Origin of the sequence: Luteimonas wenzhouensis, assembly GCF_007859305.1 — a bacterium.
Lineage (GTDB): Bacteria > Pseudomonadota > Gammaproteobacteria > Xanthomonadales > Xanthomonadaceae > Luteimonas > Luteimonas wenzhouensis.
In genome coordinates, this window is record NZ_VOHE01000002.1 from 453,847 (window position 1) to 509,612 (window position 55,766).

A 55,766-nucleotide genomic window follows, 5' to 3' on the forward strand; every position below is an offset into this window, starting at 1 on the left:
GCCCGTGGTGCGGCTCAAACAGGGCATCCGCGACGCCGACGGCCTGCTGTTCGTCACTCCCGAATACAACCGTTCGATCCCGGGCGTGCTCAAGAACGCGCTCGACCACGCCTCGCGGCCCTACGGCGACAGCGCGTTCCCAGACAAGCCGGCCGGGATCATCGGGGTGTCGATCGGCGCGATCGGCACCGCGGTGGCGCAGCAGCACCTGCGCACGATCCTCGCCTACCTCGACATGCCCACGCTCGGCCAGCCCGAAGCCTTCCTCAAGGCCGACGACGTGCTCACCGGGAACGGCGGCATCGCCGAAGGCAGCCGCGAGTTCCTGCAGGACTGGATGGACGCCTACCTCGCCTGGGTGCGCCACCACGCCGGCTGAGCCCACGCCTCATGCAAGCACCGGATTCGCGCGTCGACCGCGCGACGCACGCACTGCACGCGACAGCCGCGTCGCCAGCGCCTGCATGTGCTCCTCGAGTTCCACCGGTTCGAGCACCACGAACGGCACGTCCAGCATCACCAGGTGGTAGGCGAGCAGGTCGGGGCGCTGCGCGCCGGTCTCCAGCAGGCAGCGGCCGTCGTCCAGGCGGGTGAGCCTGCCGGCCGACGGCGGGATGCACCTGCGCATGCGCGCCAGCGGCGCATGCAGTTCCACCCGCGCGCGCAGCGCATGCCCCTGGGTGGTGATCGCGCGCGCCACGAAGGCCGCCGCGTCGCCGCCGGGCACCTTGCGCGGCAGGAAGCGGTCGCCCGGCGCGTGCGGCAGGCCGCCGATGCGGTCGACGCGGAAGGTCCGCCAGTCGCCACGGCCGCGGTCCCAGGCCAGCAGGTACCAGCGCGAACCGGTGGACACCAGCGCATGCGGCTCCACGTCGCGCTCGCTGCTGCGTCCCTGCTGGTCCTCGTAGGCGAAGCGCAGGCACTGCAGCGCGCGGCAGGCATTGGCCAGCGCCACCAGCAGCGCATGCGGGATGCCCGGGCCGCCCGGGCCCAGCGGCACCACCGCCGCATGCAGGTTGCGCACCCGCGTGCGCAGCCGCGCCGGCATCACCTGCTCGAGCTTGGCCAGTGCGCGCAGCGCCGCCTCCTCCATGCCGACCACGGTGCCGGCCGTGGCCATGCGCAGCCCGAGCGAGACCGCCAGCGCCTCGTCGTCCTCGAGCAGCAGCGGCGGCAGGTTGCTGCCCGCGGCGAGCTGGTAGCCGCCGGCGGTGCCCGCGCTCGACTCCACCGGGTAGCCGAGGCTGCGCAGGCGATCGATGTCGCGGCGCACGGTGCGTTCGGTCACGTCCATGCGCTCGGCCAGCTCGCGGCCGCGCCAGAACGGACGCGACTGGAGCAGGGCGAGCAGCCGCAGCAGGCGGGAGGAGGTCTCGATCATGGGCGCAGGATGCCACGGCTTGCGGACCGGAACTGTCCGCAAGGCTGGCTACCTTGTTGCTGCCCGGCCGGAGCGCCGGGCCCCCTTCCGATCCAGCCCCAAGGAGCGATGCCATGACCCTGAAGCTGTTCGCCGCACCGATGTCCAGCGCCACCCCGGTCCACCACGCCCTGGTCGAACTCGGGGTCGAGTTCGAACTGGTGCTGTTCGACCTGGCCAGGGGCGAGCAGAAGTCGCCCGCGTACCTGGCGGTCAATCCGCACGGCGTGGTTCCGACCCTCGTGGTCGACGGCACCGCGCTGTACGAGGCGCTGGCGATCCTGCAGTGGCTCGGCGACCGGTACGGCGTCGAGCGCGGCCTGTGGCCCGCGGCCGGCTCGCCGCAGCGCCTGGCGGCGCTGTCCTGGACCACCTGGGCCTACGTGAGCTACGGCACGCTGATCAACGTGCTCAACTTCTCGCAGAGCCCGCGCGTGGACGCCTCGCTGCACCATCCGCCGCTCGCCGCCGAGGCGCTGTTGCGGCTGGACGCCGCGCTCGGCCGGCTCGACGCGCAGCTGGCGAAGGCGCCGTACCTGCTCGGCGACGACTACTCGCTGGCCGACCTGGTCGTGGCCAGCGTCGTCACCTACAGCACCTACTGCGGCGTGGACGCTTCGCGCCACGCCAACGTGCAGCGCTGGCTGCAGGACTTCGCGGCCCGGCCGTCGTACCGGCAGGTGTGGCTGGCCGAACGGGAGCAGGCTGCCTGACGCGTGCCTCCGGGCGCGCGGCTCACCGGCCGCGCGCCCGGAACACCACGCTGATCCGCGGACCGGCTTCCCGCACCTTGGGGATGCCGTGCTCGTGGGTGGTCTGCATGACGTGGCTCATCGCCAGCAGGCTGCCGGGCACCAGGTCGACGGCGACGCGGTCGGCGTGGTCGCGTTTGGCGCGGATCAGCATCCGCCGCGGCGCGCCGAGCGAGAACACCACCACCGGATGGCCTTCGCCCAGCAGGTGCAGCTTGTCGCCATGCATGGCCACGCTGTCGTTGCCGTCGCGATAGAGGTTCATGCCGATCGAGGTGAACGGCGCGGGCACGTGGCGCCGCACCACCTCGTGGATCGCGGCCAGCGGCAGGTGCGGCGGCAGCTCGTCGATGGCGTACGACGCCAGCAGCCGCGGCACGTCGACCACGCGGTCGTACATCGGCCGGCGCAGGCTGCGCCAGTCGGCGCCCTCGACCAGCGCATCGAACCAGCGCCGCGCGGTATCGGGATCGACCACCGACGGCCAGTAGCGCGCCCCGCCCTGCGCGTCCTCGACCAGCTGCAGCACCGGCGGCGCGAACAGGTCGCCGGCGAGCGAGGCGGTGCGCAGCGCGCCCATCAGTGGAAGTCCCGCGAGCTGGGGTGGACGCCGCCGAGCAGCGGGGTCATGTCCTCCAGGTCGCGCGCGATCAGGTGGCACACGCCGTCCACCTGCTCCCAGCGCCCGCGCACGCCCAGCAGCCGCGCGCACAGCAGCGCCTTGCGCCGGCGCAGCGCCACGTGCGGCCAGACCACCACGTTGACCATGCCGTGCTCGTCCTCGAGGGTGACGAAGATCGTGCCCCTGGCGGTGCCGGGCCGCTGGCGCTGGGTGACGATGCCGGCGACGAAGGCGCCGCGCCCGTGCGGCAGTTCGCGCAGCTGGCGCGAATCGAGCACGCGGCGCCCGCGCAGCCGCTCGCGCAGCAGCGACAGCGGATGCGGGCCCAGGGTCAGGCCGGTGCTGCGGTAATCCGACACCACTTCCTCGCCGGGCGACGGCGCCGGCAGGTCCACCGCGTCCTCCTCCGGACTGCCCGGCAGCAGCGGGCGCCGGCGCTCGATCCCCGCCACCGCCCAGCGCGCGGCGTGGCGGTGCCCGGCCAGCGCGGACAGCGCGCCGGCCTCGGCCAGCACGCCGCGCGCCTTCGCGTCCAGCCCGGCGCGCAGGCACAGGTCGGCGATGCTCGCGAACGGTCGCTCCATGCGCGATGCGACGATCGCCTTGCCCATGTCTTCCGACAGGCCCGCCACCATGCGCAGCCCGAGCCGGATCGCCGGCTGCCCGCCATCGTCCACGCCGCGCCGCGGATGCCCGCCCTCGAGCGTGCAGTCCCAATCGCTGCAGGCGACATCGATCGGGCGCACCTCCACCGGCGGGCGCCCGGACCGATGCCCGCGCCGCGCGTCCTGCACGATCTGCGCCGGCGAGTAGAAGCCCATCGGCTGCGAGTTGAGCAGGGCGCAGGCGAAGGCCGCCGGCTCGTGGCGCTTGAGCCAGCTGCTGATCCAGACCAGCTTGGCGAACGAGGCGGCGTGGCTCTGCGGGAAGCCGTAGGAACCGAAGCCCTTGATCTGTTCGAAGATCTGGTCGATGAACTCGCTCGCGTAGCCCTTCTCCTCCATCAGCTCGCGGATGCGCACGCGGTGCGGCTCCATGTCGCCGCCGCGGCGCCAGGCGGCCATCGAGCGGCGCAGGTTGTCGGCTTCGCTCGGCGTGTAGCCGGCGTGGATCACCAGCTCCATCACCTGTTCCTGGAACAGCGGGATGCCCAGGGTCGGGCCGAGGATCTCCTTCACCCCCTCGGAGGGATAGGTCACCGGCTCCCTGCCCTGCCGGCGCCGCAGGTAGGGGTGCACCATGTCGCCCTGGATGGGGCCTGGCCGCACGATCGCCACTTCCACCACCAGGTCGTAGTACCGCTCCGGCCTGAGCCGCGGCAGCATGCTCATCTGCGCGCGCGACTCGATCTGGAACACGCCCACGGTGTCGGCGGCCTGGATCATGGCGTAGGTGGGCCGGTCGTCGGTGGGCAGCCGCGCGAGATCCACCACGTGGCCGCGATGCTTCGCGACCAGGTCCACCGCCTTGCGGATGCAGGTGAGCATGCCCAACGCCAGGCAGTCGACCTTGAGCAGCCGCATCGTCTCCAGGTCGTCCTTGTCCCACTGGATGATGCTGCGCCCCGGCATCGAGGCGTTCTCGACCGGCACCACGGTGGCCAGCGGCGCGTCGCTGATCACGAAACCGCCCACGTGCTGGGACAGGTGCCGCGGATGCCCGCGCAGCTGCATCGTCACCGCCAGCACGCGCTGGATGACGGGATTGCCCGGATCGAATCCCGCCTCGCGCAGGCGCTGCTCCATCGGCGTCTCGCCGTTGCCCCAGCCGAAGCATTCGGCCAGCAGCGCGACCTGGTCGGGCGGCAGGCCGAACGCCTTGGCCACGTCGCGCACCGCGCTCTTGCCGCGGTAGCGGATCACGGTCGCGGCCAGCGCGGCGCGGTGGCGGCCGTACTTGGCGTAGACGTACTGCAGCACCTCCTCGCGCCGCTCGTGCTCGAAGTCGACGTCGATGTCCGGCGGCTCGCCGCGGTCCCTGGACAGGAAGCGCGCCATCAGCAGGCGGCTCTCGGCCGGGTTCACCACGGTGATCCCGAGCGCGTAGCACACCGCCGAGTTCGCGGACGACCCGCGGCCCTGGCAGAGGATGCCCCTGGATTTCGCGAAGCGGACGATGTCCTCGACGGTGAGGAAGAAGGCCTCGTACTCCAGCTCCGAGATCAGCGCCAGTTCGTCCTCGACCTGGCGGACCACGTCCGCCGGCGCGCCCTCCGGCCAGCGTTCGCGCATGCCGCGCAGGGTGAGTTCGCGCAGCCAGGTGGACGGGGTGTGGCCCTCGGGCACCAGCTCCACCGGATAGCGGTAGCGCAGGTCGCGGCTGAGGTCGAAGGTGCAGCGTCGCGCCAGTTCCACCGCGTTGGCCAGCAGCGCGGCGCCGCCCTCGACCGCGCCGTAGATGTTGGCCAGCGCGCGGCGCGTGCGCAGGTGGCGCTCGCCGTTGCGGAACAGGTGCGCGCCGCAGCGGTCCAGCGGCAGGTTGTGGCGGATCGCGGTCATCGTGTCCTGGAGCACGCGGCGCCGGCGCACGTCCATGTGCACGTCGCCGGCCGCCACCGGGACCATGCGCAGCGCCGCCGCCATCGCCAGCAGCCGCGACAGCCGCGCCGCGTCGTCCTGCTCGCGGTGCAGCTCCACGGCGAGGAAGGCGCGTTCGCCGAACACCCGGCGCAGCCAGCGGCCCTGCTCCGGATCGGGCGTGCGCCCCGGGATCCAAAGCGCGAACAGGCCGCACACCGACGGGTCGACATCCGACAGCCGGCGTTCGACGTCCGCGCGCGCGAGCCGGTAGCCCTTGCCCTCGACCGCGCGGCGGGCGTGGGTGACCAGTTCGCACAGCCGCGTGTAGCCCGATGCGGTCTCGACCAGCAGCACGCACTTGAGCCCGCAGTCGAGGACGAACTCGCTGCCGACGACCAGGCGCACGCCGGTGGCGCGCGAGGCCTCCAGCGCGCGCACGATGCCGGCCAGCGAGCACTCGTCGGTGATCGCCAGCGCCTCGTAGCCGACCTGGGCTGCGCGCGCGAACAGCTGCTCGGCACTGGCCGCGCCGCGCAGGAAGGAGAAGTCGGACAGGCAGTGCAGCTCGGCGTAGGCCGGCAGTCCGTCCTCCACTGGCGCGTCGTCGTTGGCGGCCGCGGCCAGCCCGCGCAGGCGGCGCGCGGTTTCCCAGGCGCGCGGCGGGCGACCGCCGGGCGTGTCGCGATCGATGCCGTCTTGGTCAGTCATGGCGCAGGCACCCGAGGCTCCTCCAGGCGCTCACTGCCGGCCCGCCCCACCCCAACCCTCCCCCGCACGCGGGGGAGGGAGCAACAGCGCGTGCGGCCCGCTTCCACCCCTTCCCCCGCTTGCGGGGGAAGGCCGGGATGGGGGCGCGCCGCAGGCGCGCGTTGGATGGCGACGAGCTGCCCTGCCCCCACCCCAACCCTCCCCCGCACGCGGGGGAGGGAGCAACAGCGCGTGCGGCCCGCTTCCACCCCTTCCCCCGCTTGCGGGGGAAGGCCGGGATGGGGGGCGCGCCGCAGGCGCGCGTTGGATGACGCGAGCATCTGCCCTGCCCCCACCCCAACCCTCCCCCGCACGCGGGGGAGGGAGCAGGAACGCGTTCACGAAAACCACCCCTGCAGCATCCAGTGGCCCTGCTCGCCCGGCGGGGCGAAGGCCCAGGCGCGCTGGCCCTGCGAGGTTTCGATGACGTAGTAGTCGCGGCGCGCGTCCTCGCCGTCCCACCAGCCGCTCTCCAGCCGTTCGGGCCCGGAAACGATGCGCGGGCGCGGGTCGCGCAGCGGGATCGGACGCGGCAGCAGCCAGCACGGACGCGGCGGACGCGGCGGCGCCTCGTCGATGTCGACCGCGCCTTCGGCCACCCGCCGCCACGCGCGCTCGGGGCGCGGGTCACCCGAGGGTGCCACCGCGTACACCGCCTCGTCGCCCAGGCGCGCGCGCAGCCGCTCGCGCAGCTGCGGCCACGGCAGCTGCTGCTGGTTGCGGGCGTCGAACAGGTCGCGCGAGGCCGGCGCGAACGGCGGCAGTTCGCGCGCGACCAGGCGCACGCCGACCACGGGCCGCGCCAGCCGCACCTTCTCCAGCCGGGTGCGGGTGACCTCGAACAGCATCGCCGGATCGCGCTCGGCCGAAAGCAGGCCCACCTCGACGTCGGTGTGCCCGGCCTCGTGTTCGAGCCGCAGCACGAAGCGCTGCACGCCGCCGTCGCGCATCGACAGGAATGTGCACAGGTCGCCGACCAGCCGCCGCAGCGGGAACAGCAGGGCCATGTGGCTTTCGACCTCGTAGCCCAGCTCCAGGCGCGCGTCGAAGTGGTCCGGGGGCTGGTAGCAGTCGAGCGGATCGTCGGCCTCGCCGTAGAGGCGGTCGAGGTGGTCGGGCAATTCCCGGCCGAAACGCCGGCGCAGCGCGTCGCGCGGCAGCGCGCGCAGGGCGCCGAGGTCGCGCACGCCCATGCGCTGCAGGCGTTCGCCGCAGTCGCCGGGCAGGCGCGCGCGGCGCACCGGCACCCGGTCGAGCGTGGCCACCATCGCGTCGCGGTGCATCAGCGCCAGGCCGTCGCGCAGGCCGGCCAGCACATGCGCGGCGCGCGGCGTGGGCGCGAGCGCGATCCGGTGGACGAAGCCCAGCGCCTGCAGCTCCTCGCGCAGGCGGCGCTCGATCCGCGGCCACGGCCCGAGCAGGCGGAAGCTGCCGCGCACCTCCAGCACCAGGCAGCCCGGCCATTGCGCGCTCACCAGCGAGCTGTGCCGGTACGCCCAGGCGGCGAGGAAGCGCTGCCAGCGCGCCTCGGCCTGGGGGTCATATTCGACCATGGCGAAGTCGGGCAGCAGCGCGTGCGCGGCGACCAGGCGCATGCCAGGACGCAGCCCGGCCGCGGCGGCGGCGGCGTTCACTGCGTGCAGGCTGCGCAGCTGCGCCGGCCCGGTCACCAGGGCCAGCGGTGCGTCGGGCTCAGGCAAACGGCGGAGGACGCCATCCAGCGCCAGTTGCGGCAGCAGTACGCAGGCCCAGAGCATCGACGTCAGTCACGCGCGGACGGCGCAGGCGCCTGGACGAGCAGGAGCTCGTGCTGCGCACTGTCGCTTGAAGCGGATGGGCGCGCGTCGAAGGCGTGCGAGGCCGCGACGCGGGGTTGCCCCCACCCCGGCCCTCCCCCGCGCACGGGGGAGGGGGCAACAACGCACGCATCGCCTTGACTCCTTCCCCCGCTTGCGGGGGAAGGTTGGGATGGGGGCGAGGCGGAGGCGCGGGGGGCAACGATGCCGGCTTGCCCACGCCCCGGCCCTCCCCCGCGCACGGGGGAGGGAGCAACAACGCACGCGTCGCCTTGACTCCTTCCCCCGCTTGCGGGGGAGGGAGCAGATGGCTCGCGGGCGGGAAAAGGAGCCACGGGCGGCACGCCGATGAAGATGGAATCGGGCTCCGGCACGAACGGCGCCGACTGCACCGGGCCGCCGCGGCACTTGCGCACGTGCCAGGCGATGCCGCGCTCGCCGCGCACCGCCTCCAGCCGCAGCGCGGCCGGCGACGCATTGGCCGCATGCCGGCGATCGCGCAGGGCGAAGCCCAGGCAGCGGCCGCTGTCGGCCGCCACCTGCAGCCGCCGCAGCGCGCGCGCGTCGGCCTGCTGCGGCCAGCCCAGCACCGCGCCGCAGGCGCCGCTGCGCAGGCACTGTTCGAACGCCCACAGCGCATCGCGCGGCGCGGCCTCGACGATGCATAGCCGGGACAGGTCGAGGCCCGCCGCCTGCCACGCCGGTGCATAGGGCACGTAGGGCGGCGCGATCACCGCCACCCGCTCCCCCGCGCGGGTGCAGCGCGCCAGCGTCGGCATCAGCAGCGCCAGTTCGCCCACGCCGTCGGCCGGCAGCAGCAGTTCGGTCAGCGCGCGGCGCGGCCAGCCGCCCTGGGGCAGCAACGCGTCGAGCGCGGCGTGGCCGGTCGGCTCGCCATCGGCGGCCTGGCGCGCGCTGCGCCCGGCGTGCCACAGGGTGCGCGCGGCGAGCAGATCCTCGAGTGCGACCACGGCCGCCATGTCAGCCCCGCCGCACCAGGCCGCAGTACACGCCTTCGATGGCGAAGTCCTGCCCGGGCTGGACCTCGATCGGCGCGTGTTCGGGATTGCGCGGCAGCAGCCGGATCCGGCTGCGCCCGCGTTCGAGCCGCTTGATGGTGATCTCGCCGTCGATCCGCGCCACCACCACCTGGCCGCTGCGCGCCTCGCCGGTGCGCTTCACCGCCACCAGGTCGCCGTCGAAGATGCCGTCGTCGCGCATCGAATCGCCTTTCACCTTCAGCAGGTAGTCGGGCTTCTCGGCGAACAGGGCGCGGTCGAGCAGCAGCAGTTCGTCGCTGCCGATGTCGGCGCCGATCGGCACGCCCGCCGCCACCTGGCCGAGCACCGGCAGCGGCAGCTGGTCGGGACGGCCGGGCAGTCGCAGGCCGCGCTTGCGCCCGGGTTCGAGCTCGAGCAGGCCGTCGGCCACCAGCGCCTGCACGTGCTTCTGCGCAGCGTTGCGCGAGGCGAAGCCGAAGGCCTCGGCGATCTCGGCCAGGCTCGGGGCGCGGCCGGCGGCCAGTTCCCGGCGCAAGAAGGTCAGGACGGCGGCGCGTTGCGGGGGAAGGGCGTCGGCGGGGCTCATGGTGTACATTTGTACACCCATCGGTCGCAGGAGGCGAGATCCGGCGTCTGGTTTTGCGCGTCTCGGCGGCGTGCGGTATTCATCAAGGTGAACCAGGCGGGGGAGCCCTGCCCGCCCCGCCCACGTCCGGGTCCAGTCCGGTGGCGAAACGACCTCGCCCTCTCCCCGATTCAATGACCCGCAGCCGCCCTTGCGGGCGCATGCGGAGCGTCAGCCGACGTCCAGGTCCCGAGTGTCTTGCATGGATTCACGGCTTGCCGCTGACTCCCGAGCCAACGCCCGGGCCAGGGGCTGGAGGTCGTCGATCGCCCGCGGGCGCACTACCCGCGCCTGCTCCTCGCCGTCGCGCAGCAGCACCAGGGTCGGCCACAGCTTCACCCCGAAGGCGCGGCCGAGCGGCCGGCCCTTGCCGTCCTCGACCTTGACGTGGGTGACGTCGTCGCGGCCTTCCAGCAGCGCGCGCAGCGGCGGCTGCGCCGCGCGGCAGTGCCCGCACCAGGGCGCGCCGAATTCCAGCAGCAGCAGCCCCGGCGCGGCCTCGAGTTCGGCCCGTGCCGGTGCGCGCGTCGCGAACTCCTCGCAATAGCTCATGCGTTCTCCTGCGGCGCGTGCCGTGCACTGTGGGCGACCACGCCCATCCGCCACCATTGGACCAGCGATCCCGTTGCGACCGGAAGCCCGGCGCGCCACGGCGCCGGGCGGTCGCCCACGCGGCCTACCTGCCGCGCGCGGGTTTCTTCTTCGCCGCCGGCCTCTTCTTCGCCGGGGCCGGGGCGGGCACGTCGTCCTGCTCCAGGTCGAGCCGCAGCTTGGGCGTGCGCGCCATCGTGTCCTCGGACTTGCCCAGCTCGATGCCGGTGACCGGATTGACCTGCGGATCGGACGCGGTGCGCTCGGCCATCGCCACCACCACCCGCCTCTGCGCCGCCGGCAGGCGCACGCTGGCGCTGCCGTCGCCGCCATCGACCGCGGTGAAGCGCTCGGGGTCGCTGACGTAGTCGAAGTTCTCGTCGCTGTTCCACGGGCCGCGCATGTCGCCCTCGCCCTGCGAGGTGTTGACGTACATCTCCTGGAACTCGGGCATGCCCGGCAGCTTGCCCGGGGGGAAGTTGGGCTCGATCGCGTGCAGCGCCTTCTCGAACGACTTCAGGTGCGCCATCTCGCGCGTCATCAGGAAGGTCAGCGCATCGCGCACGCCGGGATCGGCGGTGACGTTGATCAGGCGTTCGTACACGATCTTCGCGCGCGCCTCGGCGGCGATGTTCGAACGCAGGTCGGCGGTGGGTTCGCCGATGCTGTCGATGTAGCCCGCGGTCCACAGCTGGCCGCCGGAATTGATCAGCGCCGGGCCGCCGCCGTACAGCACCTGGGTCAGGTGCGAGTCGTTGCCCGCGCCCTGCAGCGAACGGAACAGCTCGCCCTCCTCCTCCACCGCCTCGGCCAGCCGGCCCTTGGCGCCCTTGTTGAGCATGGCCACGAGCGAACCGATCACCTCCAGGTGGCTCAGCTCCTCGGTGGCGATGTCGATCAGCATGTCCTTGCGGCCTGGATCGTCCTCGGCGATGCCCTGGGTGAAGTAGCGCATCGCCGCCGCCAGTTCGCCCTGCGGGCCGCCGAACTGCTCGAGCAGCAGGTTGGCCAGGGCAGGGTTGGGGTCGTTGACGCGCACGGTGTACTGCAGCCGCTTGTTGTGGGTGAACACGGGGGACTCCTTGTCGCTGGGGAGGTGTGGGGAAGGCAGGCCGGTCAGTGGCCCTGCAGTTCGGGATCGCGTTCGGGGCCGGTGGGCGGATCGTGGCCGACGCCGCCCTGCGCAGGCGGGCTGTGCGGCACCTTGCGCGGGTCGCGCCTGCGGCGTGGGCTGACAGGCAAGGGCGCCGGCTCGAATTCGCGCGCGGGCGCCTCGCCGGGCGTGCGGGGAATGCGGGCCATGCGGGTTCCTGCAAGGGCGAGGCGCCTACCGTGCACGCGCACGGATGCAGGCCGCGTGATGCGGATTCAGCGAAGTGACGGGCGCGCGCCCGGGGCTACGACTGCGGCCGCGATTCGGGCTTGGGCTCGGCCACCTCGCGGCCGGCCTGCGCGCGGCCGGCCATCTGCGCGGCGGCGTCGGGTCGGAGCTGGCGCATCTGCCAAGCCGACCCCATCGACAGCAGGCCCACGGTGAGGAAGGCGAAGGTGAAGTTGATCGCCGCGTCCTCGCCGCGCCCGGTAATCGCCCCGGCCAGGCTGAGCGCGAAGCCGCCGAGGGTCACGCCCAGCGCGAGCGCCAGCTGCTGCGCCATCGCCGCCAGGCTGCTGGCCTGGCTCATGCGCGCCTGGTCGATGTCGGCGTAGGCGAGCGCGTTGAGGCTGGTGAACTGCAGCGACCGCAGGAAGCCGCTCGCGAGCAGCACGCCGACCATCAGCGCGTACGGCGTGTCGGCGCGGAACAGCCCGAACCCGCACAGCAGCAGCGAGGCGGCAAGCCCGTTCCACAGCAGCACGGGACGGAAGCCCACCCGGTGCAGGATCGCCGGCGCCACCGTCTTCATCACCATCGCTCCTGCGGTGGACGTGAAGGTGACCAGGCCCGATTCGAGCGGGTCGAGGCCGAACGAGAGCTGCAGCATCAGCGGCAGCAGGAACGGGGTGGCGCCGGTACCGATGCGGAACAGGGCACCACCCAGCACCGAGATGCGGTAGGTCGGCACGCGCAGCAGGTCCATGCGCAGCAGCGGGTGCGGATGCCGCCACGCATGCCGCACGTACAGCGCCATCAGCCCCGTGCCGGCGAGCGCGCATGCCGCCAGCGCCAGGCCGGGCACCAGGCCGCTGCCGATCGCCGACAACGCGAACATCGCCAGCGACAGCCCGCCGGCCGACAGCGCGAACCCGCGCAGATCCAGCGGCCGCACCGCCTGTCGCAGCTCGGGGATGTGGCGCCATGCCAGCCACATGCCCAGCGCGCCCATCGGCAGGTTCACCAGGAAGATCAACCGCCAATGGGTGTAGGTGGTGATCGCGCCGCCCACCACCGGCCCGAGCATCGGCCCGAGCAGGGCCGGCACGGTCAGCCAGCTCAGCGCCCGCACCAGCTCCGACTTTTCCACGCTGCGCAGCAGCACCAGCCGCCCGACCGGGACCATCATCGCCCCGCCCACGCCCTGCACGAACCGGCCGGCCACCAGTTGCCCGAGCCCGCTGCTGGCCGCGCAGCCCAGGGAGCCGACCAGGAACACGCCGATCGCCGCCATGAACACGCGTCGCGCGCCGAACCGGTCGGCCACCCAGCCGCTGACCGGGATGAACACCGCCAACGCCAGCATGTAGGCGGTCAACGCCAGCTTCAGCGCCACCGGCTCCACTCCCAGGTCGGCAGCGATCTGCGGCAGCGAGGTCGAGATCGCTGTCGAGTCCATGTTCTCGATGAACAGCGCGGTGGCGATGATCAGCGGCAGCAGGCGATGCGGTGGCAATGGAACCTCGCGCGGCAAGCGGCTGTGCATTGTCGCCGGTCGCCGCGCATGGCGGCGTGTCCGGGCTGGTGGGGCGCGGACGATTCAGCCATCTGAACCCGCCCGCCTGCACTCTTCACGGCGCGCTCCCCCGGCGAACTGCAGAGTGGGTGCGCTCCCCGCGGTCGCCCAGGCCCCGGCGCCCTCCCCTCTTGAAAACCAAGGACGCAGTCCCCATGTCCGCCCCCATGGAAGATTCCACAGCCGCGTCACTGCACGCATCCGCTGCAGGCTCGCGCGCCCTTCCGGCTTCGCCGCATGCGCGCAGCATCCTGGACGAATGCGTGGACGAATTCACCCGCCGGCTGCAGGCCTGCCTGGCCCTGCCCGATGACGACGACCGGTTCTGGGAGCGGGTGCGCGGCGATATCCGCGCACTGCGCGCGCGCTGCCAGCCCGGGGATGCCTTCGCCTTCGAGCTCAAGGCCGCCAGGGTGCTGGCCGAGTATGGCTTCACCGCCTACCCGCCCGAACTGATGTCGTCGCTGCCGGTCGCGCCCGACGCGGCCCCGCAGCCGCGCGCGTTCACCCTGCCGCCGCGTGGTCCGGGCAGCCGCGCCGCCTGAGCCGCCGGCCATCGCTGCGCCGGCCTGGCGCGGACGCCGGATGCCGGCTCCCCCAACCGGACGCCTGCGATGACCACGCCACTCGGGGACGCGCCGCTGCGCCGCGAACTGGAACTCGACGGCCGTCCCTACACCCTGCGGATCGACCGCGAGGGCCTGAAACTCGCGCCCAAGGGCCACCGCCGCGGAGTGGAACTGCGCTGGCAGGACCTGGTCAGCGGCGATGCCGCCCTGGCCACCGCGCTGCGCGCCTCGCTGCAGGACTGAACCCCCGCCGCACCGCGCAGGCGTGCCCGATCGTTGCGAAAACGGCGCTTCAGCGATCCGGATCCGGCCAAGACTTGCACCCCCCGCCCCCAGCCGCGAGGATGGGGACTGTTCCATCCCATCGACCAGGAGTCCCGATGCACGCATTGACCGGCCAACGCGCCGGATTCCAGCCCCATCCCGCGCCGTCCGCACCGGCCCCGTCCAACGTCCTGGCCGACGAGCATACCGGCCTGCAGCACGTGCTGGTCACCCGCCATCCACATTTCGGCGGCCAGCTGTTCCTCGACGACGACCTCCAGATCTCCGAATCCGACACCGCCTACGGCGTGGCCATGACCAGCCCGCTGCTGGAGCTCGAGCGCCCGGCGCGCGTGGCCATCCTCGGCGGCGGCGATGGCGGCGTGCTCAACGAGCTGCTGCGCACGTTCGCGCCGCTCGACGCGGTGCCTTCCGAGCTCACCATGGTCGAGATCGACCGCCGGGTGATGGAGCTGTCCCGCGAGCACCTGCCGGCCCTGTGCGGCGACGCCTTCGACAGTCCGCACGCCAACATCGTGGTCGGCGACGCGTTCGCCTGGATCGCGCAGGCGCGCGACCTCGACGCGGTGATCTACGACCTGACCATGGACCCGGTGCGCGAAGGCCAGAGCCGCGCCGACTTCATCTCCGGCATCGTCGCCCACATGGCGCGCGCACTGCGCCCCGGCGGCGTGTTGAGCATGCAGTGCTGCGGACACGGCCTGCGCGACGCCGACGACCGCGCCACCCGCCGCGAACTGCTGCCGCTGATCCGCGAGGCGGTGGACGTGCATTTCACCGACCGCTGCGAGCAGAGCGTGCTGGTGCCCTCCTACCGCGACCTGTGGACCTTCCTCAGCGCGCGGAAGCCGGCGTAAGGGTCCGCGCCAGGCGGCGGTAGCCGGGCAGCAGCGCCAGCGCCCGCGCCACCACGAACACCACGAAGGCCGCCCACAGGCCGTGGTTGCCCCACAGCGCCGCCGCCGGCCAGGCGCACAGCACGAACGCCGCCAGCGAGACCATCGACGCGTTGCGCATCGCGCGCGTCCAGGTGGCGCCGATGAAGATGCCGTCGAGCTGGAAGGCGGCGACCGACAACAGCACGTACAGCCCGGTCCAGGGCAGGAAGGCCCGCGCGGTGGCCGCCACGTCCGGCAGCGAGGTCAGCAGCGCCACCATCGCGCCGCCCGCCAGCCAGATCGCCAGCGCCAGCACGACGGCAGTGGCCGCGGCCAGCTCGCTCGACACCCGCACCACGCGCTGCAGCCGCGCCCGGTCGCGCGCACCCGCCGCCGCGCCAACCTGGGCCTCGGCCACGAACGCGTAGCCGTCGAGGAAGAACGCGCTGAACGACACCAGCTGCAGCAACAGGTGGTTGGCGGCCAGGGTCGTGTCGCCCAGCCGCGCGCCCTGGCTGGCGAACCAGCCGAACCCGGCGAGCAGGCACAGCGTGCGCACCATGATGTCGCCGTTGGCCGCCATCATCCGCCGCAGCCGCGCGGCGTCGCGCAGCCGTGCCCATGGCACGAACGCAGCACCGTCGACATGCCGCTCCCGCAGCATGCGCCACAGCACCCACGCCGCCACCGCGCAGGTGCTCCATTCGGCAATCGCCGTGCCCAGTCCGATCCCGCGCGCGCCCATCCCGAGCACGCCGGCGAAATACACGTCGAGCACCGCGTTGAGCCCGTTGAGCAGCAGCTGCACCAGCAGCAGGGTGCGGCCATGCCCCAGCCCGATCAACGCGCCGCTGAAGGCGTACAGCGCCAGTGCCGCGGGCGCCCCCCAGATCCGCGCCTGGAAGTACGCCGTGCCCTGCGCGGCGACGAGGTCGCTGGCGTCCATCGCCGCGAACCAGCCCACCGCCAGCGGCCACTGCGCCAGCACCAGGCAGACCCCCAACCCGGCCCCCAGCAGCAGCGAACGCGCCAGCGTCGCCCGCACCTCGGCTTCGTCGCCCGCACCGTCGGCCTGGGCGATGAAGCCGGTGGTGGCCATGCGCAGGAAGCCGAAGCTCCAGTAAATGAAGTTGAACAGCAGCGCGCCGAGCGCCAGCGCCCCGAGACCGGCGGTGCTGCCGTAGTGGCCGATGACCGCGGTATCCACCAGCCCCAGCAGCGGCACCGAGGCATTGGCCAGGATGATCGGCCAGGCCTGCCGGGCGATGCCGGTGTGCGTGATCGCGGGTGGGGACGCGGTCTGCATCACGCCATGATGCAGCAGCCAGCGGGCGATGTGTGGGTCGGCGGAACAGCACGAGGCGCATTGTCCATGGCCAGCGGCACGTGGCGCGTGGCGCATGGCGTCTGCGTCAGGTTCCAGGCAGCCGTGCTACAGCCGCTCGACCTGCATCGCCCGCACCAGTACCTCATCCTGGTCGAAGCGCTGCTCCAGCTGCCACCGGTAGTGCGCCCACCAGCCGTGGTCCAGATGCATCGCCATCACTTCCAGCAGCACCACCTCGTCGCGCTGCACCGCGCCGTCGTCGTCCTCCCATGCCCCAAGCCCGGGCGAACGGACGAAGGCGGTGACGCCGCCGAACACCTCTGTCAGCTCGGCGCGTACCGCGTCGAACAGCGTCCGCGGAAAGGCGGCGCCGTCGTTGTCGCGGAGCGGGAGGAACAGCTGGACCAGGTGCATGGCGCGGGCGGCGTGCGGATCGCCCCTAACATCGCACGGCGGGTGTTGTCGCGAGGTGGAACGCAGAGGCGGCAAGGTGCTGTTGCTTCGTTGCGGATCCTCGCGTCGGACGCTGCCCCCCATCCCGGCCTTCCCCCGCATGCGGGGGAAGGAGCAGGGCGGCCCAGCCGCCTCCACGCCCGTGGCCCCCCTCCCCCGCCCGCGGGGGAGGGTTGGGGTGGGGGGCAAAGTCCGACCGCTGCGCCGCAAATCCTCGCGTCCGACACCGCCCCCATCCCGGCCTTCCCCCGCATGCGGGGGAAGGAGCAGGGCCTGCCCAGCCGCCTCCACGCCCGTGACCCCCTCCCCCGCCCGCGGGGGAGGGTTGAGGTGGGGGCAAAGTCCGACCGCTGCGCCGCAAGTCCTCGCGTCCGACACCGCCCCACCCCGGCCTTCCCCCGCATGCGGGGGAAGGAGCAGGGCCTGCCCAGTCACCTCCACGCCCGTGACACCCCCTCCCCCGCCCGCGGGGGAGGGTTGGGGTGGGGGCAAGGTCCGACCGCTGCGCCACAAGTCCTCGCGTCGGACGCGGCCCCCATCCCGGCCTTCCCCCGCATGCGGGGGAAAGAGCAGGGCGGCCCAGCCGCCTCCACTCCCGTGACACCCCCTCCCCCGCTAGCGGGGGAGGGCCGGGGTGGGGGCGAACCATGCCCCCGGCAACGAAAAAGGGCCCCGCAATCCGCGGGGCCCCGGCCGCGCGCGAGGCGCGGCGCAACTCAGCGGCCGTCGCCGTCCGCGTCGCCCGGCAACGCGCGCTCGACGCGGTGCCACGCGGCGCGGGTCGCGTCGCGTGCGCGGTCCCAGTCGAGGCGCGAATTACCGCGACCGCGCTCGTACTCGGCGCGCAGGTCCGGCTCGGCCTGCTCGAAGTCGCGGTCGGCGAACCGCGCGCGGCCTTCGTAACCGGTGCGGTAGGCCGGCGCATAGTCCTCGTAGCCGTACTGCGGATCGTGGTAGGTCTCGGCGCTGTAGTGCTCGCGCCAATAGGCGTCCTCGACCGTCGGGTTCACCCGTTCGGCCATCGACTTGCCGCCGAGCCCGCCGGCGATCGCGCCCACCGCCGCGCCTACCGCGGTGCCCACCGGCCCGGCGACCGAGCCGACCGCCGCGCCCGCCACCCCACCCGCGGTCGCGCCCACGCCGGTGCCGACCGGGTGTGCGCCCGGGGTGCCGGTGATCGGATCGCGGTTGGCGTCGCCGTGTGCATGCCTGTCGTCGTTCTGGTTCGTCATCGAAGTGCTCCCTGTCGGTGTGTCGTTGCGTGCGTCCGGCGGATGCCGGCCGACCGACAAGGTGCGCGCCGCGACGTGAGTAGCACGTGTGGCGCGCGGACTTTTTCCTGAATGCGTTTCCTGCGCGGATTCACCGACGTGCAGGTGGTGTTGTCGACCGGCAGGGGCAACGTCCGCCGCCTGCCACCTTGGCCAGGACGCTCGACCTCGTCAGCGCACCCGCCCACGCATCCATGGCGCAAGCGCGCGCAGCCAGCACGGCCGCCAGGCCAGCGCGAACGCGACCGCGAGCGCGGCGCCGCTGAGCGTCATGGCCCACACCAGGACCGCGATGCTCGCGTGGTCGGCGCCCAGGCACAGCACCAGCGCAAGCGCCACCGCCGCGGCACCGAGCGCGCGATGCAGCCGCAGCAGGCCTGCGGGCGCATTCCGCCCCCATGCCTGTTGCACGTGCGCGGGCAACGAGAGCGCCAGCCAGCCCATCCCCGCCAGCGCGCAGGCGACGGCGGCCAACAGCAGCCACGCGCCGCTGGATTCATGCATGGCGCGGCTCCGGACCGACCGCACGCCGCGCCGTGGCGACCGCCCTCGCCCGCTGCCGCAATCGCCATGCGCCGGCCGCGGCGATCGCGGCCGTCGCCAGCAGCGCAAGATCCACTCCCGCCACCGGCCCGTTGCCCGCACCCAGCGTGCGCAGCAGGTGGTCGCCGGTGGTGATCCAGTTGAGCACGGCCGCCGAAACCGCGAGCACGGCGATCGCCGCCGCCTGTTCGCGCCAGGCCGGATTGGGCAGCCCCTGCACGACCGGCGCGCTGCGCCACGCCGCATGCAGCAGTGCGGCCATCCACGTGCCCCAGAAGGCGCAGCGCTCCCAGGTCGCGCGCGCCGGCAGGTCCTCGGGCAGGAGCCGGTTCGCGACCAGGATGCCCAGGGCCGCCAGCACCATCCCGGTGACCGCCGCCACCGCGAGCGCATCGACCACGCGTGCGCCCTGCCGGCCCTGGCGCGCATGCTGGCGCTTGCGCTTCTCGACGAAGAAGACGAAGCCGGTGGCGATGCACACGGCGCCGGCCAGTCCGCCGAGCACGTACAGCCAGCGCAGCAGCCAGTGGCGGAAGTGCTGCAGGTGCAGCCCGGTCAGGAACTGCGCCATCCGCTCCACCGGGGTGGGCGCGGGATCCTCGCGGATCAGCTCCCCGGTCGCGGCCCGGTAGTGGATGCCATCGCCGACCAGGGCGATGCGGTCGGTGCCCGCGCGGTACACGCTGACGTAGCCGTTGGCATCGCCCACGTGCTGCAGCACCAGGAAGCCGACGTCGCCGGCCTTGCCGTCCTCGGCCCAGCGGCGCCGCGCGTCGGCCACCATCGCGTCCACGTCCGCCAGCCCGGCCGCCACGCCGGCGCGCTCGTGCGGCAGCCCGGTGCGGCCGGCCTCGAGGCGCGCGTTGAGGTCGTGCAGCTCGTGCAACTGGGTATGGCCGACCGGGAAGTAGTAGGTCGCGGCGAAGATCAGCAGTCCGGTCAGCGCGAAGAAGAAGTGGAACGGCAGCGCCACCACGCCGGTGAGGTTGTGCAGGTCGAGCACCGAGCGCAGCCGCGCGCGGTCGGGCCGGAAGGTGAAGAACTCGCGGAACAGGTGTCGGTGCATCACGACGCCGGTGGCCAGCGCGGCCAGCATCACCAGCGCCGACAGGCCCACGATCCAGATGCCGAGGTTCCGCCAGTCCAGCGTCAGCCCGTAGTGCAGCGGGAAGAAGAAGCCGCTGCCGACCTTGAGCCGGTCGTCGGGCAGCGGCCGGCCGTCGCGCGGGTCGATGGTGGCGTCGGCCCACAGCAGGTCGCCCGCGTGCCTGGCATTGGGCACGACGAAGCCGGCGAACAGCTGCAGCACCGGATCGCGGTGGGTGGTGTAGGCGCTCCAGGTCCCGACGGTGTCGTACTGCGCGGGCATCGGCCCGTCCACCCTCGGGCGCATCGCCTCGATCGCCTCGGGCGTGGGCTGGATGCGCTCGAACGCCGGCCGCAGCACCGCGTCGAACGACGGCATCGGCTGCGGCTCGAACCGCGTCGCAGGGATCGCCCAGCGGTCGATCTCGCGGTCGAACACCGACAGCGCGCCGAAGAAGAACGCCGCCATCAGCACGAAACCCAGCACCAGGCCGAACCAGGTGTGCACCCATGCCATCGCCTGGCGGAATCCCTGGAACATGTTCCCTCCTCCTCAGGCCAGCAACGCCTGCACCAGCGACGCGACGCCTGCGAGCACGGTGCCCCCGCCCGGCAGCACCACCCACGCCAGCCATTCGCGCCGCACCGCGAACGCCCACAGCAACGCCACCAGGAGCGCCAGCACGCCGAGCAGGCTGGACAGGAACTCGGCGTCGTGGAAGCCCATCCCCGCGGCGTACATCAGCGCCGTCCCGGCCGCGACCACGCCCCAAGCGAAGGCGTAGCCCCCAAGCACCGCGACCAGCACGCGCGAGGCGAAGCGCAATCTGCGCCGGCGGCCCGTGGCGCTGGCGATGGCGGGGCTGGCGCGGGACATGGCGGTGGCCTCGTCGTGGCTCATGGGGCGCAGGCAGGCGTGCTCACTGGAACCTCCAGTCGAAGCTCAGCGTGTAGTTCGCGGGCGCGCCGTAGTAGCCGCTGTAGCGCAGCGTGTTGATGTACTTCCGGTCGCCCAGGTTGCGCACGTTCAGTCGCAGGGTGGCGTTGGGCCGCAGCTCCCAGGACACGAACGCATCCACCACCTCGTAAGCGTCCTGGCGCACGCGGAACCCACTCGATTCGGTATTCCACACGCCGGACTGCCAGCGCCCGGCCACGCCCCAGCCCAGCGCCGGGACGGAAGGCACGCGCCCGGCCAGCTGCAGGTTGGCCGTGCGGCGCGGCACCCAGGGATAGGTGTCCTCGCCGTCGAGGCCGTCCAGCTCCAGCGCGGTGACGCCGAACACGACATCGAGGTGCTCGCCGAGCCGGCCCACCGCTTCGAGTTCCACGCCCTTGGAGCGCACGTCCACCGGCGCGTACACGTACGAGCCGTATTCGTTGTACTCGCCGGTGGGCGTCGCCAGTCCGTCCTGGTCGGCCCTGAACACGGCGAACGTGGTCAGCAGGCGGCCGTCGAGCCAGTCGGCCTTGATCCCGGCCTCGACGTTCACGCCCCGGCTCGGATCGAGGTAGCGGTCGTCCGCGTCCACCTGGTCCTGCGGTTGATGGATGTCCGACCAGCTCACGTAGCCGAGCACGCGCTCGCTAAAGTCGAAGGTCAGTCCGGCATAGGGGCTGGTGTGGCGGGTGGACTGGTCGAAGTCGAGCGCGTACGAGCGGCCATGGCGGCGGTAGCGCGCGTGGTTGACGCCGAGGATCGCCTTGAGCCGATCGGTCAACGCCAGGCGGGTGGTGCCGAACACGCGCTCGAGCGACTGGTTGAGCGCGGAGTACTGCACCGGTTCGCCCCAGGCCGGCTCGGGCAGCGCGCTGGTGGGATACGGGAACGGCGGCAGCGGGCCCCAGGCCGGCGCGTCGGGATCGGCCGCGCGTTCGCGCCCATCGTCGCTGCTGCGCGAGGCACTCACGCCGACCACCAGCTCGTGCGCGCGGCCGAAGGCCTCGAAGCGACCGTCCAGCGTCGCCGTGCCCAGGCGCGCCACGGCGCGGTCGTCGCCCCCCCACGGGTAGCCGACCAGGCCGAGTCCGGTGCCGGGCTCCAGCCCCATGCCCGCGCCGTCGTAGGCGTAGAACATGCGCTCGTCGCCGCTGAAGCGCCGATGGTCGTAGGCAAGCTTGAGCTGCCAGTCGTCGCCGAGGCGGTGCTGGTACTCGATGAAGGCGGTGTGGGTGGTCGTGTTCCAGTACGTCCAGTCCTGGGTGGTGGTGGCGCTGGTGGGCCACTCGAGCTGGCGGCCGTCGGCGTCCACGAACACCAGCGCGCCCCACATGATCCCGTCCGAGCGGGTGCGCTGGTACGACCAGCCCAGCGCCAGCGTGCCGTTCCGGCCGACCTGGCCATCGACCACGCCGTAGACGAAGTCGCGGCGGTCGTGGTTGGCGCGCAGCCAGGAGTCGCCGTCCTCGTGCGCGGCGACCACGCGCCCGGCCCAGGTGCCGTCGACGGTGAACGGCGTCGAGTAGTCGAACTCGGCGCGCAGCGTATCCCACGACCCGTAGGACAGGCCGAACAGCCCCTGGCGTTCGTTGGTGGGACGCTTGCGCACGTAGTTGATCGTGCCCGCGGCGTTGCCCACGCCGGTGAGCAGGCCGTTGGCGCCGCGGATCACCTCGACCTTCTCGTAGCCGAAGGCGTCGATGGCGCCGGTGGCGATGCCCCAGCTGTTGGGCATGCCGACGCCATCGACCTGGGTGTTGAGGATGTCGAAGCCGCGCGCGCCGTAGCTGGTGCGGTTGGTCTCCCACTCGTCCACGCGCACGCCGGTGGCCAGGCGCAGGGCCTCGTTCACGCTGTCGGCGCCGAAGCGGCGCATCTGCGCGGCGTCGACCACGCTGATCGACTGCGGCGTGTCGCGGATCTCCAGGTCGAGGTTGAGCGCGCCGTTGCTGACCCGGCTGGCGCGCTGGGCGACGACGAGCACGGCATCGAGTTCGGTGGCGCCGCGGCTGGTGACGGCAACGTCTGCCGGGCCGGCATCCTGCGCCGCCGCGACGGCTGGCAGGCAGGCGACCAGAACTGCGGTCGCCAGGCGGGACGGAACGGGGGGGAAGGGGCGGACCCTGGAAACGCGGGAACAGGCACCGGCGGGCCGCGCGGAGGACGTGTCAGGCATGGTCTTCCTGTGGAGGAGGTGGCAAGGCTGCTCACCCCTGGCGTGTCGCGGCTTGGGGATCCCGTGGTCGGGTCGTTGCGGGCACTGGCGCGAGGCACGGCCGACCGACCGGAGCATATTAAATGGGAATCATTCTTATACCGCAAGTCATTCCCGATTCCTGGCGCGGGCAGCGGGCGTCCCCAGCGCGGTGGGGGTGTGATCAAGACCACGGCGGACGCCGTGAGCGGCCCCCACCCCAGCCCTCCCCCGCGCGCGGGGGAGGGGGCGGGCGTCTGGACCTGACGCGCCGTGAGCGCCGCTCTCCCGCCCGAGGGAGGGACCGGAGGGGTCTTGGGAGTCGAACCGGCCCGGCTTCCCGGCCCGGCTTCACGGTCCGCCGACGCGGTCCGACGCACTCTGCACGGCCATCCAGACGGGGCCTGGCGATGCGAGCAGACCACCACCAGAGGCAACCGGGCTCCGCGGCCCGGCGCAGGGATCGACGCCTGGACCTGGCGGTCGGCTACGCGATCCTGGCCATGTTCATCGGCAGTTTCCTGGCCCTGGCCGCGCTGCTGCCGGCCGAACCGGCGGGCACGGCCGCCGGACGGGCGCCCGCGGCGGATAGCCAGGTCGCGGCCAACGGCGGCTGACGCGCCAGCGCGCTCAGTCGCGCAGGCGCAGGGTGGGTTCCTCGTCCAGGGTGCCGTCCTCGCGCACCACGACGAAACGGGTGTCGTCCTTGTCGAACAACACCGGAATCGGCGCCAGGAACAGCGGCCGGCGCACGAAGGCCAACCGCCACTTGAAAATCTCCAGCGCCTCGATGGTGACCAGCTGCTCGGGCGTCAGCCCGGCGCGCAGCGCCTCCGGATCCTCCACCGAAGCAGCACGCTTGCGGCGTTCGCGGACCGGTGCCGCCTTCTTCTTCGCTGCGCCGGGCTGTGACGGTGGGGGGATCGGGGCGTGTTCCGGCTTGCGCGACATCGTGGCTCCAGGGGATCGGACGACGGCAACGCGTGTTCCCCGTCGCACGCATCGCACGCGCGTCAATCAGGCAAGAAGCGTGCCGCGGGGCCGGGCCGGCGCGGCGGCGCCGGGTCGTGTTCAGCCAGCGACGGGGCCATCGCGCCGCCGTCGCCCTGCCCGTTCATGCAGGCCAGACGCGGGCGGCGGGCGCGGCGCGCTCCGGGTGCCCTCGCGCCTGCCGGCCGCGACGGCGTGGCCGCGCAACAGCCAGGAGTGACGCAAACCCGTCATTGCCGCCGCGCAACGGCAGTCCGCTCCGTGACGCTATGGCGCAAGCGCGGGTTCGAACGAAAACCCGTCGCCCACCTCCTGCAGGCAGGTGAATCCGTCCCGCGGCAACCGCATCCACCGGCGTTCGCCTTCGGCGTCGTCCTCGATGCTGCCGGTGCGGGTCCAGCCGCGGCCGGTGAGGAAGTTGAGGCTGCGCTGCGTGATCTCGCCGGTGGCGCGATGCAGCGATGTCTCGTCGAGGCCGACCAGGCGCGCGCAACCGTCCTGGATGCGGAACGCGAAGCTGCGCTGGGTGCTGGCCCAGCTGCCGGCGCTGGCCCAGGCATGCAGCGTCACGCTGAACACGCGGCTCGGCGCGATCCCGAGGGCGTCCTCGGGGAGCACGTCGTCATGGGCCGGCGAATGCGGGCGCGGGATCAGGGCGTGGTCGGCCACCAGGCGGCGATAGCCGTCGGCGTCGGCGAGCGCCACCACCAGCATGCGCGGGTTGGTGTCGAAGCGCGACGGGCCCGGTCCGTCGTGGGCGAGGACGTTGGCGGGGTCGTCCATCTTCAGCACCAGCAGCAGGTCGCTGCGCCCGTCTTCGTCGAGGTGGCCTTCGACCGCACGTTCGACGCGCCAGCCGGGCGGTGCGAAGCCGTCGGCGGTGGTGGCGTGCGCGGGAACGTCGGGCCACTCGACCGGCGGCGGCTCCAGGTCCTGCGCGTGGCTGGCGGCGGCCAGGCACGCCAGGGTCCACGCCGCGGCGCTGCGCCAGGGGCGATGGCGGTGGATGGACATGCCGGGCTCCGGGCGGGGCGGGTGGTGTGGGAAGGATGCCTCGTGGACGGGGAGGGGCCAAGGGTGGGTGGGTGGCGGTGCAGGTGCCCCTCCCGGTCTCCCCGGACCGGGGGAGGGGCACGCGGCGGGCGTCAGCGGGGGACGGGGTGCAGCGGGGGGCCGCCCTGGGCCAGGGCGTGGAAGTGGACGAGGAGGCCGCACAGGCTGCGCAGGTCGCGGGCGTTGTGCTCGGCCACCTTGCGCAGTCGCTCGGCGCTGCCGCCGCGCAGATAGGACAGCCACGCGGCCGGGGCCTGGGAGCCCGGCAGGTCGTCCTCGCGCACCACGCCCAGCAGCTGGCGTTCGGCGGTGGCGAGGCGGCAGTTCTCCCACACCCCGCGGTAGAGGCGGCGCACGGGATGCAGCAGGTCGATGTGCTCGCGGCCGAGCACCGGGTCGGGCAGCCGCGCCAGCGTGTAGCGCGTGCTCAACAGCGGCCGGTCGTAGCACTTGCCGTTGTAGGACAGAAGCACCGTGCCCGGTTCCAGCCACGCGGCGAACTCGCGCAGCATCGCCTGCTCGGCGCCCATCGTGGTCATCAACAGCTGGCGGATGCGCAGGCCGCCATCGCGCCAGTCGCTGGCGCCGATCATGAAGGCGCGCGTGCCGGTGCCACCGGCCAGGCCCGTGGTCTCGGTGTCGAAGGCGAGGATGCGCCGGGTCTCGACAGCGTCCATGCCCAGCGCGGACAGGTCCAGCCGCTCCGGCAGCCGCTCGAACGGGACCCAGGTCTCGATGCAGCGCAGGCCCGGCGCCAGCTCCGCGCCGTCGAGCCGGCGATCGAGGCTGCGCACGACCGCCGGCGCGGCCGGACGCAGCCCGAGCAGCTTGCGCAGCTGCGCCAGCTGGTCGGAAGCCGACGCAGGCTGCGGCATCGGCGGCGCTGGCGGAGGACTGGACGGCACCGCGGCACCAGCCGGCGCCATCGACGCTGCGCCCGCCTGTCGCCGCAATCCCGCCAACCGGTTCGCCAGCGCGCTCAAGCCGCCTCCCCCAGCAGTTCCAGCACCCTGGTCCCGGCCTCCTTGACCGAGCTGCCGTCCACCTCGCTCGAGGCCAGCACCGGGCCGACGCAGGCCGGGCAGCCGTGCGCGCAGGGACACGCGCGGATGAGCTCGAGCGCCTGCCGGCGCAGGTCCTCGCGCCGCTCGAACAGCGGCAGCGACAGCCCGACGCCGCCCGGGTAGTTGTCGTAGAGGAACAGCGTCGGCGTGAACCCGCGCGTGGGATCCGCCAGCGCCTCGCCGCTGTCGCCCGAGCGCAGCTGGCCGCGCCCGCCCTGGTCGGCGGTGGCGAACCAGGCGCCGTCGCCGCTGCCCACGGCCTTCTGCAGGTCGCGCCCCTCGGCCATCACCGACACCATCGCCACCAGGTGCAGCGCGTAGGCCGCCGACAGGAACCCGTCCAGCGCCTCCTGGCGCGAGGCGAAGCGCGCTTCGAGCACGTGCTGCGGCAGCTGCCACCAGCAGGCGGTGGTGTGCAGCTCCTGGTCCGGCAGGTTCACCGGCCCGTAGCCGATGTTCTCGTGGGTGTGGAAGCGGATCTTCTTGTAGCCCGACACCCGCCGCAGTACGTGCACCTCGCCGTGGTGCGCGCTGCCCTGCCCCGCCGGCGCGCCCTCGGCCTCGTCGAGCACCTTGAGCCTGGTGTAGTCGATGGCGTCGGTGTAGTAGTCGACGTGGGTCCTGCGCACGTAGGCCTTGCGCCCCTCCCAGTCCAGGCGCTCGACCTGGTAGGGCTCGGACTGGACCATGTGGATCGCGCCCTCGTACAGGGTGAGCGCGGCGGCCGAGTAATCGACCTCGGCGATGATCGCCTGGCGCGAGTCGGTGCGGTCCACCACCACGAAGTTGCCGTCGGCCACCGAGCGCAGGTTCACCGCCTGCGCCGGATAGCTGTCGGCGATCCACTCCCAGCGCCCGCCTTCCTGGTGCAGCACGCCGCTCTCGGCCAGCACCTCCAGCCACGGCCCGGGCTCCACCGGCCCGAACATGTCGCCCTCCACGAACGGCAGTTCGAACGCGGCGCAGCGGATGTGGTCCATCAGGATCAGCGGCTGGTCGGGCGCGATGCGCGCCTGCTCGGGCGTGGCACTGGCGAAGAACTCCGGATGCCGCACCACGTACTGGTCGAGCGGCAGGCTGCTCGCCACCAGCACCCCGATCGAAGGCTGCTGGCGGCGCCCGGCGCGGCCGAAGCGCTGCCAGGTCTGCGCGATCGAGCCCGGGTAGCCGTTGAGCACCACCACGTCCAGGCTGCCGATGTCCACGCCCAGCTCCAGCGCCGAGGTGCTGACGATGCCGTCCACGCGGCCCGAGCGCATCTCGCGCTCCACCTCGCGCCGCTCGGTGGGCAGGTAGCCGCCGCGGTAGGCGCGGATCCGGCGCGGCTTGCGCGGATCGCTGTCGAACACCTCCTTGAGGTACTTGGTCAGCACCTCCACCATCAGCCGCGACTGGCAGAACACCATCGTCTTGAGCCCGGCCTTGATCGCCATCCGCGCGATCCGGTTGGCCTGCGAGCGCGCCGAGGCGCGGATGCCCAGGTCCGGGTTCACCACCGGCGGGTTCCACAGCAGGATGTGCTTGTCGCCGCTGGGCGCGCCGCTCTCGGTGATCGCCTCCACCGCGTCCTCGATCAATGCCGCGGCGTGTCCGGCCGCGTTGCCGATCGTGGCCGAGCACAGGATGAACTGCGGCCTCGCGCCGTAGAACGCGCATACCCGCTTGAGCCGCCGGATCACGTTCGCCACGTGCGAGCCGAACACGCCGCGGTAGGTGTGCACCTCGTCGATCACCACGTAGCGCAGGTTCTCGAAGAACCGCGCCCACTTGGTGTGGTGCGGCAGGATCGCCTGGTGGAGCATGTCCGGGTTGCTGACCACCACGTCGCCGTGCAGGCGGATCGCCTGGCGCGCATCGCCCGGCGTGTCGCCGTCGAAGGTGGCCGCGCGCAGGCCGAGGTCGCCGGCCTTGTTGAGCTCGAGCAGCTCGGCCACCTGGTCCTGCGCCAGCGCCTTGGTCGGGAACAGGTACAGCGCCTTGGCGCCCTGCTCCAGCGCCGCGCTGACCACCGGCAGGGTGTAGCACAGCGACTTGCCCGAGGCCGTGGGCGTGGCCACCACCACGTGCCGCCCCGCCCGCGCCGCCTCCCAGGCCCGCGCCTGGTGCGCGTACAGCGAGCGGATCCCGCGCGCCTGCAGCGCCGCGGCCAGCGCCGGCGGCAGCTCGCGCGGCAGCGGCCGCAGGTCGGGCGCCCGGCCGGGGATGGTGAACTGCCCGGTGACCCGGTCCGAATAGCGGTCGGCGAGCCGGCGCGCCAGCTGGCCGCCCGACGGCGCGGGCGCAGGCAGCGGCCTGGCGTGGACGATGGCGTTCATCGATGGACCTGCCCTGGATGGGCGGGCCAGTGTCGTGGCGGCCCGTCTCACAGGCTGAGCCTGCACGGCCGCGACGCGTCCGCCCGCCCGCGACGCGGACGGTCGCCTCACAACGCAACCGGCGCGCGCCCAGGCGCGCCGCGCGTGGCCGCCGCCGTGTTGCGTCCCACCGTGGACATCCACCCCACGCCTGTAGGAGCGGCTTCAGCCGCGACCGGGATCTCCGAACGTGCGGGTCGCGGCTGAAGCCGCTCCTACCAGGGGCTGGTTGCCGCGCGCTGCTGCGCTCAACGCACGGCGTTGAGGAAGTGGAGGTGGCGCCCGTACTGGTCCAGCACGTCGTGGATCAGTTCGTCGCGGCTCCAGCCCATCACGTCGTAGTCCTGCCCACCCTCGCGCAGGTGCACTTCGGCGCGAAAGGGCTGCTCGTCCTCGCGCGGCCGGCGGCGCGGGTCGGCGAGCATGAATTCGGCCGGTTCGTAGGCCACGGGGCGCACGCCGTAGAAGAAGTCCATCTCCTCGCCATGGCCCACGCGCAGCCAGGGGCCGCCGTGCTCGCCTTCGCCCACGTGCACCTCCAGCCCCTGCAGCCGCAGCTCCGCCGCCACCGCCTCGAGCGCGGGCCGCACCGTCTCGCGAAGGTACCGCATCACCTGCGGGCGCGTGGGATGCTGCATCAGCGTGCGCAAGCGCGTCTTCCAGTCGCCCACGCCACCGGCCAGGGGCGCCACCCGCGCGCTGCGCAGGGTCAGGCGTCGCGCCGCATCCATCCGCAGCGCCCGCAGCAGGCCCCAGCACATCAGCAGCATGACCACGGTGAACGGCAGCGCGCTGGCGATCGTGGCCGCCTGCAGCGCCTCCAGCCCGCCGGCCAGCAACAGGGCGATGGCCACCGCGCCCACGGTGAGCGACCAGAAGATCCGTTGCCACACCGGCGACTCCCGGTCGTCCCTGGACGAGAGCATGTCGATCACCAGCGCGCCCGAGTCGGCCGACGTGACGAAGAACACCACCACCAGCAATGTGGCGACCGCCGACGTGACCGTGGCCAGCGGATACGACTCGAGGAACTGGAACAGCGCTACCGAGGTGTCGGCGCGCACCGCCTCGACCAGGCGCGACGTGCCAGCGCTCGCCAGCTCGCCCATCACCTGGTACAGCGCGCTGTTGCCGTACACCGTCATCCACAGGAAGGTGAAGCCCAGCGGCACCAGCAGCACGCCGACCACGAACTCGCGCACCGTGCGCCCGCGCGAGATCCGGGCGATGAACATGCCCACGAACGGCGACCACGCCACCCACCAGCCCCAGTAGAACAGGGTCCAGCCACCGAGCCAGCCGCTGGGCTGGTAGGCATAGAGGTTGAACGTCATCGAGAAGATGTTCGAGAGGTACATCCCGGTGTTCTGCACCAGCGCCTGCAGCAGGTGCACGGTGGGACCGGCCAGCAGCACGAAGCCCATCAGCGCCAGCGCCAGCACCATGTTCAGTTCCGACAGCCGCCGGATCCCGCGGTCCAGGCCCGAGAACACCGAGCCGGTGGCCATCAGCGTGATCACCACGATCAGCAGCACCTGAACCCCCACGCCCACCGGCGTCTGGAACAGGTAGCTCAGCCCCGAGTTGATCTGGATGACGCCCAGCCCCAGCGACGTGGCCAGGCCGAAGATCGTGCCCAGCACCGCGAAGGTGTCGACCGCGTGGCCGATGCCGCCATGGATGCGCTCGCCGACCAGCGGGTACAGCGCCGAGCGGATCCGCAGCGGCAGCCCGTGCCGGTAGGAGAAATAGGCCAGCGACAGCGCCACCACCGCGTAGACCGCCCACGCATGGATGCCCCAGTGGAAGAAGGTGATCCGCATCGCCTGCCGCGCCGCCGCCACCGTCATCGCATCGCCCACCGGCGGATCGGCGAAATGGATGATCGGCTCGGCCACGCCGAAGAACATCAGCCCGATGCCCATCCCCGCCGCGAACAGCATCGCGAACCAGGTGGGATAGCTGTAGTCGGGCCGGCTGTGGTCCGGCCCCAGCCGGATCCGCCCCAGCCCGCTCGCCCCCAGTCCCACCACGAACACCAGGAACCCCGCCACCGCCAGGATGGTGAACCACCCCGCCTCGTCCGCCACCCAGGCCTGCGCCCGCCCGAACAGCGCCGCCGACGTGTCCGGTGCCGCGAACGACAGCGCCACCAGCGCCAGCACCACGACCGCGGTGGGAACGAAGACCGGCGCGAGAATGGAGGTGCGGAGGCCGGGTGGGGCCTCGCCGGGCGGAGTGGGATCGGGGGGCATCATGGCATCTCTCCGGGGTCGACCGGTGGCTGCCGGCAACTCCAGCAGAACGCAGTCACGACGGCGTGAAAGCAGGCGCGCCACTTCCCCGCCCAAGGCCGCCGGGGTCGTTGCCGCCGGCCCATTCTTGCAGACCAGGGCCTCACGCTACGCCCGCCGATCGACGGCGGGAACGCCGCGGCGCGCCCGGGCCCCGCGCCTATACTCCGCGGCAAGGGCCGGCCCCGGGCGACCGGCCGTGGAAGCCCCCGGCGAGCCGCGAACGCCGGCTCCAGCGCAGGAAGCAGGCCCAGGGAACGGACCGGACACCCGGCCACGGCCGGGATGCACACGCGACGGCTGCGCCCGCACCGCCGCCACCGACCCACGCAGGCCCCGCCATGAACCCACAGGTCGAAAGCTTCCACGATCCCGCCACCGGCACCTTCTCGCATCTGGTCTACGACCACGACGGCGGCCACGCCGCGATCATCGACCCGGTGATGGACTTCGAGCCGGCCAGCGCCCGCATCGCGTACGACTCGGCGCGCAGGCTGCTCGACGCCGCCCACGCGCACAGCCTGGCGGTCGAGTGGATCCTCGAGACCCACGCCCACGCCGACCACATGTCCGCCGCCGCCTGGCTGCGCGAGCAGACCGGCGCCAAGGTGGCCATCGGCCGCGGCATCACCGGCGTGCAGGCGCGCTTCAAGGAGATCTTCAACCTCGAACCGGACTTCCCGGTCGACGGCCGCCAGTTCGACCGCCTGTTCGCCGACGGCGATGAATTCCGCATCGGCACGCTCGACGCCCGCGTGATCGCCACCCCCGGCCACACCGAGGACAGCATCACCTACGTGGTCGGCGATGCCGCCTTCGTCGGCGACACCCTGTTCGCCCCCGACACCGGCACCGCCCGCGCCGACTTCCCGGGCGGCGACGCCGCCACCCTCTACCGCTCCCTGCGCCGCCTGCTCGACCTGCCCGCCTATACCCGCCTCTACCTCTGCCACGACTACCCGCCCGCCGGCCGCGACGCCACCCCCGCCACCACCGTGGCCGAAGAGCGCGCCAGCAACGTCCACCTGGCCGGCGACGTCGACGAGGACGCCTACGTCCACCTGCGCACCAACCGCGACGCCAGCCTGCCGGTGCCCAAGCTGCTGCTGCCGGCGCTGCAGGTGAACATCCGCGGCGGGGCGCTGCCGCCGGCGGAGGGGAATGGGGTGCGGTATTTGCGGATCCCGTTGGATCGGCTTGGGGCTGCTTGAGTCCCGACATACGGCATCGCGAAGGAGAGTCGCATTTCGCCCCAGGCGTGCGCGTCGGTGGAACTGCGCGAGCGCAGCCAGGGCACCGCAAATGAACGTGTCGCGCTCCTCGGTCACGCGCCGGAGCTCAGCCTTGAGGCGCCGCATTTCAGCCGAGTCAGTCCCCGCCGGCGCGGAACCTGCGGCCGGCCTGCCGGCCTTCTTCGCCTTCTGCACCCAGTCGTACAGCGTGTGCTTGGGGATTCCGATGCGCGCGGCCACGTCCACCACCGTGAAGCCGCGCTCGAGCACCTGCTTCACCGCCTCGGCCCTGAACTCATCCGTGTATCGCTTGCTGCTCATGAACACCTCTGCTGTAGCCATGAATTATGGCCTTCGGGTGTCTACAAAAGGCTGGTCGGTCCAGAGTCAAGATCACGCTTGACCTGCGCGAAGCGGGCGAGACCTGCAGCCGCCACCGCGTGCAGCGGCTGATGAAGGCCGAGGGTCTGCGGGCGCAGGTCGGCTACGGGAGCAAGCCGCGACATCGCGGTGGCCCGGTGGGTGCGGTCGACAACGTGCTCAACCGCGACTTCGCCCCCGACGCGCGGAACAAGGTCTGGGTCACCGACATCACCTACATCCGCACCTACGAGGGCTGGCTGTTCCTGGCGGCGGTGATGGACCTGTACTCGCGGCAGATCGTGGGTTGGGCCACGGCGCCGACGATGACCAGCGACCTGGTGCTGCAGGCCCTGGTGGCGGCGGCATGGCGGCGCAAGCCGGGACCGGGCGTCATGGTGCACTCCGACCAGGGCAGCCAGTTCACCAGCAGCGACTGGCAATCGTTCCTGAAGGTGCACCGGATGGTGCCGAGCATGAGCCGCCGCGGGAACTGCCACGACAACGCGGTGGCCGAGAGCTTCTTCAGCGTCCTGAAAAAGGAGCGGATCAAGCGGCGGATCTACCCGACCAGGGCCGCGGCGGCCTCGGACGTGTTCGACTACATCGAGATGTTCTACAACCCGGTTCGTCGGCATGGTTCCGCTGGCGATGTCTCACCGGTAGAGTTCGAAAGGCGCTACGCGCAAAGCGGCCGATGAGTGTCTATGAAAATCTGGGCGGTCCAGTCGCGCAGCTGGCGGCGGCCCTCCTCGAGGCTGGGCTGGCCGTCGCGGCCGCAGCAGTCCTCGAGGTAGTCGTGCAGGGCGGCGGCGCACAGGACGTCGGGGTCGTCGATGCCGGCCTCGACGGCGAGGATGCGCACCAGGGCGACCGGGTGGTTGATGTAGGGCGTGGCGTCGGCGTCCTTGCGGCGCTGGGCGCGGTGGGCGTGGGCGGCGAAGGCGATCGCGTCCACTACGCGCGCGAGTGGCTGGATGTCGTGGCTCATGCGGTTCTCCCCTGTGGATGCCGGAATGTTGCCCCGGCCGCGTCGCAAAGCTGGGACGGCCGGCCCTGGTCTCGCGGTCCTTGGGACGTCGGCGCCAGCTTCCCTCCCGCATCCATCCCCTCGGCGACACCCCGGACCGCCTCGGGAACGCCTTCGACAGCGCGGCCATGTCCGCCAACCCCGACACCGGCGCCACGGCCGTGGCCGCCCTGCCCCTGCGCAGGCGCGCGGCGGCGCGGCCCAGGCGCCTGTGCAGGACCTGGTCGGCGGACGTGGTGCGACTACTGCGTGGAAGGCGAAGGTGCTGCGCGACATGCCGGCCTCTTGCGCCGGTCGCCCCAGCGGCCAGCGTTCGGCCGGGCCCGCGTGCACGCCGGACAGGGCGCGGGCCAGTCGCGGGTGCGAAAGGCCGGCAGCGCCCTTCTCCCCGACGGGCCAAACGCCCCGCCCCTCCCCCGCCAGCCGGGGAGGAAGTGGAGGACGCTGCGGGGAGGGGGCGAATGCCCGGGGATCAGGCCGCCGCTTCGAGCGACATCAGGTAGTCGCCGAAGCCGTGGCGGGCGCGGGCGTCGCGTCGGGCGCTGGTGGTGACGGCCGGTTCCGCGTGGCGGGCGACGGCGAAGCCGGCGCGGTCGAGGGGGTCGCGCAGGGCGCGATCCTCGTGGGCCGGCAGCGGCGGGAAGCCGCCGACCGCGCGATAGGCGTGCGCGGCCACGCCGAGGTTGGCGCCGTGCACGTGCGGGTGGCCGTCGACGTGGTGTTCGCCGGCGTGGAAGGCGTCGCGCACGCGCGGGGCGAAGTCGAGCCAGTCGGTGACGCGCACGGTACCGAAGAAGGCGTCGGCGCCGCAGGCGAGCTGCGCGGCGAGCCAGTCGGGCGGCACTTGGCTGTCGGCATCGGTGGAGGCAAGCCAGCGCGCGCCTTGCTCCAGCAGCAGCGCCGCCGCGGCGGCGCGCGCCCGGCCGACGCAGCGCGCGTCCAGCGACACGGTGCGCACGCCCATCGCGGCGCAGATGTCGGCGGTGCCGTCGCTGCACGCGTCGAGCGCGACCACCACCTGCACCGGCTCGCCGCGCAACCCTGGCGCGCGAGCGGCGACCAGGATCGAACGCAGGCAGCCGGCGATCAGCGCCTGCTCGTCGTGCGCAGGCACCAGCACGCCGATCACCGCAGGCCCTCGCGCTGGCCCACCGAGGTGGCGTCGCCGCTCCAGCAGTCGAGCAGGAAGTCGCCGTCGCGGTAGTGGGCGATACGGTGCAGGCCGGGGATCGCGGCCAGGCGCGCGTGCACGCCCACGGTGTCGCTCCGACGCGCGTCGAAGCCGTGGCGCCAGTGGCAGGCGAGCAGCACGCCGTTGCGTTCGAGCGATGTCTCGATCCGGTTGGCGAAAGCCTTGAGCGCCGTGTCGTCGAGGTAGTAGCCCATCTCTCCGACCACGACCAGGTCGAACCGGCCGTCGGGCCATTCGCGCGGATGTTCCATGCAGCGCAGTTCGACATGGCGCAGGCCGGTGCAGCGCTCGCGCGCCACCGCCACCGCGCGGGGGTTGAGGTCGGTGCCGAGCAGGGCCCGGCAGCGCCCGGCCAGCTCGCGGGTGAGTTCGCCGTTGGCGCAGCCGATTTCCCAGCCGCGTTCGAACAGCGGTCGCGGCAGCGTGGCCAGCAGCAGGTCGCGCTTGCGGGCTTCGTACCAGCGGCTGCGGTAGCCGAACGGGTCGTCGCCCTGCTGCCACACCTGTTCGAAGTAACGCGCCAGGGTCATCGCAGGTACACCTCGAACGGACGGTCGAAGCGCTCGACCACGTGCGGCGGCAGGATGGGCGCGGGCGCGCCGGGACCTCCGCGATCGAGCTGCGAGGCGAAACAGGCGATGGCGCGCCGCTTGCGCGCGAGCGTGGCCGGCGGCAGCGGCATGCGGATCGCCGCGAACGGCGGCGGCGAGGCGTCGGGGGGCAGCCAGTGCCAGGCCCAGACCGGGTAGCGCAGCAGCCGTAGGCCCGGAAGCGCCGCGGTGGCGGCGAGCGCGGCGCGGCCGACGGCGTCGTGGTCGGGATGGCCATCGTGCTCCCAGGGCGCCAGCACCAGGTCGCCGCGGCGCAGCAGCGCGCGCAGGGCGCGTTCGAGTTCGCCGCGGTGGCGGGCGACGCCGCCATCGGGCAGGCCGGTCCGGTGCACCTGCGCGTGCACGCCCAGTGCGGCCAGTGCATGCGCCACCTCGCTGCGGCGCACCTGGCGCAGGCGCTCCGGCGTCCAGCCCGGGTCGCCCGGGTAGCAGGCCTCGCCATCGGTCACCGAAACCAGCTGCACGTCGAGCCCCATCGCGCCCGCCGCGCGCAGCAGGCCGCCGCAGGCCAGGGTCTCGTCGTCGGGATGCGGCGAGAGCAGCACCAGCCGCTGCCACCCCAGCAGCAGTTCGGCCGCGGTACGCGTGGGCAATGCGGCGAGCCAGCGCGAGCGGCGCCATTCGGATTCCCGGCGGCCGTCACCGACGACGCGCGGAAGGGTTACAGCGGCCATCGCGCCGGTGCCTCCAGCATGGCCACCTGCCGGCCAAGCGCCGCCCAGTCGCGGTCGGCATGGCTCTGGCGCACGAACACCGCCAGGTCCGCGCAGCGTCGGGCGTGCTCGCGGTCGCGGCACAGCGGCCCGGGTCCCATCCCGCGCGCGGCGGCGTCGAGCACCTCGTGGCAGGCGCGCTCGACCACCGAGCGCAGGCGCACCACCTCGCGCACATGCGGCTCGCCGGGCGCGGCATCCACGCGCGCGGCCAGTTCACGCAGCAGCGCGGACGCGGCAGCGAGCGCCATGTCGGTGCGACCGAGCCCCGCGGCCAGGTGCGGGTCGCGCTCGACCCGCGCGGGATCGGCCATGCGCTGCGCGATCGCGATCGCCGCGCCCAGCCAGCAGGCGGCTACGCCGGCGCCGCCGTGCCAGAAACCGGGGCGGTCGAGATAGGCGCCGGGCGCGCCGATGCGCCGGCACGGCACCGCCTCGAATTCCACCGGGCCGCTCTCGATCTTGGCCATGCCCACCGCTTCCCAGTCCGACGGTGGCACGCGCACGCCCGGTTGGCGCAGCGCCACGAGCACCAGCTGGCGCGCCTGCCCCTCGCCGGCGGTGAGCAGGGCGGCATCGACGAAGCGCGCGCCCGAACACCAGGGCTTGCGCCCGGTCATGCGCGGCCCGCCGGGCCCTTCGCGCACCACGACGGTCGAGTCCGGGCCTTCGGCTGCCCACACCGCGAGCAGCGTGCCGGCCGGCGGCGGTGGCGCCTCGAGTTGGGCCAGGATGGCCACGGCGTCGTGGTGCGCCTCGAGCACCTTGGCCAGGGCCAGGTCCTGCCCGCCGATCGCGGCCAGCGCGCGCCAGCGGGCGAGCGTCGCGCCGTGGCCGGGCAACGGCAGGACGTCGGCCAGGCGTGCGCGCGCACGGGCCTCGAGCGAGGACGCGGCAGCGGGGGAAGGCGCGGGGGTCGGCACGGCCGCCAGTGGACCAGCCGCCCCGTGGTGGGCGCGTGAGCCGGCCGGGCCGGTGCCGGCCCGGGGCGGCCGGCGTCAGGCGCAGCCGGGCAACGTCCCCGCCCGGCCGGGGCGCCGGCGCCTGCCGCCGCCGGCGGTGGCCTCAGGCGAACGGGTCCTGCAGGACGATGGTGTGGTCGCGGTCGGGGCCGGTGCTCACGATCGCCAGCGGGCAGCCGGCCAGCTCCTCCAGCGCGCGCAGGTAGGCGCGAGCGGCGGGCGGCAGGTCGTCCCACTCGGTGACGCCGTGGGTGGTCTCCTCCCAGCCCGGAAACTCGAGGTAGACCGGGGTGATCTCCTCCCAGCCGGCGGCATCCAGCGGCGCGTACTCGGTGCGCTTGCCGCGGTACTCGTAGGCGATGCACACCTTGAGCTTGTCCATGCCGTCGAGCACGTCGAGCTTGGTGATGCACAGGCCGGTGATGCCGTTGATCGCCACCGCGCGCTTGAGCGCGACGATGTCCATCCAGCCGCAGCGGCGCGGGCGACCGGTGGAGGCACCGTACTCCTGGCCGCGGTCGCGCAGGCCCTGGCCCACCTCGTCGTCGAGTTCGGTCGGGAACGGGCCGCCGCCCACGCGGGTGGCGTAGGCCTTGGCGATGCCGAGCACGTAGTCGATCGCGTCCGCGCCCACGCCGGTGCCGGCGAGCGCGCCGCCGACCGTAGTGTTGGAGCTGGTGACGTAGGGATAGGTGCCGTGGTCGATGTCGAGCAGCGCGCCCTGCGCGCCCTCGAACAGCACCCGCTTGCCCGCCTTGCGCAGCTCGTGCAGCAGGCCGGCGACGTCGTACTTCATCGGCTCGATGTACTCGCCGAAGGCCAGCGCCTCGTCAAGCGTGGCCTGGTAGTCGACCGCGTCGACGCCCAGGTAACTGGTCAGCACGAAGTTGTGGTAGTCGAGCGCGGCGCGCAGCTTCTCGGCCAGCTGCTCCGGGTAGTGCAGGTCGGCGATGCGGATGCCGCGGCGCGCCACCTTGTCCTCGTAGGCCGGGCCGATGCCGCGGCCGGTGGTGCCGATCGCCTTGCCGCCGGCGGCCTTCTCGCGCGCCTGGTCGAGGGCGATGTGGTACGGCATGATCAGCGGCGTGGCCGGGCTGATCTTCAGCCGCGAGCGCACCTCGACGCCGTTGGACTCGAGTTCGTCGATCTCCTTGCGCAGCGCCGCGGGGCTGAGCACCACGCCGTTGCCGATCAGGCACAGCGCGTCCGGGCGCAGGATGCCGGAGGGGATCAGGTGCAGCACGGTCTTGTGGCCGCCGATCACCAAGGTGTGGCCAGCATTGTGGCCGCCCTGGAAGCGCGCCACCGCGCCCACTTCCTCGGTGAGCAGATCGACGATCTTGCCCTTGCCCTCGTCGCCCCACTGGGCACCCAACACGACGACCGACTGTCCCATTTCCGCAAGGCTCCTGCAGGAGCGGCTTCCGCCGCGACCACGTGACTGCCCCCGGCGGCGCCCGCCGGTGGTCCCACCCGCCCCCGCGACGCCGCGGCCGGGGGTGCAGGCATGGAAAAAGCCGGGGGACCGTCTCGCGTGGATCGGGCCCCTCCGGCTTTTGTGCATTATCCGGGTTTCCCCGCCCCGGGGCCAGTGCCGGCGGTCAGCCGCGCACGAAGTACAGCGCCACCAGGCCCAGGGCCAGCACCACCGCGCCGATGCGGCGGATCTGGGCGTCGGGCAGCGCCAGCATCTGCTCGGCGGCGCGTTTCCAGCCGCCGGGGGCGACGAACAGCATCAGGCCTTCAAGGACGGCGACGAGGCAGAGGGCGGCCCAGAGGTCTTTCACGGGTCGGGAGGTCCTGGTTGGCGGATGTGGGGCACGGGGGCCGGGGCCTGCGCCCGGGCGCGGCGCACTCCGCCCCGGGCCGGGCGCGGCCGGCGCAGCGACCGCCTCAGCGGTCGCTGCGCATGTACTGCAGGAACGGGTCGTTGCGCTCGAGCACGATCACCCCATCGCCGTTCTCGAACGCGTTGCGGTACGCCTCAAGGCTGCGCTGGAAGGCGTAGAACGCAGGGTCGCGCTGCGCGGCCTCGCCGTAGATGCGGGTGGCCTCTGCGTCGCCCTCGCCGCGCAGCCGCTGCGCGTCGCGCTCGGCCTCGGCCAGCAGCACGGTGCGCTCGCGGTCGGCTTCGGCGCGGATGATCCGGGCCTGCTCCTCGCCCTCGGCGCGCAGGCGACTGGCCACCTGGCGGCGCTCGGCGCGCATGCGGTCATAGACCTGCGAGATCACGTCGCTGTCGGTGGGCAGGTCGATCTGCTTGAGGCGGATGTCGATCACCCGCATGCCCAGGGTGGCGGCGGCCTCGTTGATGCCCTCGAGCTGCCTGGCGATGATCTCCGCGCGCTCGCCCGAGACCAGCTGCTGCAGGGTGCGGGCATTGATCTCGTTGCGCATCGAGTCCTTGATGATCGGCGCCAGGCGGTCGTTGGCCACGTCCATGTTGCCGCCGGTCGCGCGGTAGAAGTCGGCCACGTCGCTGATCACGCCGATCGCCACGAAGTCCACGCTCACGTCCTTGCGTTCGGAGGTGAGATAGCGCTCGGGCGAGAACTCCGAGGCGTAGAAGCGGCGGTCGAACACGCGCGCCGTCTCCACCAGCGGGATCTTGAAGTGCAGCCCCGGCTGCAGGTCGGTGCGGGCCACGCGGCCGAGGTTGAGCACCAGCGCAGTCTGGCCTTCGCGCACCACGAACACCGAGCCGAGCAGCAGCAGCACCGCCACCAGGACCGCGGGGATGACCAGATTGGATCTCATCGGCTGCCTCCTTCGGGGCGCGAACCACGGGACGGCCGCGGCAGTCCGGCGTCCGCACCGGAGCCGGCCGGGGGCACCACCACCTCCTGCGGCAGCACCGGCGGCTGGTTGTCGTCGCGGCGGGTGCCCGACTCGCCGGACGGTTGCGTCATGGGCACGTAGATCAGCTGGCGACCGTCGCCGCCGACCACCTTGCGGTTCTCGGCCAGCACCTGCTCGACGGTCTCCAGCCACAGGCGCTTGCGGGTGACTTCGGGCGCCTGCCGGTAGGCGTCGACCAGCATCGAGAAGCGCTCGGCGTCACCCGTGGCGCGGGCCACGACCGCGGTCTTGTAGCCCTCGGCGGTGGTGCGCAGGCGCTGCGAATCGCCGCGCGCCTCCGGCACCACGCGCGCGGCATAGGCACGGGCCTCGTTGACCAGGCGCTCGTTCATCTGCTGGGCGCTGTTGACCTCGTCGAAGGCCGGCTTGACCTCCTCCGGCGGGCGCGCGTCCTGCAGGTTGAGTTCGGTGACCACCAGGCCGGTGCGGTAGGCGTCGAGCGAGGCCTGCAGCGCAGTCGAGGCGGCCACCGACAGCGGGCCGCGGGCGTTGAGCGCGGTATCCAGGTCGGCGCGGCCGATCTGCTCGCGCACCGCGCTTTGCGAGACCTGCTCGAGCACGCGCACCGCGTTCTGGGTGCCGAACAGGAACAGCTCCGGATCGCTGATCCGGTACTGCACGTTGAACGAGACGGTGACGATGTTCTCGTCGCGGGTGAGCACCGGCAGGGTGTTGGTGAAGGTGCGCACGCTGGTGGCGTCGACCTTCTCCACCACCTCGATCGGCCAGGGCAGCTTGAAGTTGGGACCGGGCTGCATCACCCGCGCCACCTCGCCGAAGCGCAGCACCACGCCGCGTTGCTGCTCGCCGACCAGGACGAAGCAGTTGAAGACCAGCCACACCACCAGGGCGATGGCGATCCAGCGCAGCGGGCCACCGCCGCCACCGTCGAAGATGCCGCGCAGGCGGTCGCCGATGTCGCCCAGGCCGTTGCTGCCGCGGCGGCGACGCGGCGGCCAGGGGTTGCGGCCGCCCTGGTTGCCGGGGCGGTTGTCGTTGTTCTTGCCGGGGATGTTCCAGGCCATGCCTGCTCCAGTCTGGATGGGCGCACCGCGGGCCGTCCCGCCGGTGCGTCGGCCCCGTCGCGGCGCGGTGGCCGGCCATGGGCGCGCATGGGGCGCGGCCATGGCCCGGCGTGTTCCGCGGGCGGCGGGACGGCTAGTTTACAGGGTGTCCGCCGCTGCTTCCGGCAGCAGCGGCTGCAGCGCCGCGCCACCGGGCAACCGGGCCAGGCGCGCGGCGTCGGCCTGCGACAGATCCACGCGCAGGGTCCAGCCGTGCTCGTCATGGGATTCGCCGCGGACCGCGTCGAGCGCGTGCAGGCGCGCGCGCAACCGGCCGGCGTCGGTCGGCAGCGACAGCTCGCCCACGACCCGGCCCCGGGCCAGGCGCGCGCCGAGCGCGTCGCGAAGCAGGTCCAGGCCGAGCCCGTCGCGGGCCGAGATCCAGACCCGTTCGCGGGCCAGGGCCACGGTGCCGCCGGGCACCCCGCCGCCCTCCGCGCCCGCGGCGAGGGGCTCGGGCAGGTCGCGACGCGGCGCGGCCCCGGGGATCCGGTCGATCTTGTTGTAGACCAGCAGCTGCGGAATCTCGCCGGCGCCGATCTCGGCCAGGACCGCGTCCACCTGGCCGATGCGCTCGTCGCGCTGCGGGTCGGCGGCGTCGATCACGTGTAGCAGCAGGTCGGCCTCGCGCGCCTCGCTCAGGGTCGAGCGGAACGCGGCCACCAGTTCGTGCGGCAGGTCGCGCACGAACCCCACGGTGTCGGCCAGCACCAGCGGCCGGCCCTGCAGCACGATCCGGCGCACGGTGGGGTCGAGGGTGGCGAACAGCTGGTCGGCGGCATAGGCGCCGGCGCCGGTCAGGGCGTTGAACAGGGTCGACTTGCCGGCGTTGGTGTAGCCGACCAGGGCCACGCGCGGCACCTCGCTGCGCACCCGGCCGCGGCGCATCTGCGCGCGCTGCACCTCCACCTTCTCCAGCCGCTTCTGCAGCATGTCCACCCGCTTCTGCAGCAGCCGGCGGTCGGTCTCGAGCTGGGTCTCGCCCGGGCCGCGCAGGCCGATCGAACCGCCGCGCTGGCGCTCGAGGTGGGTCCAGCCGCGCACCAGGCGGGTGGCCATGTGCCTGAGCTGGGCGAGTTCGACCTGCAGCTTGCCCTCGTGGCTGCGGGCGCGCTGGGCGAAAATGTCCAGGATCAGCCCGGTGCGGTCGACCACGCGCCGCTGCAGCGCCTTCTCCAGGTTGCGCTCCTGGCCGGGGGTGAGCGGGTGGTTCACCAGCACCAGGTCGGCGCCGGTGGCCTCGCACACGGCCTTGATCTCCTCGAGCTTGCCGCTGCCGACCAAGGTGGCCGGATTGGGCCGGTCGATGCGCGCGGTGACGACCCCGGCCAGGGTGGCCCCGGCCGAACGCGCCAGTTCGGAGAACTCCTCGAGTTCGGCATCGTCGGGGGCGCCCCCGGCATGGGGCTGGATCAGCAGCGCGTGCTCGCCCTTGCGGGAGCGCTCGAACAGTTGGGTCGGCATCGGGACTCGGCGGTTGGCTCGGTCGCTGGAGATGGAGGCCGCCGGCCCCGACTTCAACCGCCGGGTGTGCCGCGGCTCAGGCGGTTTCGGCCGCCGACTCCCCCGCGCTTTCGGCGCTGGCGGCCTGGACCACGCCACCGCCCGGGCCCACGCGCACGTTGCGGGCCGGCACCACGGTGGAAATGGCGTGCTTGTAGACCATCTGGCTGACGGTATTGCGCAGCAGCACGACGAACTGGTCGAACGACTCGATCACGCCCTGCAGCTTGATGCCGTTGACCAGGTAGATCGACACCGGCACGCGTTCGCGCCGCAGCGCGTTCAGGAAAGGATCCTGCAAGGATTGCCCCTTGGACATGGTGTTTCCCCAGCTTGGTTATTGTTGTGGGCTGCCGGCGCGCACGCGGTTTCTCCCGGCAGCGTCGCCCGACCCGCATTTCCCCGGCGGCGGCAACGCCCCGATGGTACACAACCCGCCCGGCCGCGGGCGGACGGAGCGGCGAAACCGCGATTGGAGCCCGGAATCGCCCCATCCGCGAGCCCCTGGCCGCCTCCGGGCGGTCCCGTCGCGGGGACGGCCGGCCCCGCGCGGCAGGCGCGATCGCCGGGTCAGCGGGGGCCGAGGAAGCGCGCAAGGGCGGCTTCCAGGGCGTCGCGCTGGCGTTCGGGGTCGAACCACAGGGCGTCGAGTTCGCCGCGCAGCCAGGTGAACTGGCGCTTGGCCAGCTGGCGGGTCGCGGCGATGGCGCGTTCGCGGAATTCGTCCGCGCTGGTGGCGCCGTCCAGGTGCTCCCAGGCCTGGCGGTAGCCGACGGCGCGGATCGCCGGCAGGCCGAGCGGCGCGGGATGGCCCCGCAGTCCCGGCAACGCCCGCAGCGCGCGCACCTCGTCGAGGAATCCCGCGGCCAGCATGGCGTCGAAGCGCGCGGCGATGCGGTCATGCAGTCGCGCGCGATCGGCCGGCGCGATCACCAGCTTGAGCACCCGCACCGGCAGCCGCGGCGCGGGCGCGGCGGCGCGCTGCCAGTCGCTGATCGGGCGGCCGCTGAGCCGGTACACCTCCAGCGCGCGCTGGATGCGCTGCGGATCGCCGGGCTTGATCCGCGCGGCGGCCACCGGATCGACCGCGGCCAGCTCCCGATGCATGTCCGCCCAGCCGCGCTCGGCGGCCTCGCGCGCGAGCACGGCGCGCGTGGCCGGGTCGGCCGCGGGCATCGGCGAGAGTCCGCGCAGCAGGGCCTGGAAATACAACCCGGTGCCGCCGGCGAGCACCGGCAGGCGGCCACGGGCGACGATGGCCTCGATCGCCGCGCGCGCGTCACGGGCGAATTCCGCGGCCGAATAGGCCTGCCAGGGCTGGCGCAGGTCGAGCAGGTGGTGCGGCACGCGGGCGCGCTCGGCGGCGTCGGGCTTGGCCGCGCCGATGTCCAGGCCGCGGTAGACCAGCGCCGAGTCGACGCTGACGACCTCGCCGCCAAGGCGCTCGGCCCACTCCAGCGCCAGGGCGGTCTTGCCCGACGCGGTGGGTCCCATCAGGGCGATGGCGGGCGGGCGGAGGGCGGGCATGCCGGCATTATCCCCGGCCGCCGCCGGCGGTGACGGGGTAGAATCCGCCGGTCGATGTCGGCATGCGGTGGTTCACTGCGCGGCTCCGCTTTGCCACCCCCCGCACGGTCCCGGCCGCCCCTGACCCGATGTCCCTCGTCCTCCCCGCCGCCTCCGCAGCCGTGCCGTCCGCCGACGACGCGGCCCTGGGCGTGCTCGCCGCCGCGCTCGACCAGCGCGACCCCGGTACCGGCGCGCACTGCGACCGGGTCGGCCAGCTGGCCGCCCTGGTCGGCACCCACTGCGACCTCGATCGCCGGGCGCTGGGCGACCTGGCCCTGGCTGCCCGCTTCCACGACGTGGGCAAGATCGGCATCCCCGACGACGTGCTGCTGGCCAGCCGCGCCCTCGGGGCCGAGGACTGGGACGTGATGCGCACCCACGTGGTGCGCGGCGAGCGCCTGTTCCTGGCCACGGCGCGCGAGGACGCCGGGCGCGTGGCGCGCCTGATCCGCCACCACCACGAGGCGGTGGATGGTTCGGGCTATCCCGACGGGCTGCGCGGCGCGCAGATCCCGCTCGAGTGCCGGGTGCTGTCGCTGGTCGACGCCTTCGACGCGATGACCAGCCAGCGTCCGTACCGCGCGCCGATGCCGGTACGCGACGCGATGCGGCGGCTCGGCGACGCGGTCGGCCACCAGCTGGACGCGGACGTCTTCGCCGTGTTCGAGCGGCTGCTGCCGCGGGTGCAGGCCCTCCTGGCGTGACCGGACCGGCGTCGCGCGCCAGGCCAACCCCGTTCGCCGCCGCCGGACGTTTGCCGTCCCCGACCCCAACGGGAGACCGGTCATGATCCGCAACGCCCTCGCCGTCGCACTCGCCACCACCCTGCTCGCCACCGCCTGCCGTTCGACGGCACCCGCGACGTCCGAGGCCGCATGGCCCGCGCCGGGCAACTCCGGGGCCGCCGCCGCGCACGAGGCGATGCAGGACCGCCAGGGCGAATTGCTTCAGCGGCAGCGCATGCAGGCGGCCGGGCGCATGCCCGCGCCGGCGCCGTCGACGCTGTCCACGTTCGCACCGCCGCCCCCGGCGCCCCTGCCGCCAGTGGTGACCGACCGCTACGAACGCCCCGGCGACAACCCGGTGCAGCGCGTGTCCGAGCAGCCGGTGTCCACTTTCTCCATCGACGTCGACACCGGCAGCTACAGCAACGTGCGCGGCTTCCTGCGCCGTGACGTGCGCCCGCCGGCCGACGCGGTGCGCGCCGAGGAGTTCATCAACTACTTCGACTACGGCCACCCGGCGCCGCGCTCGCGGGAAACCCCGTTCCGGGTGACGACCGAAATCGCCCCCGCGCCCTGGGACCCGCGCCGGCACCTGCTGATGGTCGGCATCAAGGGCTACGACGTGCCGAAGGACGTGCTGCCGCCGGCGAACCTGGTGTTCCTGGTCGACACGTCCGGCTCGATGTATTCCGACGACAAGCTCCCACTGCTCAAGCAGGCGTTCTCGGAACTCGCCGCGCAGCTGCGCCCGCAGGACCGGGTCTCGATCGTGGTCTATGCCGGTTCCGCGGGCCTGGTGCTGCCGCCCACGCCCGGCGACCGCAAGGACGAGATCCTGGCCGCGCTCGACCGGCTCCAGGCCGGGGGCAGCACCAACGGCGGCGACGGCATCCGCCTGGCCTACGCCATGGCCCGGCGCGCCTTCATCGAGGGCGGCGTGAACCGCGTGATCCTGGCCACCGACGGCGACTTCAACGTCGGCACCGTCGACGGCGGCTCGCTGGAGACCATGGTCGCCGACCAGCGCAGGTCGGGCATCGCCCTGACCACGCTCGGCTTCGGCCACGGCAACTACAACGACCACCTGGCCGAGCGTCTGGCCGATGCCGGCGACGGCAACCACGCCTACATCGACACCCTGCAGGAAGCGCGCAAGGTGCTGGTGGAGGAGATGTCCTCGACCCTGCTGACCATCGCCCGCGACGTGAAGATCCAGGTGGAGTTCAACCCGGCGGCGGTGAGCGAATACCGCCTGGTGGGCTACGAGAACCGCATGCTGGCGCGCGAGGACTTCGCCAACGACCGGGTCGACGCCGGCGACATCGGCGCCGGGCACGAGGTGACCGCGCTGTACGAGATCGTGCTGGCCGGCTCCGGCGCCGAACGGCTGCCGCCGCTGCGCTACGGCGCGCAGGGGACGGCGCCGGCGGCAGGCACCGACGCCACCGAACTGGCGCACCTGCGGCTGCGCTACAAGCGCCCGGACGAGCCGGAGAGCCGGCTGGTCCAAACGCCCATCCTGCGCAGCGCGATCGCCACGGCGCCATCGGAAACGCTGCGCTTCGCCGCCAGCGTCGCGGCCTTCGCCGATGCGTTGCGCGGCGGCGCCCACCTGGGCGACTGGGACTGGAGCGACATCGCCGCCAGCGCCCGCGCCGCGCGCGGCGAGGATCGCTGGGGCCTGCGCGCCGAGTTCGTGGAGCTGGTGGAACGCGCCCGCCGCCTGGTCGCGGGCGACGACGCTCAGCCGCCGCGGCCGGCCGCTATCGCACGCTGAGCGCCGGGGGACGGACCCGCCGGCGCTGGTCGTCGGCGGGCCGTGCAGGCCGCCCGAACAGGTAGCCCTGGCCGTAGGTGCAGCCCAGGTCGGCCAGCAGCCTGCGCTGCTGCTCGGTTTCCACGCCTTCGCCGATGGTCTCGATGCCGAGGGTCACGGCGAGGGCGAGGATCGCGCGCACCAGGGCCAGGCTTTCGGTCTGGGTGTCGCCGGCCAGGCCGGCGATGAAGCTCTGGTCGATCTTCAGCGCCTGGATCGGGAACCGGTGCAGGTACGACAGTGCCGAGAACCCGGTGCCGAAGTCGTCGAGCAGGGCCGCCACGCCGTTCTCGCGCAGGGTACCGAGGATGCGCGCAGCGCGCGGGGCGTCGTCGAGCAGCGCGCCCTCGGTGATCTCGATCCGCAGCCGGCGCGGGTCGACCCCGGCCTCGCCGGCCATGTCCAGCAGGCGGTCGGCGAAGTCCTCGGCGTGGAAGTGGCGCGGCGAGACGTTGATCGAGACGTAGCCGTCCGGGTGCCGGCCCATCCATTCGACCACCCGCCGGTACAGCAGCCAGTCGACCTGTTCGATCAGGCCGCTGTCCTCGCACACGCGCAGGAACTCCGACGGCGGCAGCCAGCCGTGCTGGTCGTGCCTCCAGCGCAACAGCGCCTCGTGGCCGACCACGACGCCGTCGGCCAGGCGCACGATCGGCTGGAAATACGGCTCGAACGCGTCGCGCTGGATCGCGCGGCGCAGGTCCGCCTCCAGGTCCAGCAGGCGGATCGCCTCGGCCCGCATCTCCTCGTCGAAGCGCTCGCTGCGGTCGCGTCCGCGCGCCTTGGCGCGATACATCGCGGCGTCGGCGTCGCGCAGCAGCTCGTCGGCGTGGCGGTAGCGCGGCTGCCACAGCGCGATGCCGATGCTCGCGGAGGGGAACAGCTCGCGCCCGGCCACCCACATCGAACGGCCGAGCTTCTTCTGGATCCGCGCGGCGACCGCATCGGCCGCGTCGGCATCGGCCACCGCGTCGAGCACGATCGCGAACTCGTCGCCGCCCAGCCGCGCCACCATGTCGCTGGCCCCGATCGCGCCGCGGATCCGGCGTCCGACCTCGATCAGCATCGCGTCGCCGGCGGCGTGGCCCATCGAGTCGTTGATCAGCTTGAACCGGTCCAGGTCCAGGAACAGCACCGCGAACGGCTGCCGCCCGGCCTGGTGCATCTCCAGCATCATGCTGTCGAGCCGGTCGAGCAGGAACACCCGGTTGGGCAGGCCGGTGAGGTGGTCGTGGCGCGCCTGGTGGGTGAGCCGCTGCTGCGCGCGCACGCGCTCGCCGATCTGCGCGCGCAGTTCGCGGTTGGCCTGCTCCAGCTCGCGGGTGCGGGCTTCGACCCGCGATTCGAGTTCGGCGTGCGCGGCCATCAGCCAGTCCTGTGCACGCTTGCGCGCCAGCGCGCCATCGATGTGATGGGCGACGAAGGTCAGCAGTTCCTGGTCCGAGGTGGTGAACCCGATGCCCGCGGTGTAGCTCTGCACCGCGATCACGCCGATCGTGGCGCCATCGCGCGAGAGCGGCACGCCGAGCCAGCAGTGCGCGCGCGAGCCGTGGCTGCGCAGCTGCCCGGCCTGTTCCAGCCGATCCATGCCGTAGCGGTCCACCAGCAACGCCTGGCCGGTGCGCAGCACGTACTCGGTCAGGCCGTGGCCGAGCGGCCGCGGCCTGCGCACCGGGTCGCGTTCATCCACCGAGTACGGGAACTCGAGCCGCCTGCCGTCGTCGCTGAGCAGGGCGATGTAGAAGTTGCGCGCATCGAGCAGTTCGTCGATCACGCCGTGCACCTCGGCATAGAAGCGCTCGATGCTGCCGGCGGTAGTGGACAGCTCGCTGATCCGGAACAGCGCGCGCTGCAGGCGCTCGGCGCGCTCGCGCTCGACGATCTCCGCCTCCAGCACCCAGTTGGCGTGCTGCAGCTCGCGGGTGCGTTCCTCGACCCGGCGCTCGAGTTCCTCGCGCGCGGACTTGCGGTCGAGCGCGGTGAGGATGTGCTGGGCCACGAACTCGAGCAGGGCACGGTCCTCGTGGGTGTAGCGCTCGGGCTGGTCGTAGCTCTGCACCACCACCGCGCCGCCGACGTAGCCGTCGCGGCGCATCGGCACGCCGAGCCAGTCGGCGCTGTCCGGGCCGTGCGCCGGGTCGCGCTCCACGCCCAGCAGGCGCCGCACCCGGTCCGACGGGCCGAGCAGCGGGCGGCCGTGGCGCAGCATCGCCACGGTGAGGCTGTTGGGCATGTCCGAGAGCGGGATCTCCTCGTCAGGGTCGGCCTTCCACGGGTCGCGCTGGTCGACGAAGTACAGGAACCGCACCGTGTCGCGCACGTCGTCATAGCGCACGATATAGAAGTTCTCGGCCGGCATCAGGGTGCCGACGATGGCGTGGATGCGCGCCAGCATCTCCTGCATGTCGAGGTTGGAACCCGACAGGTCGGCGATCTGGTAGAGCGCCTGGCGCAGGCGTTCGGACTTGCGCAGGCCCTCGATCCGGGTCTGCGCGCGGGCGCTGGCGAAGGTGGCGTCGATGGTGCTGCGGGCGAGCGCGAACCAGCCGTCGCGCAGGCCGTCGGGCAGGCCCCCGCCGGTGTGCGCCACCAGCGCGACGCGGGTCGCGTCCAGGGGCCAGGCCGCGCTCAGTTCGTCGCCGTGGGCACCGGCCGGGGCGGCCCCGCCGAGCAGGGCCTCCACCGCGTGCGACTGCGCCGCGGTGGCGAGCGGGCTCGTCGAGACGCCGCTGCCCAGCAGCGGGTCGTTCCAGCCCACGGCCACCGAGGCGCCCGCCGGCAGCGTCCGCGCGAGCAGGGTCGCGATGCCGGCAAGCCCCTGTTGTGCACGGGGACCGCTCGCGCTCGCCTCGACGGCCAGGACATTCACGGGTGAAGCACCTCCAATTCCGAAGCATAACGGGATTCGGCGCCGGTCCCGGCAACCCCGCCCGCGCCACCCGGACGTTGCTACTGCCATGTCGACCGCGATCGCCCCGCCCCTGGCCGCCGCCCCGCCCCTGCGGCGCGGCCGCGCCCGCTTCACTCCACCCGGGGCAGGGCTTACCCTGCTGCCGGTGTACGAGCCCGCCCCCGCCACCGCCCCCGAACCCGCCGACGAGGCCCTGATGCTGGCCTACGCGGGCGGCGACGTGGCCGCCTTCGAACAGCTCTACGCCCGCCACCGGCTGCGCCTGTACCGGTTCCTGCTGGGGCAGCTGCGCGACGGCGCGCTGGCCGAGGAACTGTTCCAGGATGTCTGGCAGAAGGTGATCGCGGCGCGCGCGGGCTGGAAGCCCGAAGCCGCGTTCACCACCTGGCTGTACCGGATCGCGCACAACCGCCTCGCCGACCACTGGCGCGCGCAGCGCCACCGGCCGGCGGCGCCGCACGATGCCGACGAGCGCACCGCGCGCGTGCCCGATCCGGACACGCCCGAGCGGCAGCTGTCGGAGTTCGAGCAGCGCCGCCAGCTGCAGCTGGCGCTCGATGCCCTGCCGCCCGAACAGCGCGAGGTGCTGTTGCTGCGGCTCGAGCAGGAGCTGAGCCTGGAGGAGATCGGCGCGGTGACCGGAGTGGGCCGCGAGACGGTGAAGTCGCGCCTGCGCTACGCGATGGACAAGCTGCGCGCCCGGTTCGGGCCGGAGGTGGCATCGTGAGCCGGTGGCCGCAGTCGCCGCTCGACCCGGCCGAGCGCGAGCTGGCGCGCCGGCTGGCGCAGCTCGACCCGCGCGCCGCGCCGTCGCCGCAGACCGATGCCGCGATCCTGGCTGCCGCGCGCGCCGCCGCCGGCACCGGCGCGCCGGCATCGGCGCGGCCACCGTTGCCCCCGCGCCGGCGGCCACGCCGCTGGCCGGTGGGCCTGGGCATCGCGGCCTCGCTGGCGCTGGCGCTTGGGGTGGCCTGGCAGCTGCGCCCGCTGCCCGACGCCGGGGTGCTGGAGCGGCCGTCCGAGACCGGCTCCCTGCCGGCGCAGGCACCGGCAGCCGCGAGCGGCGCCGGCGAGGCATCCACGCCGGCACGACCGTCCCCGCCCGTCGCCGGACCGGACATCGGGTCGGCGGACGACGCGCCCGCTGCCCGCACCACGGCCATGCCCCGGCGAGCCGCACCGCCGGTCGAACGCGCGTCCGGACCAGGGCCCGCGCCGGCCGACGCCGGCGGGGACGCCGACCCAGCCCGGCAGGCGCGCGCCGCGCGCGCCGCCGCCGACCAGGCAGCGGCCGAGCGGTCGCCGACGCCAGCTCCGTCCGTCGCGCCGCCGCCGGCCGTGGTCGCGCCGCCCGCGGAGCCGCCCGCGCCGGCCCCGCCGCCGTCGCAGGTCGCGGACTTCGTGCCCGACCCGCCAGCCACCGCGCCCCCTGCGCCGCCGCAATCGTCCACGCGGCGCGAGGCGGAGCTTCCCCGTCCGCGCCAGCGCCAGGCCGCCCCGGCGCTGGCCGCGCCCTCGCCTGCGGTGGCGGCACCGGCCCCGGCGCCCGCCGCGGCCCGGGCGGCGCCTGCGCAGATCGACCTGGCCGCCGACCAGCCGCTCGACGACCAGCCGCCGGCCTCGGCCGATTCCCCGGACGTGCGCGAGGCCTGGCTGCAGCGGATCCGCGAACTGCGCGACGACGGGCGCCTGGACCAGGCGCGCGACAGCCTGCACGAGTTCGTGCGCCGCCATCCGCAGGCCACGGTCCCCGACGACCTGCGCCCGCTGCTGGAGCGATGAGTCTGGATACCCTGGCCGGACGGGCCAGCCACGCCGTCGAGGTCAGGCACAGCCGTTTCCTCGCCAACGCCGCGCCGATCGCGTCGGCGGCCGAGGCCGCCGCGTTCGTGCAGGAAGTCAGCGTGCCCGACGCCACCCACAACTGCTGGGCCTGGCGCCTCGGCCAGGACTACCGCAGCAGCGATGACGGCGAGCCGGCCGGCACCGCGGGGCGCCCGATCCTGGCCGCCATCGACGGCCAGGGCTTCGACCGCGTAGTGGTGGTGGTCACGCGCTGGTTCGGCGGGATCAAGCTCGGCGCCGGCGGGCTGGTGCGCGCCTACGGCGGCGCCGCGGCCGAGTGCCTGCGCCTGGCGCCGCGCCAGCCGCTGGTGGAGACCGCGACCGTGGCGGTGCACGTGCCGTTCGCCGAAATCGCCCTGCTGCACCACCTCCTCGCGCAGTTCTCAGCCCTGAAGCTGGGCGAGGAGTTCGATGCGCAGGGCGCCCGGGTGGTCCTCGAATTGCCGGCGGATGCGGTCGCCGACTTGAAAAGCCGGCTGCGCGACGCCACCCGTGACCGGGCACGTTTCGACGACGAAGGCTGATGGCGTTCACCCACGACCGGCGCGGTGGCGCCCCCGGCAAGCCGCCTGGCGACGACGGCGCGGCCGGCACCAAGGCCCCGATCGGGTCGCTGCGCACGCTGTGGCCTTTCGTCATGCGGCACAAGGCACTGTTCGTGGCCTGGCTGCTGGCGCTGGCCGGATCCTCGGCCGCCACCCTCGCCCTGCCGGTGGCGGTGCGCCAGATCATCGACCGCGGCTTCAGCAGCGGCAGCAACATCGACGCGACCTTCGCCATGGTGCTGCTGGTGGCGATCGCGCTGGCGCTGGCCACCGCGGCCCGCTTCTTCTTCGTCTCGCTGCTGGGCGAGCGCGTGGTCGCCGACCTGCGCAACCGCCTCTACGGCCACCTGGTGGGGCTCGACCAGGCCTTCTTCGAGCGTACCCGCAGCGGCGAACTCGTCTCGCGCCTCACCGCCGACACCGAGCTGCTGCGCAGCGTGATCGGCACGACCATGTCGGTGGCGCTGCGCAGCCTGGTGACTGTGGTGGGCAGCGTGGCCATGTTGCTGGTGACCAGCCCGAAGCTGGCGGTGTGGGCGCTGGTCGGGATCCCGCTGCTGGTGCTGCCGCTGGTGCTGGGCGGGCGGCGGCTGCAGAAGATCTCGCGCCAAAGCCAGGACCGCGTGGCCGACGCCAACGCCCTGGCCAGCGAGGCGCTGGGCGCGATCCGCACCGTGCAGGCGCATGCGCGCGAGGATTACGAGCGCGGCCGCTTCGCCGACGCGGTGGCTCTGTCGGTGGCCACGGCCCGGCGCCGGATCGGGGTGCAGGCGCTGGTGACCGCAGTGGCGATCTCGCTGATCTTCGGCGCGATCATCCTGGTGCTGTGGCTGGGCGCGCACGACGTGATCCGCGGCGAGATGACCGCCGGCACGCTCGGCCAGTTCGTGCTGTATGCATTGCTGGGCGCGGGCTCGGTGGGTGCGTTGGCCGAAGTGTGGAACGAACTGCAGCGCGCGGCCGGCGGCATGGGCCGGATCGGCGAGCTGCTGGCCGAGCGCAGCGGCATCGCCCCGCCGGCGCGGCCGGCCACGCTGCCGCGCCCGGTCCGCGGAGCGCTGCGGCTGGACGAGGTGACGTTCCACTACCCCACCCGGCCCGACGCGCCGGCGCTCGACCGCTTCAGCCTGGACGTCGCCCCCGGGGAAACCGTGGCCCTGGTCGGTCCCTCGGGCGCGGGCAAGAGCACGGTGTTCACGCTGCTGCTGCGCTTCCACGACCCGCAATCGGGCCGGATCGCGGTGGACGGCGTGGACATCGCCAGCGTCGATCCGGTCGAACTGCGCGAATCGATCGCGATGGTGCCGCAGCAGCCAGCGATCTTCGCCGCCAGCGCGCGCGAGAACATCCGCTACGGCCGCCTGGGCGCCAGCGACGCCGAGGTCGAGGCGGCCGCGCGCGCGGCCGAGGCGCACGACTTCATCACCGCCCTGCCGAACGGTTACGACGAGCAGTTGGGCGAACGCGGCGCGCGCCTGTCCGGCGGCCAGCAGCAGCGCATCGCGATCGCCCGCGCGCTGCTGCGCGACGCCCCGATCCTGCTGCTGGACGAGGCCACCTCCGCGCTCGATGCGCAGAGCGAACGGGCGGTGCAGACCGCGCTCGAACACCTGATGGAGGGCCGCACCACCCTCGTCGTCGCGCACCGGCTGGCCACCGTGCTCAAGGCCGACCGGATCGTGGTCATGGACCACGGCCGCATCGTCGCCCAGGGTACGCACGACGAACTGCTCGCCCAGGGCGGCCTCTACGCCGAGCTGGCGAAGCTGCAGTTCATCGACTGATCCCGGCGGCCGCGACCGCGGGCGGCGCTGCGCCAACCTTGCGCCACTCGCGCGGCGAGTGCCCGGTCTGCGCCTTGAACGCGCGCGAGAGCGCGGCCTCGCTCCCGTAGCCCACCTGCGAAGCGACGATCTTCAGCGGCCGGCCTCGCCGCAGCGCCTGCTGGGCGAGGCTGATCCGCCAGGACTGCAGGTACTGCCCGGGGGTGACGCCGACCGTGTCGCGGAAGGTCGCCGCGAACACGCTGCGCGACATGCCCGCGATCCGGGCCAGTTCCTCCAGTGGCCACTCCTTCGCCGGCGCCTCATGCATCGCCACCAGCGCATGCCGCAGGCGCGGATGCGCCAGCCCCGACAGCATGCCCACGCGGATCTCGCCGCCGTGCAGCAGGTGGCGCAGCACCTGCACCATCACCACCTCGAACAGCCGCTCGACGATGGCCATGCGCCCGCATCGCGCGCCGAACGCCTCGTCGAACATGATCGACAGCAGCGGCTCCGCACCATCGAGTTCCTCCAGCGGTACGCACACGAAGGCGGGCAGGCCGGCCACGACCGGGCTGCCCCCGCCTCCCTCGAACGACAGATGCGCGCACACCATGTCGGCCCCGCGCTCGGCGTCGGTGATGAAGCGGTGCGCCATCGGCCGCGGATACAGCAGCAGGCTCGGCCTGGAGATGCGGATCTGCTCGCGGCCATGGACGAGATCGAGCACCCCGGCGCGCAGCAGGTGCAACTGTCCGTGTTCCCCGTCGTCCCCGACGGTGTTGACGCCGCACAGGGGACCGGCGTTGAAGACCCGGGCCCGCACCGGGAAGTGCGCCATCAATGCAGCCAACCGGTCGGTCATGGGCGGACTCCCTGTCAACTTTTCAGGACTTTACATCACCAGATGTCCCGGCAACGCGCCCAGAGTATGCCTCGCCGGTCGACGACACCACGCAGGCGCCACCACCGCCCGCGATCCGCCCGGCCCCCTCCCCCAACTGCAAGTGCACGGAGACAACGCCATGAACACCATTGCCCGTACCGTCGCAGCCGGCGCCCTGGCCCTGGCTGCCGCCACCGGCCCGCAGGCCGCTTCCGCCGCCACCATCGACGGCAACTTCGTCGTCACCGCGGACGGCGTGCGTCTCTACGTCAAGGACTGGGGCCCGAAGCACGGCCCGGTCGTCACCTTCAGCCACGGCTGGCCGCTGAGTTCGGACAGCTGGGAATCGCAGATGCTGTTCCTGGCCTCGAAGGGCTACCGCGTCGTCGCCCACGACCGCCGCGGCCACGGCCGCTCGAGCCAGCCGTGGGACGGCAACGACATGGACCACTACGCCGACGATCTGGCCGCGGTGATCGACGCCCTGGACCTGCGCGACGTCACCGTGGTCGGCTTCTCCACCGGCGGCGGCGAAGTGGTCCGCTACATCAGCCGCCACGGCACTTCGCGGGTGAAGAAGGCGGTGCTGGTGTCCGCGGTCCCGCCGCTGATGCTCAGGACCGGCGACAACCCCGGCGGCCTGCCGATCGAGGTGTTCGACGGACTGCGCAAGGCTTCGATCGAGAACCGCTCGCAGCTGTACCTCGACATCGCGTCCGGCCCGTTCTACGGCTTCAACCGCCCCGGCGCGACGCCGAACCAGGGCCTGATCCAATCGTTCTGGGCCCAGGGCATGCAGGGTGGGCACAAGAACACCTACGACTCGATCGCCGCGTTCTCGGCCACCGACTTCCGCGAGGACCTGAAGAAGATCGACGTACCCACCCTGGTGATCCACGGCGACGACGACCAGATCGTGCCGATCGACCTCTCCGGACGCGCCTCCGCGGCGCTGGTCAAGGGGGCCGAGCTGATCGTCTACGAGGGCGGACCCCACGGCATCACGGACACCCACAAGGAACGGCTCAACCAGGACCTGCTGGACTTCCTGTCGAAGTGATCCGTCGCACCTGATCGTCCTGCCCCAGCCGGCCGCCGGAACTCCGCGGCCGGCTTTTTCCGTTCCGCAGGCCGCCCCTCCCCCGCGAGCGGGGGAGGGAGCAAGGCGCCCCCGTCTACCCCTCCCCCCGCTCGCGGGGGAGGCCGGGAGGGGGCACCGCGATCCCGCATGACAGGCACACGGCAACCTGCCCCCACCCCAACCCTCCCCCGCGAGCGGGGGAGGGAGCAAGGCGCCCCCGTCTACCCCTCCCCCCCGCTCGCGGGGGGAGGCCGGGAGGGGGCACCGCGGTCCCGCATGACAGGCACACGGCAACCTGCCCCCACCCAACCCTCCCCCCCCGAGCGGGGGAGGGAGCAAGACGCCGTGTCTACCCCTCCCCTGCACGCGGGGAAGGGAGCACGGTCATTCGCCTCCACCCGCCCGACGTTACCGGAGCCCAGATGCGCCGTGGCCGGTGGGCCTGCGCAGCGGACTCAAGGGGGAGGCGTTCGCGGAGCAGGCCCGCCGGCCGCGGCGCGGTCCATCGCTGCCCCGCAACCATCGACCGCGGCCAACGCCCATCGGGAAAACACCAGCGCCGATCACGAGCCCCCGGCCCGCTCCAGGACCAGATCGAAATCCGCGTCCGGCGCCAACGCTCCGTACACCCCGGCCCCGGCTCCCCCGAGCCGGCTGCGGCAGAACGCCCCCGCCAGCGGACTCCCGGCCGACAACAGCACTGCCGCCTGCAGCTGCACCGCCAACGCCGCCACCAGCGACCGCGCCTGCGCCTGTTCCATCGACGCACCCAGCGCCCCGCGCAACCGCGCCAGCCCCGCATCGTAGGCCGCCGCCTGGCCGCCCACCGACTCG

Annotated in this window: 49 protein-coding genes and 4 pseudogenes (2 of these 53 only partly in view); 15 read left to right on the forward strand and 38 right to left on the reverse strand. The window is 73.1% G+C overall.

What is annotated here, in order from left to right; genetic code table 11:
* Positions 1 to 379: the 3' portion of an NADPH-dependent FMN reductase gene (locus FQY79_RS05445; protein ID WP_146311497.1), read on the forward strand. 167 nt of this gene lie to the left of the window's left edge; only the last 379 of its 546 coding nucleotides appear in the window; the start codon falls outside the window, past its left edge; it ends in the stop codon at positions 377 to 379.
* Positions 380 to 388: 9 nt separating this feature from the next.
* Here FQY79_RS05445 and FQY79_RS05450 read toward each other — a convergent pair whose 3' ends face one another.
* Positions 389 to 1,381: a helix-turn-helix transcriptional regulator gene (locus FQY79_RS05450; RefSeq protein ID WP_146311499.1), complete on the reverse strand. Its 993-nt coding sequence runs from the start codon at positions 1,379 to 1,381 to the stop codon at positions 389 to 391.
* Between the two features lie 113 nt (positions 1,382 to 1,494).
* Between FQY79_RS05450 and FQY79_RS05455 the strand changes: the two genes are divergently transcribed.
* A complete protein-coding gene (locus FQY79_RS05455) occupies positions 1,495 to 2,133 on the forward strand; it encodes a glutathione S-transferase family protein (RefSeq protein ID WP_146311501.1) in 639 nt (212 codons plus the stop codon).
* Between the two features lie 22 nt (positions 2,134 to 2,155).
* Here FQY79_RS05455 and FQY79_RS05460 read toward each other — a convergent pair whose 3' ends face one another.
* From FQY79_RS05460 to FQY79_RS05500, 9 genes and pseudogenes are all read right to left on the reverse strand, one after another.
* Positions 2,156 to 2,752: an alpha-ketoglutarate-dependent dioxygenase AlkB gene (locus FQY79_RS05460; RefSeq protein WP_146311503.1), complete on the reverse strand. Its 597-nt coding sequence runs from the start codon at positions 2,750 to 2,752 to the stop codon at positions 2,156 to 2,158.
* On the reverse strand, positions 2,752 to 6,021 hold the full coding sequence (locus FQY79_RS05465; protein WP_146311505.1) for an error-prone DNA polymerase: 3,270 nt from the start codon (positions 6,019 to 6,021) through the stop codon (positions 2,752 to 2,754). Before FQY79_RS05465 ends, FQY79_RS05460 begins: the two co-directional genes overlap by 1 nt.
* 377 nt (positions 6,022 to 6,398) lie before the next feature.
* Positions 6,399 to 7,817 (reverse strand): Y-family DNA polymerase, encoded by a 1,419-nt coding sequence (locus tag FQY79_RS05470; RefSeq protein WP_146311507.1) that lies wholly within the window; start codon positions 7,815 to 7,817, stop codon positions 6,399 to 6,401.
* 416 nt (positions 7,818 to 8,233) lie between these two features.
* Positions 8,234 to 8,836, reverse strand: a pseudogene (gene imuA / locus FQY79_RS15560) (translesion DNA synthesis-associated protein ImuA); the annotation flags it as partial.
* Between the two features lies 1 nt (position 8,837).
* On the reverse strand, positions 8,838 to 9,443 hold the full coding sequence (lexA, locus tag FQY79_RS05480) for a transcriptional repressor LexA (protein ID WP_146311511.1): 606 nt from the start codon (positions 9,441 to 9,443) through the stop codon (positions 8,838 to 8,840).
* Positions 9,444 to 9,653: 210 nt separating this feature from the next.
* Positions 9,654 to 10,034, reverse strand: a complete 381-nt coding sequence (locus FQY79_RS05485) for a thioredoxin family protein (RefSeq protein WP_146311513.1) — start codon at positions 10,032 to 10,034, stop codon at positions 9,654 to 9,656.
* A gap of 238 nt (positions 10,035 to 10,272) precedes the next feature.
* Positions 10,273 to 11,145: pseudogene (locus FQY79_RS05490) on the reverse strand (manganese catalase family protein); the annotation flags it as partial.
* A 44-nt stretch (positions 11,146 to 11,189) separates the two neighbouring features.
* Positions 11,190 to 11,375, reverse strand: coding sequence for a hypothetical protein (locus tag FQY79_RS05495; RefSeq protein ID WP_146311517.1), 186 nt, complete (start codon positions 11,373 to 11,375; stop codon positions 11,190 to 11,192).
* Positions 11,376 to 11,470: 95 nt separating this feature from the next.
* Complete coding sequence (locus FQY79_RS05500) at positions 11,471 to 12,931, reverse strand: MFS transporter (RefSeq protein WP_246123012.1); 1,461 nt, start codon at positions 12,929 to 12,931, stop codon at positions 11,471 to 11,473.
* A 197-nt stretch (positions 12,932 to 13,128) separates the two neighbouring features.
* Here FQY79_RS05500 and FQY79_RS05505 point away from each other — a divergent pair, with 197 nt between their 5' ends.
* From FQY79_RS05505 to FQY79_RS05515, 3 genes are all read left to right on the forward strand, one after another.
* A complete protein-coding gene (locus FQY79_RS05505; RefSeq protein WP_146311519.1) occupies positions 13,129 to 13,506 on the forward strand; it encodes a hypothetical protein in 378 nt (125 codons plus the stop codon).
* 69 nt (positions 13,507 to 13,575) lie between these two features.
* Positions 13,576 to 13,773: a hypothetical protein gene (locus FQY79_RS05510; RefSeq protein WP_146311521.1), complete on the forward strand. Its 198-nt coding sequence runs from the start codon at positions 13,576 to 13,578 to the stop codon at positions 13,771 to 13,773.
* Between the two features lie 137 nt (positions 13,774 to 13,910).
* Positions 13,911 to 14,672 (forward strand): spermine/spermidine synthase domain-containing protein, encoded by a 762-nt coding sequence (locus FQY79_RS05515; RefSeq protein WP_146311524.1) that lies wholly within the window; start codon positions 13,911 to 13,913, stop codon positions 14,670 to 14,672.
* Here FQY79_RS05515 and FQY79_RS05520 read toward each other — a convergent pair.
* The 7 genes from FQY79_RS05520 to FQY79_RS05550 all read right to left on the reverse strand — a co-directional run bounded on the left by FQY79_RS05520 (position 14,650) and on the right by FQY79_RS05550 (position 22,297).
* Positions 14,650 to 15,999 (reverse strand): MATE family efflux transporter, encoded by a 1,350-nt coding sequence (locus tag FQY79_RS05520; RefSeq protein ID WP_146311526.1) that lies wholly within the window; start codon positions 15,997 to 15,999, stop codon positions 14,650 to 14,652. The two genes, FQY79_RS05515 and FQY79_RS05520, sit on opposite strands and share 23 nt — an antisense overlap.
* Positions 16,000 to 16,125: 126 nt before the next feature.
* On the reverse strand, positions 16,126 to 16,434 hold the full coding sequence (locus FQY79_RS05525) for a hypothetical protein (protein ID WP_146311528.1): 309 nt from the start codon (positions 16,432 to 16,434) through the stop codon (positions 16,126 to 16,128).
* A 755-nt stretch (positions 16,435 to 17,189) separates the two neighbouring features.
* Positions 17,190 to 17,705 (reverse strand): glycine zipper domain-containing protein, encoded by a 516-nt coding sequence (locus FQY79_RS05530; protein WP_146311530.1) that lies wholly within the window; start codon positions 17,703 to 17,705, stop codon positions 17,190 to 17,192.
* Positions 17,706 to 17,915: 210 nt separating this feature from the next.
* Positions 17,916 to 18,248 carry a DUF3325 family protein gene (locus FQY79_RS05535; RefSeq protein WP_146311532.1) on the reverse strand — a complete coding sequence of 111 codons (333 nt, stop codon included), beginning with the start codon at positions 18,246 to 18,248 and terminating at the stop codon, positions 17,916 to 17,918.
* Entirely contained in the window at positions 18,241 to 19,914 is a 1,674-nt protein-coding gene (locus FQY79_RS05540; RefSeq protein ID WP_146311534.1) for a PepSY-associated TM helix domain-containing protein, read from the reverse strand. The genes FQY79_RS05535 and FQY79_RS05540 overlap by 8 nt, the downstream gene beginning before the upstream one ends.
* A 12-nt stretch (positions 19,915 to 19,926) precedes the next feature.
* Positions 19,927 to 20,274 (reverse strand): iron uptake protein, encoded by a 348-nt coding sequence (locus FQY79_RS05545; protein WP_232221203.1) that lies wholly within the window; start codon positions 20,272 to 20,274, stop codon positions 19,927 to 19,929.
* Between the two features lie 19 nt (positions 20,275 to 20,293).
* Entirely contained in the window at positions 20,294 to 22,297 is a 2,004-nt protein-coding gene (locus FQY79_RS05550; RefSeq protein ID WP_246123013.1) for a TonB-dependent siderophore receptor, read from the reverse strand.
* A 620-nt stretch (positions 22,298 to 22,917) separates the two neighbouring features.
* Here FQY79_RS05550 and FQY79_RS05555 point away from each other — a divergent pair.
* A complete protein-coding gene (locus tag FQY79_RS05555; protein ID WP_146311538.1) occupies positions 22,918 to 23,124 on the forward strand; it encodes a hypothetical protein in 207 nt (68 codons plus the stop codon).
* A 13-nt stretch (positions 23,125 to 23,137) separates the two neighbouring features.
* On the opposite strand, the gene FQY79_RS05560 is transcribed toward FQY79_RS05555, so the two are convergent.
* The 5 genes and pseudogenes from FQY79_RS05560 to betT all read right to left on the reverse strand — a co-directional run bounded on the left by FQY79_RS05560 (position 23,138) and on the right by betT (position 30,226).
* Entirely contained in the window at positions 23,138 to 23,458 is a 321-nt protein-coding gene (locus tag FQY79_RS05560; protein WP_246123014.1) for a hypothetical protein, read from the reverse strand.
* Between the two features lie 306 nt (positions 23,459 to 23,764).
* On the reverse strand, positions 23,765 to 24,511 hold the full coding sequence (locus tag FQY79_RS05565; RefSeq protein WP_146311540.1) for a hypothetical protein: 747 nt from the start codon (positions 24,509 to 24,511) through the stop codon (positions 23,765 to 23,767).
* A 131-nt stretch (positions 24,512 to 24,642) separates the two neighbouring features.
* A pseudogene (locus tag FQY79_RS05570) lies at positions 24,643 to 25,395 on the reverse strand (ribonuclease H-like domain-containing protein); the annotation flags it as partial.
* 134 nt (positions 25,396 to 25,529) lie between these two features.
* Positions 25,530 to 27,929, reverse strand: coding sequence for a DEAD/DEAH box helicase (locus FQY79_RS05575; protein ID WP_146311544.1), 2,400 nt, complete (start codon positions 27,927 to 27,929; stop codon positions 25,530 to 25,532).
* A 287-nt stretch (positions 27,930 to 28,216) separates the two neighbouring features.
* The gene (gene betT / locus FQY79_RS05580) at positions 28,217 to 30,226 is read right to left on the reverse strand and encodes a choline BCCT transporter BetT (protein WP_246123016.1); all 2,010 of its coding nucleotides are present in this window, start codon (positions 30,224 to 30,226) and stop codon (positions 28,217 to 28,219) included.
* 377 nt (positions 30,227 to 30,603) lie between these two features.
* Here betT and FQY79_RS05585 point away from each other — a divergent pair, with 377 nt between their 5' ends.
* On the forward strand, positions 30,604 to 31,473 hold the full coding sequence (locus FQY79_RS05585; protein ID WP_146311546.1) for an MBL fold metallo-hydrolase: 870 nt from the start codon (positions 30,604 to 30,606) through the stop codon (positions 31,471 to 31,473).
* A gap of 99 nt (positions 31,474 to 31,572) precedes the next feature.
* On the opposite strand, the pseudogene FQY79_RS05590 reads toward FQY79_RS05585, so the two are convergent.
* Positions 31,573 to 31,815: pseudogene (locus tag FQY79_RS05590) on the reverse strand (transposase); the annotation flags it as partial.
* A gap of 26 nt (positions 31,816 to 31,841) precedes the next feature.
* On the opposite strand from FQY79_RS05590, the gene FQY79_RS05595 reads away from it, so the two are divergent.
* A complete protein-coding gene (locus FQY79_RS05595; RefSeq protein WP_281289290.1) occupies positions 31,842 to 32,555 on the forward strand; it encodes an IS3 family transposase in 714 nt (237 codons plus the stop codon).
* On the opposite strand, the gene FQY79_RS05600 is transcribed toward FQY79_RS05595, so the two are convergent.
* The 12 genes from FQY79_RS05600 to miaA form a co-directional block, all read right to left on the reverse strand.
* On the reverse strand, positions 32,534 to 32,845 hold the full coding sequence (locus FQY79_RS05600; protein WP_146311548.1) for an HD domain-containing protein: 312 nt from the start codon (positions 32,843 to 32,845) through the stop codon (positions 32,534 to 32,536). The two genes, FQY79_RS05595 and FQY79_RS05600, sit on opposite strands and share 22 nt — an antisense overlap.
* A 511-nt stretch (positions 32,846 to 33,356) precedes the next feature.
* Positions 33,357 to 34,013, reverse strand: a complete 657-nt coding sequence (locus tag FQY79_RS05605; protein WP_146311550.1) for a glycosyltransferase family 2 protein — start codon at positions 34,011 to 34,013, stop codon at positions 33,357 to 33,359.
* Entirely contained in the window at positions 34,010 to 34,606 is a 597-nt protein-coding gene (locus FQY79_RS05610) for a class I SAM-dependent DNA methyltransferase (protein ID WP_146311552.1), read from the reverse strand. The genes FQY79_RS05605 and FQY79_RS05610 overlap by 4 nt, the downstream gene beginning before the upstream one ends.
* Entirely contained in the window at positions 34,603 to 35,361 is a 759-nt protein-coding gene (locus FQY79_RS05615) for a PIG-L deacetylase family protein (RefSeq protein ID WP_146311554.1), read from the reverse strand. The genes FQY79_RS05610 and FQY79_RS05615 overlap by 4 nt, the downstream gene beginning before the upstream one ends.
* Positions 35,349 to 36,323: an acyl-CoA dehydrogenase family protein gene (locus FQY79_RS05620; RefSeq protein ID WP_146311557.1), complete on the reverse strand. Its 975-nt coding sequence runs from the start codon at positions 36,321 to 36,323 to the stop codon at positions 35,349 to 35,351. Before FQY79_RS05620 ends, FQY79_RS05615 begins: the two co-directional genes overlap by 13 nt.
* 142 nt (positions 36,324 to 36,465) lie before the next feature.
* Entirely contained in the window at positions 36,466 to 37,758 is a 1,293-nt protein-coding gene (locus FQY79_RS05625) for an adenylosuccinate synthase (RefSeq protein ID WP_146311559.1), read from the reverse strand.
* Between the two features lie 205 nt (positions 37,759 to 37,963).
* Positions 37,964 to 38,149: a DUF2065 domain-containing protein gene (locus tag FQY79_RS05630; protein ID WP_146311561.1), complete on the reverse strand. Its 186-nt coding sequence runs from the start codon at positions 38,147 to 38,149 to the stop codon at positions 37,964 to 37,966.
* Positions 38,150 to 38,255: 106 nt separating this feature from the next.
* Positions 38,256 to 39,119 (reverse strand): protease modulator HflC, encoded by an 864-nt coding sequence (gene hflC / locus FQY79_RS05635; RefSeq protein WP_146311563.1) that lies wholly within the window; start codon positions 39,117 to 39,119, stop codon positions 38,256 to 38,258.
* Positions 39,116 to 40,246, reverse strand: a complete 1,131-nt coding sequence (hflK, locus tag FQY79_RS05640; RefSeq protein ID WP_146311566.1) for an FtsH protease activity modulator HflK — start codon at positions 40,244 to 40,246, stop codon at positions 39,116 to 39,118. Before hflK ends, hflC begins: the two co-directional genes overlap by 4 nt.
* 138 nt (positions 40,247 to 40,384) lie before the next feature.
* Complete coding sequence (gene hflX, locus FQY79_RS05645) at positions 40,385 to 41,737, reverse strand: ribosome rescue GTPase HflX (RefSeq protein WP_146311904.1); 1,353 nt, start codon at positions 41,735 to 41,737, stop codon at positions 40,385 to 40,387.
* 88 nt (positions 41,738 to 41,825) lie between these two features.
* Complete coding sequence (hfq, locus tag FQY79_RS05650) at positions 41,826 to 42,107, reverse strand: RNA chaperone Hfq (protein WP_146311568.1); 282 nt, start codon at positions 42,105 to 42,107, stop codon at positions 41,826 to 41,828.
* Positions 42,108 to 42,358: 251 nt separating this feature from the next.
* Positions 42,359 to 43,315 (reverse strand): tRNA (adenosine(37)-N6)-dimethylallyltransferase MiaA, encoded by a 957-nt coding sequence (gene miaA, locus FQY79_RS05655; RefSeq protein WP_146311570.1) that lies wholly within the window; start codon positions 43,313 to 43,315, stop codon positions 42,359 to 42,361.
* Positions 43,316 to 43,443: 128 nt separating this feature from the next.
* Between miaA and FQY79_RS05660 the strand changes: the two genes are divergently transcribed.
* Together FQY79_RS05660 and FQY79_RS05665 are read left to right on the forward strand one after the other, a co-directional pair.
* Positions 43,444 to 44,061: an HD-GYP domain-containing protein gene (locus FQY79_RS05660; protein ID WP_146311572.1), complete on the forward strand. Its 618-nt coding sequence runs from the start codon at positions 43,444 to 43,446 to the stop codon at positions 44,059 to 44,061.
* A gap of 82 nt (positions 44,062 to 44,143) precedes the next feature.
* Complete coding sequence (locus FQY79_RS05665) at positions 44,144 to 45,859, forward strand: vWA domain-containing protein (RefSeq protein ID WP_146311573.1); 1,716 nt, start codon at positions 44,144 to 44,146, stop codon at positions 45,857 to 45,859.
* Here the strand turns inward: FQY79_RS05665 and FQY79_RS05670 are convergent.
* On the reverse strand, positions 45,846 to 48,767 hold the full coding sequence (locus tag FQY79_RS05670; RefSeq protein ID WP_246123017.1) for a sensor domain-containing diguanylate cyclase: 2,922 nt from the start codon (positions 48,765 to 48,767) through the stop codon (positions 45,846 to 45,848). The genes FQY79_RS05665 and FQY79_RS05670 overlap by 14 nt on opposite strands.
* Before the next feature lie 88 nt (positions 48,768 to 48,855).
* Here FQY79_RS05670 and FQY79_RS05675 point away from each other — a divergent pair, with 88 nt between their 5' ends.
* From FQY79_RS05675 to FQY79_RS05690, 4 genes are read left to right on the forward strand one after another with little or no spacing between them, the layout of a single operon-like run.
* Positions 48,856 to 49,536, forward strand: coding sequence for an RNA polymerase sigma factor (locus FQY79_RS05675; RefSeq protein WP_146311577.1), 681 nt, complete (start codon positions 48,856 to 48,858; stop codon positions 49,534 to 49,536).
* On the forward strand, positions 49,533 to 50,591 hold the full coding sequence (locus FQY79_RS05680; protein ID WP_146311579.1) for a hypothetical protein: 1,059 nt from the start codon (positions 49,533 to 49,535) through the stop codon (positions 50,589 to 50,591). The genes FQY79_RS05675 and FQY79_RS05680 overlap by 4 nt, the downstream gene beginning before the upstream one ends.
* Complete coding sequence (locus FQY79_RS05685) at positions 50,588 to 51,178, forward strand: IMPACT family protein (RefSeq protein WP_146311581.1); 591 nt, start codon at positions 50,588 to 50,590, stop codon at positions 51,176 to 51,178. The genes FQY79_RS05680 and FQY79_RS05685 overlap by 4 nt, the downstream gene beginning before the upstream one ends.
* The gene (locus tag FQY79_RS05690) at positions 51,178 to 52,983 is read left to right on the forward strand and encodes an ABC transporter transmembrane domain-containing protein (RefSeq protein WP_146311583.1); all 1,806 of its coding nucleotides are present in this window, start codon (positions 51,178 to 51,180) and stop codon (positions 52,981 to 52,983) included. Before FQY79_RS05685 ends, FQY79_RS05690 begins: the two co-directional genes overlap by 1 nt.
* On the opposite strand, the gene FQY79_RS05695 is transcribed toward FQY79_RS05690, so the two are convergent.
* Positions 52,973 to 53,830 (reverse strand): AraC family transcriptional regulator, encoded by an 858-nt coding sequence (locus FQY79_RS05695; RefSeq protein WP_146311585.1) that lies wholly within the window; start codon positions 53,828 to 53,830, stop codon positions 52,973 to 52,975. The genes FQY79_RS05690 and FQY79_RS05695 overlap by 11 nt on opposite strands.
* A 160-nt stretch (positions 53,831 to 53,990) precedes the next feature.
* On the opposite strand from FQY79_RS05695, the gene FQY79_RS05700 reads away from it, so the two are divergent.
* Positions 53,991 to 54,911, forward strand: a complete 921-nt coding sequence (locus FQY79_RS05700; protein ID WP_146311587.1) for an alpha/beta fold hydrolase — start codon at positions 53,991 to 53,993, stop codon at positions 54,909 to 54,911.
* Positions 54,912 to 55,495: 584 nt separating this feature from the next.
* Here FQY79_RS05700 and FQY79_RS05705 read toward each other — a convergent pair.
* Positions 55,496 to 55,766: the 3' end of an acyl-CoA dehydrogenase family protein gene (locus FQY79_RS05705; protein WP_146311589.1), read on the reverse strand. Its footprint extends 1,352 nt past the window's final position; only the last 271 of its 1,623 coding nucleotides appear in the window; the start codon falls outside the window, past its right edge; the stop codon is at positions 55,496 to 55,498.

Coding starts and splice junctions, on each gene's coding strand:
- FQY79_RS05450 (WP_146311499.1), bottom strand. CDS start 1,381: ATGATCGAGACCTCCTCCCGCCTGCTGCGGCTGCTCGCCCTGCTCCAG.
- FQY79_RS05455 (WP_146311501.1), top strand. CDS start 1,495: ATGACCCTGAAGCTGTTCGCCGCACCGATGTCCAGCGCCACCCCGGTC.
- FQY79_RS05460 (WP_146311503.1), bottom strand. CDS start 2,752: ATGGGCGCGCTGCGCACCGCCTCGCTCGCCGGCGACCTGTTCGCGCCG.
- FQY79_RS05465 (WP_146311505.1), bottom strand. CDS start 6,021: ATGACTGACCAAGACGGCATCGATCGCGACACGCCCGGCGGTCGCCCG.
- FQY79_RS05470 (WP_146311507.1), bottom strand. CDS start 7,817: ATGCTCTGGGCCTGCGTACTGCTGCCGCAACTGGCGCTGGATGGCGTC.
- lexA (WP_146311511.1), bottom strand. CDS start 9,443: ATGAGCCCCGCCGACGCCCTTCCCCCGCAACGCGCCGCCGTCCTGACC.
- FQY79_RS05485 (WP_146311513.1), bottom strand. CDS start 10,034: ATGAGCTATTGCGAGGAGTTCGCGACGCGCGCACCGGCACGGGCCGAA.
- FQY79_RS05495 (WP_146311517.1), bottom strand. CDS start 11,375: ATGGCCCGCATTCCCCGCACGCCCGGCGAGGCGCCCGCGCGCGAATTC.
- FQY79_RS05500 (WP_246123012.1), bottom strand. CDS start 12,931: ATGCACAGCCGCTTGCCGCGCGAGGTTCCATTGCCACCGCATCGCCTG.
- FQY79_RS05505 (WP_146311519.1), top strand. CDS start 13,129: ATGGAAGATTCCACAGCCGCGTCACTGCACGCATCCGCTGCAGGCTCG.
- FQY79_RS05510 (WP_146311521.1), top strand. CDS start 13,576: ATGACCACGCCACTCGGGGACGCGCCGCTGCGCCGCGAACTGGAACTC.
- FQY79_RS05515 (WP_146311524.1), top strand. CDS start 13,911: ATGCACGCATTGACCGGCCAACGCGCCGGATTCCAGCCCCATCCCGCG.
- FQY79_RS05520 (WP_146311526.1), bottom strand. CDS start 15,999: ATGCAGACCGCGTCCCCACCCGCGATCACGCACACCGGCATCGCCCGG.
- FQY79_RS05525 (WP_146311528.1), bottom strand. CDS start 16,434: ATGCACCTGGTCCAGCTGTTCCTCCCGCTCCGCGACAACGACGGCGCC.
- FQY79_RS05530 (WP_146311530.1), bottom strand. CDS start 17,705: ATGACGAACCAGAACGACGACAGGCATGCACACGGCGACGCCAACCGC.
- FQY79_RS05535 (WP_146311532.1), bottom strand. CDS start 18,248: ATGCATGAATCCAGCGGCGCGTGGCTGCTGTTGGCCGCCGTCGCCTGC.
- FQY79_RS05540 (WP_146311534.1), bottom strand. CDS start 19,914: ATGTTCCAGGGATTCCGCCAGGCGATGGCATGGGTGCACACCTGGTTC.
- FQY79_RS05545 (WP_232221203.1), bottom strand. CDS start 20,274: ATGAGCCACGACGAGGCCACCGCCATGTCCCGCGCCAGCCCCGCCATC.
- FQY79_RS05555 (WP_146311538.1), top strand. CDS start 22,918: ATGCGAGCAGACCACCACCAGAGGCAACCGGGCTCCGCGGCCCGGCGC.
- FQY79_RS05560 (WP_246123014.1), bottom strand. CDS start 23,458: ATGTCGCGCAAGCCGGAACACGCCCCGATCCCCCCACCGTCACAGCCC.
- FQY79_RS05565 (WP_146311540.1), bottom strand. CDS start 24,511: ATGTCCATCCACCGCCATCGCCCCTGGCGCAGCGCCGCGGCGTGGACC.
- FQY79_RS05575 (WP_146311544.1), bottom strand. CDS start 27,929: ATGAACGCCATCGTCCACGCCAGGCCGCTGCCTGCGCCCGCGCCGTCG.
- betT (WP_246123016.1), bottom strand. CDS start 30,226: ATGATGCCCCCCGATCCCACTCCGCCCGGCGAGGCCCCACCCGGCCTC.
- FQY79_RS05585 (WP_146311546.1), top strand. CDS start 30,604: ATGAACCCACAGGTCGAAAGCTTCCACGATCCCGCCACCGGCACCTTC.
- FQY79_RS05595 (WP_281289290.1), top strand. CDS start 31,842: ATGGCCTTCGGGTGTCTACAAAAGGCTGGTCGGTCCAGAGTCAAGATC.
- FQY79_RS05600 (WP_146311548.1), bottom strand. CDS start 32,845: ATGAGCCACGACATCCAGCCACTCGCGCGCGTAGTGGACGCGATCGCC.
- FQY79_RS05610 (WP_146311552.1), bottom strand. CDS start 34,606: ATGACCCTGGCGCGTTACTTCGAACAGGTGTGGCAGCAGGGCGACGAC.
- FQY79_RS05615 (WP_146311554.1), bottom strand. CDS start 35,361: ATGGCCGCTGTAACCCTTCCGCGCGTCGTCGGTGACGGCCGCCGGGAA.
- FQY79_RS05625 (WP_146311559.1), bottom strand. CDS start 37,758: ATGGGACAGTCGGTCGTCGTGTTGGGTGCCCAGTGGGGCGACGAGGGC.
- hflC (WP_146311563.1), bottom strand. CDS start 39,119: ATGAGATCCAATCTGGTCATCCCCGCGGTCCTGGTGGCGGTGCTGCTG.
- hflK (WP_146311566.1), bottom strand. CDS start 40,246: ATGGCCTGGAACATCCCCGGCAAGAACAACGACAACCGCCCCGGCAAC.
- hfq (WP_146311568.1), bottom strand. CDS start 42,107: ATGTCCAAGGGGCAATCCTTGCAGGATCCTTTCCTGAACGCGCTGCGG.
- miaA (WP_146311570.1), bottom strand. CDS start 43,315: ATGCCCGCCCTCCGCCCGCCCGCCATCGCCCTGATGGGACCCACCGCG.
- FQY79_RS05660 (WP_146311572.1), top strand. CDS start 43,444: ATGTCCCTCGTCCTCCCCGCCGCCTCCGCAGCCGTGCCGTCCGCCGAC.
- FQY79_RS05665 (WP_146311573.1), top strand. CDS start 44,144: ATGATCCGCAACGCCCTCGCCGTCGCACTCGCCACCACCCTGCTCGCC.
- FQY79_RS05675 (WP_146311577.1), top strand. CDS start 48,856: ATGTCGACCGCGATCGCCCCGCCCCTGGCCGCCGCCCCGCCCCTGCGG.
- FQY79_RS05685 (WP_146311581.1), top strand. CDS start 50,588: ATGAGTCTGGATACCCTGGCCGGACGGGCCAGCCACGCCGTCGAGGTC.
- FQY79_RS05690 (WP_146311583.1), top strand. CDS start 51,178: ATGGCGTTCACCCACGACCGGCGCGGTGGCGCCCCCGGCAAGCCGCCT.
- FQY79_RS05695 (WP_146311585.1), bottom strand. CDS start 53,830: ATGACCGACCGGTTGGCTGCATTGATGGCGCACTTCCCGGTGCGGGCC.
- FQY79_RS05700 (WP_146311587.1), top strand. CDS start 53,991: ATGAACACCATTGCCCGTACCGTCGCAGCCGGCGCCCTGGCCCTGGCT.